Origin of the sequence: Kitasatospora sp. GAS204B (genome assembly GCF_029892155.1) — a bacterium.
GTDB lineage: Bacteria > Actinomycetota > Actinomycetes > Streptomycetales > Streptomycetaceae > Kitasatospora.
Genome location: NZ_JARZAG010000021.1, coordinates 57,672 through 115,050, shown reverse-complemented (window position 1 = coordinate 115,050; position 57,379 = coordinate 57,672). Strand labels below are relative to the sequence as shown.

The following is a 57,379-nucleotide window of genomic DNA, read 5'->3' as shown; positions in this document are numbered from 1 at the left end:
ACCACCTCCTGCACCGGCAGCCACTGCGCACGAGCTGACCGGACGGGACCGGACGGCGGCAGCGATGCATGCCTGTGGCGAGTTACGACTTGGTCCGCGATTGAGGTCTGGGTGTGCTGGCCACTCGGGTCGACTGGTGGGTGAGCAGTAGGCCGCCTGTCGGGCGAGCACGAGTTCGGTGCTTGGCTTGCTGCGGGTCGGCCGGCGGGCTGCGCGGTCGGAGACCAGCGAGGCGATCGCGAGGTGGGTCTCGGCGTAGTCCTCGCGTCGGCCGGTGTAGCGCTGGAGCGGGCGCCACTGCCGCAGCTCGGCGTTGGCGTGCTCGACGCAGATCCGCTCCGAGGACTGTCGCCGTCGCATCTCCCGCCACGCATACTGCTCGCCGAGCGGCGCCTCGTCCTTCGGCTTCTTCGGTGGGGCGCTGACCTGGTCGGGGAACTCGTTGGCCAGGCCCCGGTAGCCCTCGTCGACCTCGGCTGTCACCTTCGGACGGGACCGGAGCTGCTCGGCGATGCCCTCGGTACGCATCGCGGTCTGGTCGTGCATGCGGCCGGGCCGGTCGGCGCCCGACCACAGCAGGCGGCCCTGGCCGTCGCTGATGGTGGTGGTCTTGATGGTGTTCTGCTTCTTCTTGCCGGAGACGAAGGCCCGTCGTCCAGGTCGGTTCGCCTTGGGGCGGCGGACCTGGGTCTCGGCGCCGTCGATCCGCAGCCGGATCCCTTCGGCCTCCGCATAGGCGAACACGTCCGCCAGGGTCCGCAGCCGGACGCCGGGGCGGTCGGGGACGGCGAAGCCGCGTGCTGCCAGCAGCGGCCGGATCTCGCCGATGGCCCGGGAGACCGTGGAGCGGGCCGTGCCGTACAGCTCGGCCAGCGCGGCGTGCGGGAGCCCGGTGCGCAGGTGGACCAGGGTGACCAGCAGCCGGGAGGTGAAGACCAGGTCGTGCTTGGGCCCGGCACCGGCCTCTCGCTGCCGCTCGGCACCACGCCGCTCGTACAGCGCCGACTCGCACCGGGCGAGCCACGGGTCGGCCAACTCTTCGATCAAATCGCCGAGATGTGTACGGGAGACGCCGCAGAAGGCAGGATGGGTCAAGGCCGCACGGGCCCACTTCTTGGTCACACTCGAAGAACCCGTGCGGCCACCGTCAGGTCACGGCTGCCCCGCCGATCACCAATGGGTGTCGTTCTTCTGCAGAGCTGTCTGAGCTGGGAACGTCGCTGCTGAAGAGCTAACGCAGCCAGCGCAGCACCGGCCCGAGCATCAGGGCCTCAGCAGTCCGCCCACCCACCAGTCGTGCGGCTTGCCGTCGTTGGCAATGCCGCGATTGCGCAGTGTCCCTTCGACCGTGAAGCCGAGTCTCTCGGCGACGGCACGCGAGCCGGTGTTCCCGGCCATGGCCCACCACTCGATGCGGTGCACGTCGAGCGTGGCCCAGCCCCAGTCGCACAGGGCTCGAGCGGCCTCCACCGAAAAGCCCTGGCCGCGCTGCTCCTTGACCGCCCAGTAACCGAGCTCCCAGACGCCGCGGCTGAGGAGGGTCAGGCAGTACGAGCCGACCAGGGCGCCGCTGTCCTTGCGGAACGCGCCGAGGGTGTAGTCCCTGTCCTCGGCCCACTGAGCGGGCAGCTTCTCGCCGACGAGCTTCTCCGCGTCCGCACGCCGGTACGGCACCGGCACCGGGGTGTAGAACTGGATGTCCTCGTCCTGGCAGGCTTCGTACACCGCATCCACGTCGGCGGATGTGAAGGCCCGCAGCACCAAACGGTCGGTCTCAAGAGTCACCGGATCCATTGCGGCAGTATGAACACCACCGACAACTGGCGACCAGCGAATTTCCGCGTACCGCCGACACCATCGGGCCCTCGGCTAACCCAGTGGTCGTCGCAACACCCTGTCCCCGAGAAGGAGCTACGCCTGCACCCATCACCAATCGTGGACCGAGCCGTTAGTCCGAATCGGGCTCAGCTGCCACGCTGTTAGGGGGCGAGGCCTTCCACCGAAATCTTCCGGCTCCTCACCGAGCGGGGGTACCAACTGCCCAGGAGCTGCGAAAACCCGTCGCCGGCCAGGAACCGGGATCCATAAGGTGGCACGGATAACCGAGTTCCCCAGGGCACCGCTGGAGAAGGGCCACAGTAAATGGAGACCAGGCACGCGGACGCGTCCGTCGTGACGTTGTGGCGTCCGACAGGGCCAGAGGAGTTGGCGCTGGTGCAGGCGTCCGGGTGGCGTGCGTGGCCGCCCAGGCTGCCCGAGCAGCCGATCTTCTATCCCGTACTCAACGAGGATTACGCGATCCGCATCGCGCACGGCTGGAACGTACCCGCCCACGGCGTCGGCTACGTGACACGCTTCCAGGTGGACGCGAACTTCGTCGCGCGCTACCCCGTCCAGCAGGCGGGCGGCGAGACGATCCTCGAACTGTGGATACCAGCCGAGGAACTGGAGGAGTTCAACCGGCACATCATCGGCAAGATCGAGGTCGTCCACGAGTTCCGGGCCACGAGCGTGTCCGGGGAGGCGGCTAGGTGACCGTCTTCGTCTGCCGCGCATGCGGACTGCCTGGTGTCACCATGCCCCGCGGCACCTACGCCGCCGAGCCCGACGCCCCGGCGAACGTCTACGTCCCCGGCGGGCCCCACCACACGTTCGTGCTCCACCCCGAGGACGACCGCCACGACGGGAGGACAGCCGTGAGTCGCCGGAGCCGGGAGATCGGAGGCCGACTGTCGGTGCGGGTGCTTGTCGGGCTGGGCCTGGTGGCTGCGTTGAGCGGCTGTGGTCAGGGCGGAACGGCCAAACCGAAGCTGACGGCGGCTCAGGCACGGGCACGCAGTGCCGCCGTGGCCCAGGAGGTGATCGCCTCGCTGCCGGTGAAGCCGCAGACGGTGCAGACTCTCGCGACTTCGTCGTCGCCGTGCCTCGTCGACCCGAACGCCCAGCCGGACGGCACCGTGCAGTACGGGACCGGCTACAACCTGGTCGGGCTCACGGTCGACGCGCAGACCCTTGCGGCTGTCCGGAAGGAACTGGACGCGAAGCACTACCGGTTCGTCTACGCATCGGCGAGCACGCTCCAGACGCACTCCCCCGACGACTCCACCAACGTGACGATGGACCGGGCAGCCGACAGCACCGCGCCGCTCAACTTCACCGTCACCTCCTCCTGCGTGTGGCCGGACGAGTCGCCCACCCCGTCCGCGAGCCCGACCCGGGCCGAGATTCCCTGACCGAGATTCCCTGACCGGGCCTCGGTGCGGCCGGCCGTCCCGGAGTACTGGCTCTTCGCAGGTGAGGGTGGAGCGCCGGACGTCGGGCGGCGTCGCCGGTGCAGGGTAGCGTGGCCACGGTCACGCACCTGCCCGGGAGGTTGACGATGCACTCGACGGTCCATTCGTTCCGCACACCCGGAGGCGTCACGCTCGGGGTCGAGCACTTCGGCGATGCGGCGGCGCCGCTCATGCTGCTCGCGGGCGGCACGACCATGCTGTCGTGGCCCGACGCGCTCTGCGAGGCGCTCGCGCGCGGCGGACGTCACGTCGTGCGCTACGACCTGCGCGACTCCGGCGCGTCGACGACCGTCGACCCCGAGGCGCCCGCGTACACGCTCCGGGATCTCGCCGACGACGCGGCCGCGCTCGCCCGCGGACTCGCCGACCGGCCGGCGCACCTGGCGGGCATCGGCGTCGGTGGGATGGTCGCCCAGGTCGCCGCGCTCGACCATCCGGACGTGTTCTCGGCGCTCACCCTCGCCGGGACGCGGCCCGTCGCCCCCGGCCCGGTCGACGACGATCTGCCCGACCACGACATGGCGGCCATGAAGCGGCGGTTCGCGCTCCCGACGCCCGACTGGTCCGACCGCGCTGCCGTGGCGGAGTTCGCCGCCGCCAGGGCGGAGATCCTCGGCGACGATCCCGCTGCGGCACGCGCGACCGCCGAGCGCGTCTTCGACCGCACGCCGGGCACGGAGCCCGCGGTCCAGATGGCCAACCAGCTGGGCATGGTGTTCTCCAAGCTCGACTGCGAGCCGCGGTGGCGCGAGCGCCTGCCCGAGTTCGCGATGCCGGCGCTCGTGGTGCACGGTCGTCACAACCGGTTCTTCCCGGTCGGCAACGGCGAGGCGCTCGCGCGCGAGATCCCCGGTGCGCGGCTGCTGGTGCTCGAACAGGCCGCGACCGTGATCCCCGACGCGGCCGCCGATGAAGTCGCCGCGGCGATGCTCGCGCTGTAGCCGGGTGGTGCCGATGTCGGTCAGTGGGTGCGGGCGATCAGTGAGCGGGCGGCGGTGGTTGACGGAGTCCGTGGGCGGCGGCACGACGGACTGCGTGGCCTACGCCGAACCTCCCGCGACCGTCCCCAGCACGGTCTCCCGTCGGAGGCAAAGGGACTAGCGTCTCAGGCCGTTGTCGCAGCCCGATCGCCTCGGGCGAGGTTGCTGGGGAACGGTCGCTCAGGGCGTGGAAGGCCGCGATGACAGCCCATAGGAACGTCAAGCGCCAGGTGCGCGCCCGCGCCGCCAAGACCGGCGAGTCCTACACGTCCGCCCTCCGGTACTTCCGTCCGACTCCATCAGGAGACGTCATGTCGGAAGCAGGGAACTCCAAGAGCGTGCGGCTTGCCGTCGCGCAGACCCCCGTCCGCGAGGACCCCCCGAGACGGTGACGCGCTGCGCGAACCGTCGCCGCGTCAGATGACCGGCAGTCAACTCGTGTCCCCACCAGCCTATACACTTCCGGCCGAACGACCGCCTGGCAGCTGATGCCCACGGTCCGTTCCGGTTTCGGTTCACCTGGCCGGCGGCGCCGGCCTCTGTACGGGGGTTTCATCATTTCCATGCGCCATGTCCTCAGCGCTGCCCTGCTCGTCTCCGCCGCGCTCGCGCTGACCGCCTGCGGCCCGGACGACACGACCACCGCCAACGCAGGCGCGTCGAGCCCGGCCGCGGCGAGCAAGCCGGCCGCCGCTCCGACCTCCGGTGCCGGCAAGTCCGCGGCCCCCACGAGCAGCAAGGGTGGTGGCAAGGGTGACTGCCCAACGCTCGCCCCGGGGCACAAGTACATCTGGGTCGACCATCTCGAAGGAGCCATGAACAACGTGGTCGCCGCGGACGCGCAGGCACACTGCGACCCGACGATGAACGAGGGTGCCGCCTACTCGCACGGTGACACTCTGAAGACCTACGGCCTTTCCCTGGACGCGAAGATCACCATCATCGCCAAGGACGGCCCGAAGACCGTCGTCGCCAAGAACGGCGACCGCTACACCGGAATCGCCCACGTCAAGGCATGCGCCGACCCGAACGGCGGCCAGCTCGACGGCGCGAAGCTGCCGACCGGCTACTTCTGCGCGGGCCAGAACTTCTTCGACGTCGTGATCGACTCGCACAACACCGTCACCGAGATGACGGAGGTGTACGGCTCCTGATCCCGGCAGTCCGCCCGGTGCTCGGCCTGCCCGCAGAGGGCGGCCGGGCCGAGCGCCGAGGGGGGACAGCCTCGTCTGGTGGGTGGACTGTGCGATCGCGCACATGTTGAGGTGTCACCTATTCACCACGTGGTGCTGAAAGCAGCGCTCGGACTCCCCCAGCTCTCCTGCTCGCGAGAGCAGACGTGTGAGCTTGGCGGTTCAGCTCGCCACCTACGCCCGCGATGATGACAGCACCCCTTTGATACGACCGCCGGAATCCGGCGGGCCATCATGCAGGATCGAGATCAACAGCCGAGCTCAGACGAGCATTGACACGCCGTCAGTAGAGCCGGATCATTGTGATCAATCCTCCACTTGGCTTACATCCAGCATCAATTGGCTGGCCGGAGCCCCTCTAACTCAGCACTGCTTCGAGCATGGCTCGCCGGAACTCGAGGGCGACGCAGCGGAAGGTGGTTGTTCCCGTGGCTGACAGCGTGGCTGACCGCACGGCTGACAACTCCCTCCGCAACGGCCCTGCCGCAGGAGTGGCCGACGGGCAGCCCACGGTCTCCTCGCCGAACTGCCCGGTGACCGGGCAGTTCGCAGCGGCAGGTCGGCCAGGCGCGGGGATGCACTTCAGCGATTCGTTGGACTGCTGGGTGGTCGAGGGGTACGCGGAGGCAGTGGCGGTCATGCGCAGCGGCGCGCTGGAGGTTCCGCTCCTTCCGCTGCCCCGTGGCCTTGGGAGCGTGGCAGAGCGTACGGCGCTGGAACCACTGTGGGAGCAGGCCAGGCACATCCCGCTCTACAACAGCGGGCAGGCCCATCGCCGGCTACGGCATGAGCTGCGTGATGCCTTCACCCGGGAGTCCGTCGAAGCCTGGCGCCCCTCCATCCGCAAGGTGGCTGAGGAGTCGTTCACCGGCTGCCTGCCCGCCGGGCGGGCGGAGGTCATCGAGGACATCGGCAAGCCGGTCCTCCGCGAGGTGATGGCCGAGGTCGTGGGCATCCCACCGGACGCACGTGCCGAGTTCGGCCGGTGGGCGGATGTCACGGTCAGGGCAGGCGCTTTCGGAACGCCGCAGTGGTCGGACGGCCTGCTGGCCGAAGTCGTGGCGGCCGTCACCTCGATCGACCGCCTCATCGGCGAGGTGGTGGCGGATGCCCGCGCGGTGCCCGCCGGGAGCGTGCTGGCCCGTGCGCTGGAGCGCCGCAGACACGGCGAGGGGCTCTCCGAGCAGGAGATCTCAGCCAATGCCCGCGCGCTCTACACGGCCGGCGTCTACACGACCACCCACCTCATCGCCGCCGCGGCGTACTACCTGTTCCGCGACGCCACCGTCCTGGAACAGGCTCGCCAGGACGGGCGGGAGCTCGCGAAGGTGGTGCGGGAGACCCTGCGCTTCGCGTGTCCCGCGGTGGAGACGGCTCTTCGGCGCGCGACCCGGGATGTCGTGATCAACGGCGAGACCATTCGGCGCGGCCAGTTCGTGCGCACCGTGGTCCTGCGTGCCAGCCGTGATCCCAGGCGCTTTCCGGAGCCCGACGTTTTCGACCACGAACGTCCCCGCCAGGGAAGAGAACTGGTCTTCGGAGTCGGCTCGCACATCTGCCTCGGCAACCATCTGGCCACCGCCATCACCGAGGAGATCTGCGGCGTCCTGGCCGCCCCGGAGTTCCACGCGCGCCTGGCCGAACCGCACCCGGTGTTCCGCCGCCGCCCAGCCGTACCCGTGATGTGGGGACCGGAGTGGGTGCACCTGGAACTGGCCCCTGACCATCACTCCGCCGTCGGCAATCGACGCGCGATTGATGAATCCGCACCAGCAGACACCCGAGAGTAGAGGAGAGCCCGACATGTTCACCGACATCGACCCCTCAGCCCTGCCCAGCGCCGAGGAACTGCTCACCGAGGACGCGGCCACCGCGCCGCTCGCGCAGATCACCCAGGAGGTCCTGCAGAGCGTCTCCTACCGGACGCACGAGGAGTAGGTCCAACGCAAAGCCGCCGCGCTGGTGAGTCCCGGCGCGGCGGCGCGGCGGGACCCAGGCGCACCAGGACCAGGCGCACCGGGACCAGGCACGCCGGAACCAGGCGCGCCGGGAACCTCGCGCGGGCACAGAGCATGACTCACCGTCACCGGTCCGAGACCAGGGAGATCGACCACCATGCGCGTCCTGTACGTCAGTCCGATGGAGTACGGCGCGAACCCGGCCGTCGACGCGGTCGGCCAGGGTCTGCAGAGCCGGCTCGCCGAGCACGGCATCGAACTGCGGGTGATCTGCGCCGACTTCCGCGACAAGGACTGGCCGGGCACAGCCGACGCCGCGATGCTGGCCGGGGTCGACGCGGGGGTGGACGCGATGGTGGTCTGGGTGGTCACCCCCGACTCCGCAGCAGTGGGGGCGGCGGCCGCGATGCGGCAGGGCATCCCCGTCATCACCTTGGAGCGCCCGCACTATCCCGTTTCCGCGTCCATCGTCTATCCCAACTTCAACCACGGCGTCTACATGGCCGAGCATCTCGCCACCCTGCTGCCGACCGGAGCGGACGTAGCCATGATCGGCGGCCCCGGCTCCGTGGACGACGACGAGTTGGTCCTGGGCCTCCAGCGCGGACTGCGCCTGGCGGGCCTGCACCTGGTGAACGATCCCGAGGACGCCCGGTACAAGAACGTCACCGACGTGGCCGAGGGCGGCCGGCAGAAGGCACTCAACGTGCTGGCCGACTTCCCCCGACTCGACGGACTCATCCCGTACAACGACGAGACCATGCTGGGCGCCGTCGCGGCCCTCAGGGAGACCGGACGGCTGGGCGAAGTGGCCATGGTGTCCCGCAACGGGACGCCCGCGGCCGTGCAGGCAGTCCGGGACGGCCTGAGCGCCGGTACGTGGGATGTCGACGTCACCGGCAACGGCCAACAGCTCGCCGATCTGGTGATCCGCGCCGCCGTGCGGCAGGAGGACCTCGGCGGGCTGTGCATCGCGGGCCCGATCGGACACATGATCACGCCGGAGCGGACGGCTCACTGGGAGCCGTGGGAGCGTCGTATCCCCTACCAGGCCTTCCGGCTGGGCCTGGAGCTGTAGTTCGACGGGGGTGTTCCCGTTCGCGGTGCCCGTACCAGCCGGCCCACCCCACCGCGCCCAGCAGTAGCGCGGCGAAGCCGATCGACCAGCCGGCGTCCCTGGCCGGGTGGATGTCGCCGGGGCGGCGGGGGCCGACCACCCCGTCCGGGTCGAAGACCACGCGGACGGTGTCACCCGGGTGCAACCGGTTGTCGCGGTCCAGCAGGCGCGGGCCCGGGACCGGAGCGCCGTCGGGACGGCGCAGTGTGGAGTACCAACGCTGGTCCCGGTCGACCACGGTGTGCTCCACGGAGACCACCACGGCGTCGGTGGTGCGGCCGTGCAGGACGAGCGGGAGTTGCACGGCGGCGGAGGCCCCGGGGAGCCAGGCGAGGCCGGCCAGCACCCACACCGCGACCGCCGCCTGGCAGCCGATGTCGATGCCGGCCACGAAGAGGAAGACGACGGCGGTCACCAGCGCGTAGCAGAACGCCAGGCCGGTCAGCGCCCAGGCGTTCAGGTACACCTCGCCGAGGATCAGCCCGAACAGGCCGCCGAGCGAGAGCAGCCCCGCCCCGGCGGTGTAGAGGACCGTCAGCCATCCGCTGCGCACCGCCCGGCGCGGCACCGCTGCGGTCTCGGCCACCGTCTGCGTGCTCACCCGAAGGCCTCCCGGATCCGGTCGCTCACACCGCCGCCGACCGCCTGCTCCTGCGGCGGGTAGAACGAGAGCCCGCTCAGTGCCGCCGCGACGAGCGGCAGCCACTCCTCCCAGTACCCGAGATCCTCGGTGCTGAAGACCGCCGCGACCAGGTGCCGCGCGCCCGGGTGGGCGAGCAGCGCCTGGATCTGACGCACCGTCGCCGTGCCGTCCTCGGCGATGCCGAAGGTCCGGCCGGGCACCGGCACCACGCTGTCCTCGGTGGTCACCAGCGCCCGACCGCAGGGCAGGCCGAGCACTCCGACCTCGGCCTGCGGGCGGGCGGCGGCCAGTGGACCGGCGTTGCGCTGGGCGAAGGTGAGCGGCTCGCCGACCGCCTCGGCACGCACGTAGAGCTGGAACAGGCCGTGGATCGCCCGGCCGTCCTCGGCGTGGTAGCGGCAACTCGCCCCGTAGACCAGGCCCTGCGCCAACTGCTCCCGCAGCCCGGCCTCGCCGCTCAGCGCGGCGCTGAGTTTCTGCTCGGCCGTGGCCTGCGGGTAGAAGGCGTCCAGCCCCTCCAGCACCTGGGTGGTCCGCTCCGCCGGGTCGGCGTCCAGCGGCAGTTCGGTGAAGCCGATCGGTGCCTCGAACCAGAGCGTCGGCGCGGGGCCGGCGTTCACCGGCCCATCCAGACGCCGATGCCCACCAGGTTGCCGAGGGTCAGCAGCGTGCCGACGGTGCCCTGGACCCGCTTCGTCTTGATCCCGGAGGCACTGCCGATGCCGCCGATCGCGTTGCCCGCGCCGGTGGTGTAGTTGACGCCGTTGGCCAGGCCCGGGCCCTGGTTGTCCACGCCGAGCGAGTAGATGGTCGGCACGGTCAGCCCGGTGGTGATGCCCGCCTGCACGCGGTCGGCGATGTCCCATGCCTTCTCCGGGGCGACGCCCATCTTCACCGCGGCCCACTCGGCGGGCTTGCTGAGCAACGGGGTCGCCGGGTCGATGCCACGGGCCAGCGCGTTGGCCTCCTTGGCTCCGGTCTTGAGCCCGACCTTGGCCGCGCCCAGCAGACCGTCCGCCGCCCGCGCACCCTCCGCGGCCTTCAGGCCCACCCGCGACCCCTTCACCGCAATGCCGACCCCGGGCACCGCGCCGAGCAGGTCGCCGGCGAGGGTGAGGTCATTGCCGATGTTCTTGGCGTTCGGGGGCCACAGCCCGCTCAGTCCGTACTGACGGGCGTGCGCACCGGCCGCGAGCACGCTGAGCCCGATCGCGACGATGGCGAGCGCCGGGCAGAAGATCGCCACCACTCCGGTCAGCGCGGCGGCCACGCTCAGCAGGTCGGCTCCGTGCTGGTTGAGCCAGTGCCCGATCCGCTGGAACAGCCCGGGCTCCGGCGGGGCCTTGCTGTCGGCCGCCGACCTGATGCGGGCGGCCGCGTTCCGGGCGTCCGCCTCGTGTGCGCCGCCCAGGTCGTGACCCTGCCCGACGTAGTAGTCGACGGTCTCGGAGGCGCTCTGGATCTTCGCCGAGGCGGCGTCGAGCTGCGCCTTGGCGGCGTTGTACCGATTCTGGGCGGCGGTCTGCGAGGCCTGGTCCGGGAACCGCTGACCGGCGAGTTGCAGGTCGGGCGCGGCCGCCGCGCCCTGATGCTCCGTCTCGGCCTCGGCCAGTGTGCTGCGGGCGGCCGCCGCCTGGTCGTCCAGCGAGGCCGCGCGCGGCTGGTTCGCCGCCAGCGACTGGTACCACTTGTCGAGTTCCTGGTACGCCTCGGTGATGGAGTCGGACGCGTCCTGGAGGTAGCCGGGCAGCTTGCCGAGGTGGCCCCCGAACGCCTGGGCCGCCTGCCCGGTCCACTCGTCCTGCCCTGCCGCGATCCTGGTCAAGGTGGCGTGCACGGAGACCAGGTGGCCGGCCACCTGGCGCAGGTTGCTGCTGAGTCCGGTCACCACGCCCTGGTCGCCGGGCGCCGGGTTGAAGCCCAGGCCGGCCCAGCTCCGCTGCTCGCTCACGAGGTGCCCGCCCCGAATTCGGTGGCCAGGCCCTGCTCGGTCTGCGCGTAGTTCTGCTGCGCCTGGTCCAGCCCTTCGTGCAGCGTCTTGACGCACTCCTGGACCTTCTTGAGGCCGTACTCCCACTTGTCCTGGAAGTGCTTGCACGAGCCGTCCAGGAAGTCGAACCCGAGCCCGGCGGCGCCTGCGTCGTGCAGGGCTTTCAGCCCGTGGTCGAGCTCGTCGGCGCAACCCTGCAAGTCCTTCGACAGCTGGGCAAGCGCGTTCACGTCAACTGTGAAATCCGACATCGTTCCCCCTTGTCACCGCGCAATGCGATGGCCATCGCACGACTTTAACGCAGCGTCAGGGAGGTTGTGCCAAGCGGGAGTTAAAGGAATGTCAAGACGGCGGGCGCTGCCGCAGCAGCACCCGCACCTCGCCGGCCGCCGCCGGCAGCACCCCCAGCAGCACCTTCACCAGCGTGGACTTGCCGACCCCGTTGGGGCCGAGGACGGCGGTGAACTCCCCTGCCCCCACGGTCAGATCCACACCCGACCACAGGGTCCGCCCGCCCACCCGCACGGCCGCGCCACGCAACGACAGCACCGGCTGCTCGCCGGTTCCGGCGTGCTCCAGGTGCGTTCGGACCGCTTCGGTCGGGTGGATGCTCACTTGCCCGTCGCCTGCTTCAGTGCGTCCGCGATGCCCTGCAACTCCTTGGTCTGCCAGTCCTGGAAGGTGCTGCTGGCCGGCGCGAGGGTCTCGGTGACCTCGGCCACCGGGATGCCCTGCGCCTTGGCCGCGTTGACCTGGGCCACGACATCGGGGTTGGAGTTCTGGGTGTTGTACACGTAGATCTTGATCGCCTTGGTCGCGATCTGCTGGTCGATGGTCGACTTGTCGGCCGCGGTCGGGTCGGTGCCCTCGCTCTCCGCGTCCAGGAAGGTCTCGGGGGTGAGCATCTTCAGGCCGACGCTCTCGGCCAGCGGCGTCACGATCGACTCGGAGGCGCCGATCGGGGTGTCCGCGTACTTCGCCTTGATGTCCGACTCCAACTGGTTGTACTGCGCCAGCGTCTGCGTCTCGAAGGACTGCTTCTGGGAGTCGAAGTACGCCGCGTCGGCCGGGTCCATCTTCTTGTAGTCGGCGGTGATCTGGTCGATCACCTTGTACACGCTGTCGTGCGAGTACCACTGGTGCGGGTTGTCGCCCTCCTTCTTCCCCACCAGGTCGCCGACCTTCAACGCGGTCCGGTTCGGCGCCGGGTTCGCGGCCAGCAGCTTGTCCGACCACGCGTCATAGCCGATCCCGTTGGTGATCGCGTAGTCGGCGCCCGCGATCGTGCGGCCGTCGGCGGCGGTCGGCTCGTAGGAGTGCGGGTCGGTGTCCGGGTTGGTGATGATGCTCGACACCTTCACGTGCGAGCCACCGAGTTGGGTGGCGATGCTGCCCCAGAAGTTCTCCGCCGCCACCACCTGGATCACCTTCGAGCCGCCGGCCGAGGATCCGCCCGAGGCGGCCTTCGACGTGGTGGAGCAAGCACTGGTGGCCGCGAGCGCCGCGACGGCGGCCGCGCCGAGCAGGAATCTGAGCGGCTGACGGCGGACCTTGCTGGACAGGGCGGCGCTCATGACGGGCTACTCCTCGCATGCGGACCCGGCCGCGGACGCGGCGGGGCCCAGTTCCGGTGGACGACCCTCACCCTAGATAGAAATGGTTTTCATCTCTACCGACAGCGACCCCGAGATGACAATCATTACCAAACCTTGACCGGCGGGCCCCAGCGATCGCCGCAGCAGCAGACCTCCCCCGCTCCCCGTCGATTCGGGCGGGATCCGGCTGCTTGGCGGCCCGACAACTCCCGGTGCGCGAGGGTGGTTTGCGAGCTTCCTCCGCACCCCACGACCACCGTCGCGGGATGCGGGAACCAACCCCCGGCCCGTATCGTCCAAGTCGCCGATGCCCGGATCGGGCGGCCCGGACGGAACTCGGAGAGTCGTCAGATGAAGAGGCGGGCGCAGGCCCTCATCGCCGGCGCGGCGATCATCGCGTCGCTGTCGGCCTGCGGTTCCAGCGGTGGGGGTCGGTCGTCGGCGCCTGCTACTGCGAGCACGTCGCCGTCACCGTCGTCGGCGGGGGCGACCAGGGCGGCCACCCCGACGAGCCCGCCCCGAACTCCGGTCACACCGTCCGCCCCCGAGCACACGTTCTCCCCCACGACCACGAGACCCACGACCACGGCACCCACCGCGACCGCCCCCGGGTCCGGGGGCGTCGAGAACCCGGTCGACCCGGTGCATCGTGGCACCGCCGCACCGTCCCACTCGGCCGCGACCTCGTAGCTCGCCGTGACGCCGCCGTGGACCGGCGGGCGCCTTGGACGAGGCCCCGGCCGGGTGGTGATCTTTATGGTTTCGCAACCTGATCTTCCCTTCCCCTCCAACAGCCGCACCCGGGAGGCTGCTTGATGCTTCGCCGAGGCGTCCGACACCGCGCGCGCCCGGCAGTACATGGGGAGGAGCACCAGGTGCCCATCAGGCATCAACGACGGCTCATGATCTGCGCCGTCACATTCACCGCTCTCGGACTCGCCGTCACCCAGGCCGCCGCGGCACCCGCGAACAGCGCCGTGCCGTGGAACGTCCGCCACCTGGCAGCGGTCGGCGCAGCGCACGCCCAGCAGGCCGCGTCCGGTCATCACGCCAACTCCCTCGCCACCGCGAACGCGGCGACACCGGGCGGCGACGGCGGGGACGACGACGCCTTCAACTCGGCCGAGTCGACCGCCCAGTACACCGAGGCCCGCACCGCGCCCGGCGTCGTGGCGCCCGGCGCGTACGGCGCCGCGTGGTCCCAGCTGCAGTCCCTGGACCACACCTCCGGTTCCTGGGACCAGGTCACCAACAAGCCGTACAACTCGGACGATCCGCGCTACCGCGACGTCAACTCCAACTCGAGCGGCGGCGCCGGCGACGTCACCGGCCGGATCACCGGCATAGCCGCCGACGACGACGGCTACGTCTACGCGGGCGGCGCCAACGGCGGCGTGTTCCGCTCGCGCACCGGCGGCGGCCAGTGGCAGCCCATCTCGAACAAGCTGCCCTCGCTCTCCACCGGCGCGCTCGGCCTCGACGGTGGCGGGCGGCTCTGGTACGCCACCGGCGAGTCCAACACCGGCGCCACCTCCTTCGTCGGCACCGGCGTGTACGTGCTGTCCGACCCCAAGCACGGCGAGTTCCAGCCCGGCGACCGGGTCGGCGGTGCGGAGTTGGAGAGCACCACCATCCACGCGCTGCGCTTCGCCGGTGACAAGGTCTGGGCGGCGACCAGTCGCGGTGTCTGGAGCCACTCCACCACCACGCTGTCGGGCCCGTGGACGCTGGAGTTCGCCCCGAACCCGGACTACCTGCCCGGCGGTTCGATGGCCTCGGACCCGAGCGCGCCGTACAAGAACATCGCCAATGACATCGCGATCGACCCCAAGGACCCCTCCAAGGTCGTCCTCGCGGTCGGCTGGCGCAGCGGTGACACCTACAACGGCTTCTACAGCAAGGCACCGGACGGCAGCTGGCAGCGCGTCAGCTCGCTGGGCGACCTGCCGAGCGACGCGGCCGACGTCGGCAACGTGACCTTCGCCCGTTCCACGGACGGCTCGCGCTACTACGCGATCGACGAGTCGCCGAACCTGCTGAACACCAACCCGGACAGCGGTCTGCAGGGCATCTACGTCTCCAAGTCCGGCTCACCGCTGGGTCCGTGGACGCTGATCGCGGACAAGAACAAGCTGATGGGCTCCGGCTCGGCGCTGCAGGGCGCCGGCTACCAGCCCGGTATCCAGTCCTGGTACAACCAGTTCCTCCAGGTCGACCCGAACAACCCGGACCATCTGTACGCCGGCCTGGAGGAGGTCTTCGAGACCACCAACGGCGGCACCAGCTGGAACACCCCCGGCCCGTACTGGAACTTCGGCTTCCCGTGCTGGGGCATCGACCCGACCAAGCAGACCGGTGACTGCTCCCAGACCACCCACTCCGACCAGCACGCGGTCGCGGTCGGCAGCTACCACGGCAAGACGTCGGTCTACGTCGGCAACGACGGCGGCATCTACCGCCGCCCGCTGAACGGCGCGGTCGACGCCTCCGGCCACGCCACCGACTGGACCTCGCTCAACGACGGCACCATCGACACCCTGCAGTACTACTCGGTGGGCGTCGGCAAGGACCCGGCCGGCCACGGCGTCATCGTCAGCGGCGGCCTGCAGGACAACGGCCAGTCCGTCCTGCGCGCCGGCGACAAGGTGATGGGATCCAACTTCGGCGGCGACGGCGGCGACACCATCGTCGACCCGAACAACGGCTGCAACATCGCCCAGGAGTACACCAACCTGGACATGTGGGTCACCCAGGACTGCGGCGTCAACAACGGCGCCTGGACCACCGACCCGACCAAGGCCACCGAGTACGAGGTCGCCCCGCCCGACAAGGCCACCGGCGCCGCGCGCTTCATCGCCCCGATCGCCGCCGACGCCAAGAACCCCGACACCTGGGTCGCCGGCGGCCAGCACGTCTGGGTGCAGAACAAGGGCTACGCGATCCGCAGCACCAGCGACTGGACCAGCGCCTACGACCTGGGCGCCGGCCACCTGGCCACCGCCGTCGTCGCCTCCGGCGGCACCGTCTACGCCGGCTGGTGCGGGCCCTGCAACAACCAGGGCTTCACCCGCGGCATCGCGACCGGCAACGCGGACGGCACCGGCTGGCACCAGCTGAACCTGCCCGTCGACGGCACCATCCCCAACCGGTACATCTCCGGCTTCGACGTCGACCCGGCCGACGCGAGCCACGTCTACGTCACCATCAGCGGCTTCTCCCGGAGTTGGACCGAGGGCCCCGGCGCGGGCATCGGTCACGTCTTCGAGTCGCGTGACGGCGGCGCCACGTGGACCGACATCTCGGCCAACCTGCCCGACGTCCCGGCCGACAGCATCCGGATCGTGCCCGGCGGCGGCCTGGCGCTCGGCACGGACCTGGCCGCCTTCTACCGCGCCCCCGGCGCCACCGACTGGAAGGTGCTCGGCAAGGACCTGCCGACCACGGCGGTGCTGGAGCTGCGGATCGGCCCGGACGGCGACCTCTACGCGGCCACCCACGGACGCGGCATCTGGTCGTTCGACCTGAACCGGCTGCCGCGCGGCAACCGGCCCGGCGACAACTGACTCGCGCGTGAACGGCGGTCGGCCCACCGGAGTGCGGGCCGACGGGTCTCGCGATCGGCGGGTGCTGTCCGCACCCGCCGATCGCTCGGACAACCCGACTCACCTCGCCGGCAGCACCGGCCGCCCCGCTCGTCGCGTTACGGAACGGGTTGTTGCTGGGTGACGCAGTGGATGCCGCCGCCGCCCGCTCCGATGTAGTCGATGTCGAGCTGTTCGATCGTGCGGTCCGGGAAGAGCTGGGCCAGGGTCGCGCCGGCGGCGGCGTCGGCGTTGGTGTCGCCGAACTGGGCCGAGATCACGGCGCCGTTGCAGAGGTAGTAGTTGGCGTAGGAGCCGACGAAGTTGGGGTTCGTCGAGCGGATGAGGTTGTAGTCGGGGCCCTGGATCTGGCTGACCGCGATCGGGGCTCCCAGCGCGTTGGTGGAGCTGGAGAGGATCTGGAGCTGCCGGCGCTCGTCGTCGGACCAGATGTCGGTGTCGGTGGGCAGCGGGATCTGGACGGCGGCGGTCCCGGCGCCGAGGAAGCGGGAGGTGGCGTCGACGTGGTCGTCGGTGATGTCCTGGCCCGAGATGCCGGGGAACCAGATCACCGTGGAGGCGCCGTAGGCCGCGCACATGGCGGCTTCGAGCTGGGCCTGCGACAGGGTGGGGTTGCGGTTGGTGTTGACGATGCTGCTCCGGGTGGCCATCAGGGTGCCGGCCGCGTCGGTCTCGATGGCGCCTCCCTCGCCGACGAGACCGGCGGCGGTGAAGGGGATGCCGAGGTAGGCCGCGACGCGCTGGGCCACCAGCGCGTCGTTGGTGTGGGTCTGCTTGCCGCCCCAGCCGTTGAAGTTGAGGCCGACGGCGTCGAGTCCGCCCGCTCCGTCGGTGCGGAAGATCGGGCCGGTGTCGCGCATCCAGCAGTCGTCGACCGGGATCGAGCCGATGACCGTGACGCCCGCGCCGCACATGGAGCGGGCCTTGGCGACGCTCGCCGGGTTCGCACACATGGTGACCGGCTCGTACTTCGCGATGGTCCTGGCGACGAGCGCGATGTTCGACTGGACGCCGCTGAGCTGCCTGCGCCAGATGCTGGTGCTGTCCGGCCACGCCATCCAGGTCCGGGTGTGGGGATCGCTGTCCAGCGGTACGGAGTGGCCCGTCGTGGCCGTTGCGCGGGCCGGCTGGCCTGCGGCTGCCACCGCCCGGCCGCCGGTCGCGGCGGCGACGGCGGCACCGGCCGCGGCGAGGCCCGCGGCCGTCAGGAATCCGCGTCGTCCGACCCCGGCACGCGGCCGGGGCTCAAGGGTGTCGTTCATTGCTGACCTCCAGTCAACTGTCCGTGGAGTTACCACGGTTGGTGGTGAGCGAGAGTGCGCGCCTGGCGGCGGCCAGCTGCCGGGGGTCCCAGCCCGGTCGGGGCACGGAGTCCAGCAGCAGCCGGGTATAGGGGTGTTGGGGCGTGGCCAGGACCTCGGCGGTGGGCCCTGACTCGACGATCCTGCCGTGGCGCATGACGATGACGTCGTCGGTGACGCAGCGGACGACGCCGAGGTCGTGGGTGATGAACAGGTAGCCGATGCCGGTCTGTGCCCGGATGTCGGCGAGCAGGTTGAGGACCTGCGCCTGCACGGAGACGTCCAGCGCCGCGACGGCCTCGTCCAGGACCATGACCGCGGGTTCGACGGCCAGCGCGCGGGCGATGGCGACGCGTTGGCGCTGGCCGCCGGAGAGCCGGCGCGGCAGGGCACTCGCGGCCCGGGTGCCGAGACCGACCTGGTCGAGGAGCTCGGTGATCCGGCGGGCGTGGTCGATGTCCGGGAAGTGCAGGCGGAGGGCTTCGCGCAGCGCCGCCTCGACGGTGGTGCGCGGGTCGAGGGAGAGGTAGGGGTCCTGGAAGACCAGCTGGATCTGGCGGGCCCGCGCCAGGCGTCGGGCCTTGCCCCTGGCACGGGCAGTGCGGTCGGATCCGTGCAGCAGCACCTGTCCGGCGTCGGCCCGTTCCAGGCCGACGATGATCCGGGCGGTGCTGGTCTTGCCGGAACCCGACTCGCCGACGATCCCGAGCGAGCCGCCTTCGGCGAGCGTGAAGGAGACGTCGTCGACCGCCCGGACAGTGCCGAACGTCCGCCGCAGGCCGGTGACTTCGAGCACGGTGTCAGGCATCGGCAGCACTCTCCTCGAGACGGTCGCTGTGGTGGCACGCCGCCAGGTGACCGGGGGCGCCTGGCGCGGAGTGCGGCTCCGGGGCCTGTGTGGTGCAGAGCTGGGTCGCGAAGCGGCAGCGCGGGGCGAACGAGCACCCGGTCAACTCGTGCCGCAGATCCGGCGGTTGGCCGTCGATGGCGGCAAGCCGGCCACCGGGGGCGGCAAGGCGTGGGGTGGCCGCGAGCAGGGCGAGGGTGTAGGGGTGGCGGGGGTCGGTGAACAGGGTGGCGGCTGGGCCCGTCTCCACGATCCGTCCGGCGTACATCACGTAGACCCGGTCACTGATGGCGGCGGCGAGCCCGAGGTCGTGGGTGACGAACAGCAGCCCGGTGTCGAAGCGTTCCTTCAACTCGCCGATCAGTGCGACCACTTCCGCCTGGCTGGTGACGTCGAGCGCGGTGGTGGGCTCGTCGGCCAGGAGCAGGACGGGGTCGCCCATCAAGGCGGCGGCGATCATGACGCGTTGCAGCATGCCGCCGGACAGCTGGCCGGGGTGGCGGCGCAGGACCGAGGCGTCGAGCCCGACGGCTGTCAGGAGTTCGGCGGCACGGCGGGTGGCGTCCGGCTCGCTCATGGCGCCGGTGAGGCGGACACTCTCGGTGAGGAAGTCGCCGACGCGGCGCAGCGGGTTGATCGCGGCCCGCGGGTCCTGGAAGATCATCGCAACCCTGCCCGTGCGCAACGCGCGCAGTTGCTGCGGGTCGAGAGCAAGGACGTTCTCGCCGGCGACCTCGACCGCACCCTCGGTCTCGGCGCCCTTCGGCAGGAGGCGGAGCACGGTTCGCGCGGTCAGGCTCTTGCCGGAACCGGATTCGCCGACCAGGGCGACGGTTTCGCCGGCCGCGATGTGGAGGTCGACGCCGTCGAGGACGGGTCGGGCCGTGTCGGGAAGGCGCAGGCAGAGGTTCCTGATGTCCAGGGTGCGGGTCATCGGTCCCTCCTGGCGACCTGGTCGGCCCAGCGTTCGCCGACGACGTTGAAGGCGACGACGGTCAGCACGATCACCAGGCAGGGCAGGAGCGCGGAGAGCGGGTAGCCGCGTTGGATGGCGGTCTGGCCGTCGAAGACCATCCGCCCCCAGTCGGGGGTCAGCGCGGGGACACCGAGTCCGAGGTAGGACAGGCCCGCGAGGTCGATGAGGGCGTAGCCGAAGTTGATGGTGGACTGGGCGAGGACGACGGGGGCGATGTTGGGGATGACGTGCCGCAGGCAGATCTGCAGCGAGGAGTGGCCCTGGACCTGGTAGGCGGCGACGTAAGGGCGTTCACGCTCGGCGAGGACGAGGGAGCGGGTCAGCCGGGAGACGTAGGGCAGGTAGGCGATCGCGAGGGCGAGGACGGGGGCGAGCAGTCCCTCGCCGTAGACCGTGACGATGAGGATCGCGAGCAGCATGCCGGGGAAGGCGAAGACGAGTTCGGTGCTCCGCGAGAGCACGGAGTCCAGCCAGCCGCCGCGCCAGCCCGCGGCGACGCCGACCGCGACACCGGCGAGGGTGGCGAAGACGACGACGCCGAGCGGGCCGATCAGCGAGGTGCGGGCGCCGAGCAGCAGCCGGGAGAGGGTGTCGCGGCCTGCGGCGTCGACGCCGAGCAGGTGGTCGGCGGACGGCCCGGCGAGCACGTTGCCGAGGTCGACCGTGTTCGGGTCGCCCGGGGCGAGCCACGGCGCGAGCAGCGCCGCGAGGACGACCAGCACGACGAAACCGAGGCAGGCCAGGTAGAGCGGTTGCCGGGCGGCCCGGAGGCGGGCGAGGCCGGGCCGGCGGGTGAGGACGGTGGTCATGCGGTGGACCTCCGGGCTCCGAGGGTGACCGTGGGATCGACCAGCGGGAAGAGCAGGTCGATGATGAGGTTCACGGTCATGAACAGCCCGACGATGAACAGCGAGATGGCCTGGACGGTGGGGAAGTCCTTGGTGGTGGTGGCGAGTTCGAGGAGCTGTCCGATTCCGCCGATGCTGAACGCGGACTCCACCAGGACGGTGCAGATGATCAGGGTGGAGACGATCAGGCCGCCGGTGGTGAGCACGGTGCCGCACGCGTTGCGGAACACGTGGCGCCAGATCACCTGCCGCTCCGGGACGCCGCGGCTGCGGGCCACGGCGACGTGTTCGCTGTCCAGTTGCTCGAGCATGGCGGCGCGGGTGACCCGGGCGAGCATGCCGATCAGGTACAGGGCGAGGGCGATCGCGGGCAGGATGAGGTGCCGGATCATGTCCCCGAAGCCCTGGCCGGTGCCGCTGGTGGGGAACCAGCCGAGGCGGACGGAGAACAGTCCTTGCAGCAGGATGGCGGCGACGAAGGACGGGGTGCCGACCGCGACGGTCGTGGCGACCAGGATCGTCGAGTCGGTGGCCCCGCCGCGCACCGCGCCGATCCAGCCCAGCGCCAGGCCGACCACGACGACCAGGACGAGTGCCATCGCGACCAGCAGCAGGGTGCTGGGCAGCCGGTCGGCGAGCAGCTTCGAGACGCCGGTGCGGTACTCGATCGAGCGCCCGAAGTCGCCGTGCAGCACCTGGCCGAGCCAACGGAAGTACCGCACGAAGAAGGGGTCTTGGAGGTGGTACTGGGTGTTGATCTCCGCCAGGGCGGCCGGTGAGGCCGACCGCCCGGAGAGCAGGAAGCTCGCCGGATCGCCCGGCGCCAGGTACATCGCACCGAAGATCACGAAGGAGGCGCCGAGCAGGGTGGCGGCCATCTCCAGCAGCCGCCGGACGGCGAATCTCGCGAAGCTCACCTGGCCGCCCCCACGTCGGCTGCCCACGGGTAGTACATGTAGGAGATCGTGGTCGGAGCGCCGGTGATCCGCTTGTTCATGAACAGCGAGGTCGGCCACTGCGCGACCGGGATCCACAGCGCCTGGTCGGCGGCCTGCTGGTTCAACCGGGCCTCGATGGCCAGGCGCTGGGCCGGGTCGTACGTACCGACGGCCTGCTTGACGAGGTCGTCGTAGGCCTTGTCGCTGTAGCCGGCGTAGTTCTGGTAGGAGCCGGTCTGGAAGTTGGTGAGCAGGTCCATCGGGTCGGTGATGGACAGGTAGTACGTCTCGGGGAACATGTCGATCCCCTCGCGCGCCTTCGGGTCGGTGAACAGCGCGGTGAAGGCGTCCGGGGCGATCGTCCTCAGCTGGATGTCCAGCCCGATCCTGGTGCCCGCCGACTGCACGGCCGTGGCCAGCAGCGAGACGTCCTGGCCGATCGAGCTGGTGGCCATGGTGAGGGTCTTGCCGCGCGCGCCGGCGTCCTTGATCAGCTGGGTCGCCTGCGCGATGTCCTGCGCGGTCGGCTGGAGTCCTCCGAGGGCCGCCTGCTGGGTCGCCGCGTCCGCTGCGGCCCAGGCCGCCTTGCTGGTGAGGGAGGTGGTCGCCGTGCCGTTGCCGCCGAGGCCGGTGCTGACGAAACCGGCACGGTCGATGGCCAGCGAGAGCGCCTTGCGGACCCGGACGTCGCCGAGTGGGCCGTGCGTGTTGGTGACGTTGACGTTGACGGTGCTGAGGCTTTCGCCGAAGTAGAGGGTGCCGGCGCTGCTGTTCTTCAGGCGGGCGTAGCTCTCGGTGGGGATGAGGTAGCCGCCGTCGGCCTCGCCGGTGAGCAGGGCGTTGGTGCGGGCGGACGGGTCGGTGAGGAACTCGAAGACGACCTTCTTCGACTTTGCCCTGGCGCCCCAGTAGTCGTCGAAGCGGTCCAGCTCGATCGACTGGCCCTTGGTCCAACTGCCCAGCCGATACGGGCCGGTGCAGTCGAGGCTGCCGCTGGTGCCGTAGTCCTTGCCGGCCGCCTGCACACCCCGCGCACTGGCGACCACGCCGGCGGCAGTGGCCATGTACTGCGGGAACTGGGAGTCGGGGGTCTTGAGCTTGATGGTGACCTGGAGCGGTCCGGTCCTGGCGATGGTGTCGACGTTCTGGAACTCGTTCGCCCAGGCGCCGCCGTTGTCCGGGTTCCGCTGCCGGTCCAGGCTGAACACCACGTCGTCCGCGGTCATCACGGTGCCGTCCTGGAACTTGACGCCGGGGCGCAGGTCGAAGACCCAGGTGGTGGGGTCGGGGTTGGTGGCCCGCTCCGCCAGTCCGGGCTCCTCCTTGAGCTGGGGCGTCCAGCGCATCAGGCTCTCGCAGATGTTGGACAGGACGGTGTTCTGCGGGTAGTCGAAGGCCTGGAGGTAGTCCAGGGTCGGCGGCTCGGCGTAGAGGGCCCAGCTGAAGGAGTCGAGCTGGCCCTTCGCGGCCGGGGTGTCCGCCGACAGCGTGTAGGCGTCCTGGCCGCCGGGGCCGCTCGGCTGCGGCGGGCCGGCGCAGGCGGCGACCAGCGCGAAGGCACTCAGGGCGGAGGCGGCCAGGGTGATCCCGCTGGCGTGCCTCCCGCGTCTTCCCGGGCGCGGCGGTGTGGGGGGCATCGGCGCTTCCTCTCCGATTCTGGTGGGGGTCAGGGTCTGCTGGACGATCGGGCTCTGATGGAGGATCAGGCACGCGCGCGGGCGGCCGGGACCTGCTGGGTGATGCAGTGGACGCCGCCCCCGCCGTAGGCGATGACACGGGTCCGCACGCCCACGACCTTGCGGCCGGGGAAGGCGCGAGCGAGCACGGCCAGGGCGCCCTCGTCCTCGGGATGGTTCGCGACGGGGGCGACGACGCCGCCGTTGGCGAGGTAGAAGTTCAGGTACCCGACCTCGGTCCGCCTGCCGGCGACCTCGACCCAGGCGGCCTGCGGGAGGTCGATGATCTCGAACGGACGGCCCTGGGCGTCGGTCGAGTGCTCCAGGACGGCGCGGTTGGCGCGCATCCGCACGTAGTCGGGGTGCTCGGGGTCGGCCGGCAGCTGGACGACGACCTGGCCGGGGGCGACGAAGGCGCAGACACCGTCCACGTGCCCGTCCGTCTCGGTGTCCAGCAGCCCGCCGTACGGAAGCCAGATGACCTTGGTGACGCCGAGCCGGGCCTTCAGCTCGTCCTCGATCTCCGCGCGGCTCATCCCCGGGTTGCGGTTGGGGTGCAGCAGGCACTGCTCGGTGGTGATCAGGGTGCCTTCGCCGTCGACGGTGATCGCACCGCCTTCCAGGATCATCTCGGAGCGGATCACCGGAACACCGAGGTGCTCCAGCAGCAGCGCGCTCAGCTTGTCGTCGGCGTCCCACGGGTGGTGCTTGCGACCCCAGGAGTTGAACCGGAAGTCCACACCGGCGCGGTGCCCGTCCTCGTCCAGGACGAAGATCGGCGCGGAGTCACGGAGCCAGGAGTCGTCCATCGGCAGCTCGACGACCGTGACGCCGTCGCCGCACCTCTCGCGGGCCTCGTCGCCGTACCCGGGCGGCACCGCCATGGTGACCGGCTCGAACTGCGCGATGGCACGGGCGACCGCGGCGTACTCGCGCTTGACCTCGTCGAGGGTCTCGCCCCACAGGTCCGGCCGGACGGGCCAGGCCATCAGGCAGCCGTCGTGCTCGGTCCATTCGGCAGGCATACGGAAACTCACGGCGACCTCTTCCTGTTCGATCCAGAACTCGCAAGTGGGGAACGGGGGGTGTGATGTGCCCCGCATCCTGCACCGAACTGAAAATTCAGTCAAGGTAGAGTGAGCAACCATGTCGGATCGTCGGACGGAAATACTCAAGGCAGCCACCCGCGTGATCGCGCGGCGGGGCGTGCGCGGACTGCGCGTCAGCGAGCTGGCGGCAGAGGCGGGGGTGTCGACCTCGCTGATCTACTACCACTTCACCGATCGCGCCGGGATCCTCCGCCAGACGCTCGAGTTCATCAGCGACCGCGCCGACCGCTACACCGCCGAGCGCAGCCCCGGGACCTACCCCGACGACGCCCGGGCCGACCTGGAACAGGTCCTGCTGCTCGAACTCCAGGACACCCCCGAGGTGCGGGAGAACAGCACCGCCTGGGGAGAGCTGCGCGCCAGCGCGGTCTTCGAGCCCGACCTGCGCGAGGACCTGGCCCGGGCCACCCACACCTGGGTCCACGAGATCGCCGATCTGCTCGCCCGCGCCGATCCGCTGGGCACGGCCCCGGCGCACGCGGCCGCCGCCGAACGTCTGACGGCCCTCATCGAGGGCCTCAGCGTCCGCTGGCTCAGCGGCTCCCTGCCGCTGGACCACGCCCGGCACCTGCTCGAAGGCGCCATCGACGCCGAGCTGGGGTCGCGTAGGGTATCGGACCATGGCCGGTCGTAGAACAGCAATCATGGAGGCCGCCGCGCGCGTGATCGCACGGCGGGGGGTGCGCGGTCTTCGCGTGGAGGAACTCGCCGCGGAGGCCGGTGTGTCCACCGCGCTGATCTACTACCACTTCAAGGACCGCACCGGGATCCTCCGCCAGACGCTGGAGTTCATCAGCGACCGCGCCGAGCGCTACACCAGGCAGCAGGAAGCGGGCAGCGAACCCCTCAGCGCCCGCGAGGAGTTGGAGCAGTCCCTGCTGCTGGAGCTGCAGGACACCCCCGAGGTGCGGGAGAACAGCACCGCCTGGGGCGAGCTGCGCGCCAGCGCGGTCTTCGAGCCCGACCTGCGCGAGGACCTGGCCCGGGCCACCCTGGTCTGGGTCCAGGAGATCGCCGAGATCCTCGGGCGGATCCAGCCGATGGGATCGGCGGTGGCACTGGCCGGCGCGGCCGAGCGGCTCACCGCGCTACTCGAGGGGCTGAGCGTGCGCTGGCTCAGCGGCGGGCTGCCGCTGGACCACGCCCGCGCCCTGATGGCCGCCGGTATCGACGCCGAGATCGCGCGACTGCGTCCGTAGGCGCCCCGGCGTCCGATCCGGGCGCAGACACGCGGCCCGATGCTTGACTGAATTTTCAGTCAGTGTCAGAGTGGGGCCCATGAAAGACTCGCTTCTGCGCCCCCAGGTGCCCAGGGACGACGTGCCGCACGCCCGGACGTGGATGTCCTGGCCGTCGCGCAAGTCGGTCTGGGGACGTCAACTGCGCGGAGTGCAGGAGGACATCGCGCTGATCGCCCGCACGATCGCGCGCTACGAGCCCGTGGTCCTGTGCGCACCGGACGACTACTCGGTCTCCCAGGCCCAGCACGCCTGCGGCCCGAGCGTCTCCGTGATCGGCTCGATCCCGACGGACGACCTGTGGATGCGCGACATCGCCCCGGTCTTCCGGCGTGACGGTCGCGGCGGACTGCAGGCGATCGGGCTGAACTTCAACGGCTGGGGCAGGAAGCAGGTCCACGCCGACGACGCCCACGTCGCCGGGAGCGTCGCCCGCCTGACCGGCCTGCCCTTCATCCGCGCCGACTTCGTCGGTGAGGGCGGCGGCATCGAGACCGACGGTGCCGGCACGGTCATGGCGACCGAGAGCAGCCTGGTCAACAAGAACCGCAACCGCGGCTGGAGCCGCGACGAGGTCGAGGCGGCCGTCCTCGATGTGTATGGCGCGGACAGGATGATCTGGGTGCCCGGCATCAAGGGCAAGGACATCACCGACGACCACATCGACGTCACCTCCCGCTTCGTCCGCCCTGGTCTGGTGCTGGTCCAGCTGCCACCGGACGGCCGCAAGGACGCCTGGGCGCGGGATGCGCGCGAGCAGTTCGACATCCTGACCGCGGAGACCGACGCGCGGGGACGACGGCTGGAAGTCGTCCGCGTCGAGGGGCCGGACAGCGTCCGCTCGCGGCGCTCCGACTTCGTCGACTCGTACCTCAACTTCCACGTCGTCAACGGCGCCGTCATCGCCGCCCAGTTCGGCGACGACTACAAGGACGCGGCCGCCAAGCGGACCTTGGAGGCGGCCTTCCCCGGCCGTGCCGTCGTCCAGCTCGATGTCGACCGCCTGATGGCAGGCGGTGGCGGCATCCACTGCTCGACCATGCAGGAACCGCTCCCGTAAGCCAGTACGGCACCCGGCACCCGCCCCCCGATCCCCGGAGAACCACGTGGCCCTGTCCGCCCTTTCCCGCCGTACCGTGCTGCGGTCCCTCGCCGGTGCCGGCGTCGTCGCGCTCGGCGCCGCGGCCTGCACCGGGCCCGACGGCTCGGCCGGACCCGGCACGCCAGCCTCCAACGGGCTTGTCCAGCCCGGCAGTTCGACCAGCGCGACGGCCGGACGCCGGCTCGGCGCCGAGTGGGAGAAGCACGCGCGCACGTTCATGGCGTGGCCCGCGTCGCAGGAGATCTGGGGTGGGCAGCTCGACGCCGTCCGCAAGGACATCGCAGGTGTGGCGCGGGCGATCGGGAGCCGCGAGCCGGTCGTCCTGCTGGTGCGGCCCGGCCAGGAGGCTTCGGCGCAGAACGCCTGCGGCTCGGACATCGAGATCTTCTCGACCCCGGTGGACGACCTGTGGGCCCGCGACACCGTGCCGGTGTTCGTCGAGGAGGCCGGAAAGGTGAAGGGCGCCGACTTCAACTTCAGCGGCTGGGGCGGCAAGCAGCAGCACGCGAACGACGCCGGCGTCGCCCGCGCAGTCCTGGCCAAGTACGGCCTGGACCGGATCGGCACCCCGGTCGTCGCCGAGGGCGGCTCGTTCGAGAGCGACGGCCAGGGCACCCTGCTGGTCACCGAGAGCTCGGTGGTCAACGACAACCGCAACCCCGGCAAGAGCCGTGACCAGATCGAGGCGGACCTCAAGGCGGCCCTGGGCGTGACCAAGGTGATCTGGCTGGCCGGCGTACGCGGCCAGGACATCACCGACGCGCACGTGGACTGCCTCGCCCGATTCGCGGGCCCCGGTGTCGTGTTCCTGGACCAGGCCTTCCCCGGCATGCCGGCGGACGTCTGGTCGCGCTCGGCCGACCAGGCCCGGACCGTCCTCGCGGGCGCCACCGACGCGACCGGCAAACCGCTGACGGTCATCGACCTCCAGCAGCCGGACCCCGACCTGATCACCGGCCGCGGCGAGGCCTTCGTCTCCTCGTACCTGAACTTCTACATCGGTGACAAGGGCGTCTACCTGCCGCTGTTCGGCGACCCGAAGGCCGACGAGCACGCGCAGGGGCTGATGAAGGAGCACTTCCCGAACCGCGAGATCGTCCCGCTCCAGATCGACACCATCGCCGGTGGTGGCGGCGGCATCCACTGCTCCACCCACGACCAGCCGGCCGGGTGACGCCGTGCGGCTGACCCCGACCGAGCGCGACCGGCTGCTGATCTTCACAGCCGCCGAACTGGCCCGCGCCCGCCGCCTGCGCGGGCTGCTGCTCAACGTGCCCGAAGCCACCGCGCTGATCGCGGACACCGTCTGCGAGGCGGCCCGGGACGGCGTGCGCCTGGCCGAGGCGATCGAGCGCGCCCGCTGCGTGCTCGGGCCGCAGGACGTCCTGCCGGGCGTGCCGGACCTCGTCACCGAGGTCAACGTCGAGGCGGTGTTCGCCGACGGCACCCGGCTGGCGGTGGTCCCCGACCCGTTCGGCGGCGGGAGCCTGGGCGAGGCCGCGCCCGGTGCCGTGATATCCGGCACCGACACGGCGTACCTGCCGCAGCCGGTCCACACTCTGACGGTCCGCAACACCGCGACGGTGCCGGTGAGCGTGACGTCCCACTTCCACTTCTTCGAGGCCAACCCCCGGCTCGACTTCGACCGCCCCACCGCCTACGGCATGCGGCTCGCCGTCCCGGCCGGCTCGTCCGTGCGCTTCGACCCGGGCGCGGTGATCGAGGTCGGACTCGTCCCGATCGGCGGTGCCCGCGTCGCGATCGGCTTCGCCGGGCTGGTCGACGGCCCGCTGGACGCACCGGGCGCCAAGCAGCAAGCACTGCGCAGAGCCGCCGCGTGCGGCTACCTCGGAGCCCTGACCGACGAGTTGGAGGGCGAGCGGTGAGCACGACGATCGAACCCCACGAGTACGCCGCCGTGCACGGCCCGAGAGCCGGTGACCGGGTGCGCCTCGGCGACTCGGGCCTGGTGGTCCGGGTCGAGTCCGACTCGCAGCTGCCGGGCGAGGAGTTCCTGGTCGGCTTCGGCAAGACCGCCCGCGACGGACTGCACCTCAAGGCCGCGGCCGTCCGCGAGACCTGTGACGTGGTCATCAGCAACGTGCTGGTGATCGACGCGATCCAGGGCATCCGCAAGACCTCCATCGGGATCCGCGAGGGCCGGATCGCCGCGATCGGCCGGGCCGGCAACCCGGACACGCTTCAAGGGGTCGACGTGGTGGTCGGTACCGGCACCACGATCGTCTCCGGCGAGGGCCTGATCGCCACCGCCGGCGCCGTCGACACCCACGTGCACCTGATGTCCCCGCGCATCATGGAGGCCTCGCTCGCCTCCGGTGTCACCACGATCATCGGCCAGGAGATCGGCCCCGCCTGGGGCGTCGGCGTCAACTCCCCCTGGGCGCTGCGCCACGCCTTCAACGCCTTCGACGCCTGGCCCGTCAACATCGGTTTCCTGGGCCGGGGTTCGTCCTCCGACCCGGAGCCGCTGGTCGAGGCGCTGGCCGAGGGCGGCGCCTGCGGCTTCAAGGTGCACGAGGACATGGGCGCCCACACCCGCGCCCTCGACACCGCACTGCGCGTCGCCGAGGAACACGACGTCCAGGTCGCCCTGCACACCGACGGCCCCAACGAGTGCCTCTCGGTCGAGGACACCCTGGCCGTCCTCGAAGGCCGCACCATCCACGCCTTCCACATCGAAGGCTGCGGCGGCGGACACGTCCCCAACGTCCTCAAGATGGCCGGGGTCCCGAACATCATCGGCTCCTCCACCAACCCCACCCTCCCCTACGGCCGGGACGCGGTCGCCGAGCACTACGGCATGATCGTCTCCGTCCACGGGCTCAAGACCGACCTGCCGGGCGACGCCGCGATGGCCCGCGACCGGATCCGCGCCGGGACCATGGGCGCCGAGGATGTCCTGCACGACCTCGGGGTCATCGGCATCACCTCCTCCGACGCGCAGGGCATGGGCCGCGCCGGCGAGACCGTCCGCCGCACCTTCGCCGTGGCGGCCAAGATGAAAGCCGATGTCGGTCCCATGGCGGGCGACGGGCCCGACGACGACAACGCCCGCGTCCTGCGCTACATCGCGAAGCTCACCATCAACCCCGCCATCGCGCACGGCCTCGCCCACGAGGTCGGCTCGATCGAGGTCGGCAAGCTCGCCGACCTCGTGCTCTGGCGGCCCGCGTTCTTCGGCGCGAAGCCCCAGCTGGTCCTCAAGGCCGGCTTCCCCGCCTACGGCGTGACGGGCGATCCGAACGCGGCCACCGAGGCCTGCGAACCGCTCGTCCTCGGCCCGCTGTTCGGCGCGCACGGCGCGACGGCCGCCGACCTGTCCGTCGCGTTCGTCGCCCGGGCCGCCGCCGAGTCCGGTTCGTTCGGCCGTCCGTACGACGCCATGGCCACCCGGCGGCGCCGGGTGGCGGTCAGGGGAACCAGGGGCATCGGCCCGGCCGACCTGATCCGCAACGCCCGCCTGGGCGACGTCCAGGTCGACCCGCGCAATGGCCTGGTGACCCTCGACGGCACCCCGGTGCGGTCCGAGCCCGCGCAGGACGTGCCGCTCAGCCGCCTCTACTTCCTCTGACACCGGGAGCAGTCCCACCGTGCCCGGGCACGGTGGGACTGCTCCCGGATTGGTGCCGGTGGGGCTCAGCTGGGCAGCGTCCACTGCTGGTTGGCGCTGTCGTAGCAGGTCCAGATCTGCAGCCGGGTGCCGTTGGCGGAGCTGGGGCCGGTGGCGTCCAGGCACTTGCCCGAACTTGGGTTGACCAGTTCACCGTTGGACTGGGGCTGCCAGACCTGGGCGCCGCTGCCGTTGCAGTCGTACAGCTGCACCTGGGTGCCGTCGGCGGTGCCGGCGGCGGTCACGTCCATGCACTTGCCCAGGGCGCTCAAGGTGCCGTTGGTACCCACGGTCCACTGCTGGGCCCCGGTGCCGTTGCAGTCGTAGAGCTGGACCGCCGTGCCGTTGGCGGTGGCGGCGCCGGCCACGTCCACGCACTTGCCGCCGTAGCCGGTGATCTGGCCGGTGCGGCCCGGGCCGGGTCCGCCGCCGGTCAGCTGGTTGAAGATCCGGGAGTAGGCGTAGCCGGTCGGCTTGTCGTAGTAGTCGACCTCCCAGAAGGAGAGTTCCTGGACGCCTCGGGCGGCGGCGAAGCTCTCCAGGGTCTGCGCGTCGGACTGCGAGAAGTACTCGTTGTCGTCGTTCTGGCCGGCGATCGGGGTCAGGCCGAGCCGGCCGTAGGCGGCCGAGGTGGAGATGCCGTAGAGGCCGGCGAGCTGGCCGGCACTGGCGGTGGCGGCCGACTCGGCGTCGTTCAGCGCGTTCTCGCCGTTGCCGAAGTCCATGGTCATGATGTTGACCGCGCTGACGTTGACGCCCTGGCTCTGAGCGTCGGTCAGCACGCCGTACTCCTGCGACGGCAGCCCGTTCGGGGCCACCGCGAGGGTGTACGCCACCTGCACCGAGGGATTCTGCGCCTGCAGCGCGGCGAGCGCCTGGTTGCGGCGCTGGTTGGCGGCGGTGTCGCCCAGGGTGCCGCCCTCGATGTCGAAGTCGAGGCGGGTCACACCGTAGGTGTTGACGATGTTGGCGTAGGCGGCGGTGAGCGCGGAGACCGAGGTGCAGGTCTGCGCCAGCTCGCCGCCCTGGGCGCCGCCGAACGAGATGATGACGCTGCCGCCGGCCGCCTTGAGCGCGTTGATCTGCGAGGTGTAGGCGCCCACCGGGTCGCCGCCGGCCTCCCACTGCGCGGTGCAGCCGGACTGCGGGATGAGGAAGGCGAGCGTGTAGTTCTTCAGACCGGTGGCGTTCATGTCGGACGCCAGGTCGGCTGCGGTGCCGCTGCTCAGCTGCAGGTAGGGGGCGGCGAAGTGGGCGGGAAGAGCTGCGGTCGCCGCGTGTACCTGGCCCGCGGTGCCCAGGAAGGCGGCGGCGGAGGCGACGACGGTCGTGACGAGCGTGGCGGTGCCGTGTTTGAAACGCATCAGGGGCTCCGTAGGTGGCCGATGGCGGGGGTGTTTCATCCGACCCGAGCAGAACGGGAGTCTGCGCGCGCTCATGACACCTCGTCAAGGCTTGTAACAGGAAACCTTCCCAATGAATCACCAGAACGGACCGCCCCAGACCCGCCGCAACGGTTCTGACCTGCGCACTTGCCTACCTGCGCACGATGTTGCCGGAACGCGGTTCACCGCCCGATCGCGTGCAGAAGATGAAGCCCCACATGGTCTGGACCACTAGACCGTCCAGTAGGCTGGCGTTGCCTCAAGTCATCTGATTCACTGCATAGTTGCAGCTCCCCCGAGGCAGCACGAGGGCCACCTACCGGGATGAACGGAAGCCTTGACGCGGCGGTATCGGCTCTGCTTCCTTCAAGAAACAAAATCCCGCTCGGGAGAGGTCACCATGAAACGCTTCCTGAAGCACGGTCGGCCGACGCGCCGCCTGGCCGGACCGGGGGCCGCCGCGGTCCTGGTCGCCGCCGCGCTCTCCACGGTGGGCGGCGCGACGGGCGCGCACGCCGCCGTCTCCAGTTCAGCCTGGTACAACCTGGTGAACGCCAACAGCGGCAAGTGCGTGGACGCCGCTTCCGGCGCCACCGCCAACGGCACCGCCGTGCAGCAGTACACCTGCAACGGCACCGGCGCCCAGCAGTGGCAGTTGCTGCCGGCGACCGATGCCGGCTACTACGTGATCGTCAACGCCAACGGCGCCCAGCCGGCGATCGACGTGGCCGGTCCGTCGACCGCCGGCGGCGCGCAGATCCACCTCTGGTCGAACGGCGGCTGGAGCAGCCAGGAGTGGCAGCCGGTGGCCGAGAGCGGCGGTGGCTACCACTTCGTCAACCACTACAGCGGGCTCTGCCTTGACGTACCGTCCGCCTCGACCGCGGACGCGGTGCAGCTGCAGCAGTACACCTGCAACGGCACGGCCGCGCAGTCCTACGCGCTGAACCAGGTCGGCGGCAGCGCCCCGCCGCCCAACCCGAACAATCCCGACCTGGGACCGAACGTCAAGATCTTCGACCCGTCGATGTCCGCCGCCAGCATCCAGTCGACCATCGACTCGGTCTACGGCTCCCAGCAGTCGAACCAGTTCGGCACCGACCGGTACGCGCTGCTGTTCACGCCGGGCAGCTACGACGTCGACGTGCCGGTGGGCTTCTACACCCAGGTGGCCGGCCTCGGCGCGTCCCCCGACGACGTCTCGCTGACCGGCGGCGGCATCCACGTGGACGCCGCCTGGTCCGGCGGCAACGCCACCCAGAACTTCTGGCGCGACGTGGAGAACCTCTCCGACACGCCGAGCTCCGGCACCCTGGAGTACGCCGTCTCGCAGGCCGATCCGTTCCGCCGGGTCGACGTGCACGGCAACATGACCCTGGACGACTACACCTCGGGCAACAGCAGCAGCAACTGGTCCTCCGGCGGGTTCATCGGCGACTCGAAGGTCTCCGGCCAGATCAACTCCGGTACCCAGCAGCAGTACCTGACCCAGGACAGCACGATGGGCAGCTAGGGCGGCTCCAACTGGAACATGGTCTTCGTCGGCGACAACGGCGCCCCCGCGCAGTCCTTCCCGACCTACACCACGGTGGCCCAGACGCCGACCGTGCGGGAGAAGCCCTACCTGTACGAGGACTCCACCGGCCTCTACAACGTCATGGTGCCGGCCCTGCGCACCAACGCCACCGGCCCGGACTGGACCGGCGGCAGCACCGCGGGCACCACGATCCCGATCACCCAGTTCTACGTGGTGAAGGCCGGTGACACCGCCGCCACCATCAACGCCGCGCTCGCCGCCGGCAAGAACCTGCTGGTCACGCCGGGCGTCTACCACCTCAACGCGCCGCTGAACATCACCAAGCCGGACACCGTGGTGCTCGGACTCGGCATGGCGACCCTGGTGCCCGACAACGGCGTCACCGCGATCACCACCGCCGACGTGAACGGCATCGACATCGCCGGACTGATCGTCAGCGCGGGCACCACCAACAGCTCCTCCCTGGTGCAGATCGGCCCCGCCGGCGCGACCGCCTCGCACGCGGCCGACCCGACCAGCCTCCAGGACGTCTTCTTCCGGGTCGGCGGCGACGTGGCCGGCCAGGCCACCCGATCCCTGGTGGTGAACAGCAACGACACCATCGGCAACGACCTGTGGATCTGGCGGGCCGACCACGGCAACGGCGGCACCTTCGGCTGGAACACCAACACCGCCGCCAACGGCCTGGTGGTCAACGGCGACAACGTCACCATGTACGGCCTGGCGGTCGAGCACTACCAGCAGTACCAGACGCTCTGGAACGGCAACGGCGGCCGGACCTACTTCTACCAGTCCGAGATGCCCTACGACGTCCCGGACAACGCGAGTTGGACCCCTGGCGGCGGGCAGAACGGCTACCCCTCCTACAAGGTCGCCGACTCGGTCACCTCACACCAGGCCTGGGGGCTCGGCGTCTACTGCTACATGAGCACCAACCCGTCGGTGGTCGCCGACCGGGCGATCGAGGTCCCCGGCAGCGGCTCGGCCTTCCACGACATGGTCACCGTCTCGCTCGGCGGCAGCGGCACCATCAGCCACGTGATCAACGGCTCCGGGGGCCAGGTCTCCAGCGGCTCCACGGTGACGTACCTGACCTCGGGTCCCTGAGCTCGGATCCCTGCCCCGGGCAGGCACCGGCCGTCGCCGGGTTCGGGCCACCGGCCCGGGCCCGGCGACAGTGCGTTCGGCTACCATGCTGACTGTCGCATGATCGGTACGCTGCGTCAGCTCACGTTCATCCTGAGGACCGGGGAGGGGTTCTTTTGACCAGGACACTCCAGGAGCGACTGAACGCGCTGTTCGAGACGGTCCACCCACCCGACCGAGGCCCCTACAGCAACCACGAAGTGGCCGACCTGCTGCGCGAACGCGGTGGCGCCTCCCTCTCCCACGTCTATCTGTGGCAGCTGCGCACCGGGCGGCGGGACAACCCCACCAGGCGGCACCTCGAGGCGCTGGCGGGGTTCTTCGGCGTCCCCGCGGCCTACTTCTTCGACGACAGCACCGCCGACAGGGTCACGGCCGAGCTGGCGTTCCTCGGTGAGTTGCGCAACAGCGGAGTCCAGCGTGTCGCCCTGCGGGTGGCGGGGCTGTCACCGCAGAGCATGGAGCAGGTGCTCGCCACGGTCGAGCAACTGCGCGCACAGGAAGGGCTCCCGGCCGGCTCAGCCGACGAAGGAACGGACCGGAACCCATGAGAGGCGGCCTGCGCAGCAGTTGCCGGCGCTTCGTGCGTGGCCTGGACCTGCCGCGCGTCAGCAGCGTGCGCGAGCTCTTCCCGGTCGTCGAGAACCTCTCCGGTTACCCGATCCGGACCCTCCCCATCGCCGAGGACATCGCGCAGGGCTTGTGCGGCCTCTGGATCCGCTCGCAGAGCACGGACTACATCTTCGTCCACCCGGACACCAGCCCCGCCCACCAGGACCACATCATCGCGCACGAGCTCGGACACATCCTCCGCAACCACCAGGGTCTGCCGGTCCTCCCGTCGGCCCCGTCGGCCAAGCCGGTCGCCGACCGGCTGGTCCCCGACCTCGACCCGAGGGTGGTCAAGATGATGCTGGGCCGCACGAGTTACGAACACGACGACGAGGAGGAGGCGGAGTTGATCGGCACCTACCTGCAGCGCCACGCACACCGCCCGGGCCCGCGCCGCCAAGGCGACGATCCGGTGGCGGACACGTTGCTGCGCGAAAGGCGGTGACACGGGTCCATGCAGCAGTTCCTGCACCCGGTCTGTCTGACCCTGGCCGTCACCGGCTTCCTGATACTGCTCTGCCCACCGCGACACCTGGGCCGGGACCGGGCGCTGACCGCCCTGGTCGGCATGTACGGTCTCTCCGGCTTCTCCTTCCTGGTGTCCCTCGATCCGGTCTGGGCGTTTCTGGGCCGCACGACCGGCAACCCGGCCATCGGCATCCTGGCCTCCTTCGGCATCGTCACGGCGCTGGAGACGCTGGAGCTCATCGTGCTGGCCCACTGGGTCCTGCCGCCGGAGAAGGCCCGCAGGACGGTCCGGCTCTGCCTCGCGGCCGGGGCGGCGGTCATCGCCGCACTGGCGACGCTGTTCCTCCTGCTGCCCGTCACCGGCGCGGTCTCCCCGCAGGCCTTCACGGCCAAGTACATCCACAGCGGCATCTATCAGGCGTTCCTGACGCTCTACATCGGTGCCTATGCCATCGGGGAGGGCATCGCCGCCGTGGTCTGCTGGCGGCGGGCCGGCGGCACGGGCGAGCCATGGATCGCCCGTGGTCTGCGCGTCGTGGGCGCGGGGGCACTGCTGACCTTCGGCTACAGCGCGGTCCGACTCGTGGACGTCGCAACCGCGGTCTTCGGCCTCCCCCATGCGTCGGCGCAGGCGGAGAACTTCGCCTGGCTCTGCGCCGACGGCGGCACCACGCTCCAACTCACCGGATTCTTCATTCCCACGCTGGCCGTGCACGCCGTCCCGAGGGCCCGGGCCTGGGCGAGCGCCTATCGCAACTACCAACGCCTCGCACCGCTGTGGCACCGGGTGCACGACGCCCTGCCCACCATCGCGCTGCAGACCTCCCGGCACGCCTCGGCGGACCGCCCGCCCGTCTGGGGTGCCACCTGGCACCTGTACCGGCGCACCGTGGAGATCCGGGACGGCCAGTGGGCCTTGCGCCACCACCTGGACGCATCCGTGCGCCACGCGGCCGAGACGCGTCACACGAGCGCCGGGCTGCGGGGCGCCGAGCTGGCCGCCGCGGTCACCGCCGACCAACTCCGCGGGGCGCTGACGGCCTACCACCGCAACGAATCACCGAAGGCCCCGACCGCCTACGCCGACGCGGGCGACCGCGACGAGGTCCGCACGCCGGACGACGACGTTCGCGCACTGCTGCGCATCGCCGCCCACTTCGCGACCGCCGCCGCGCACGAGGATGCCACTTGATGGACTGGGCGAACCAGAAGAACACCAGCGGAAAGAGCACCGACACGCCATGACGGCAAACCTCGAAGTCACCACCTCGACCTACGGACCCGGCGCCAAGTCGATCGACATCTACCGGCCCACGCCGGCCGGCCCGGCACCCGTCGTGCTCCTCTGGCACGGCATCGGTCCCGATGAACGGGACGTGCTGGCACCCCTGGCCGAGGCAACGGCCCGGCAGGGCCTGCTCGTCTACGTTCCCGACTGGCGCCCCGACGCCGAGGACGGCGGCCGCGGCCACCTCCTCGAATCCCTCCGGTTCGTCCGCGAGCACGCCGCCTCGCACGGGGGTGACGCCGACCGCACGGTGCTGGCCGGCTGGTCGGCCGGGGCCTCGGCGGCGGTGAGCCTCGCCCTGGCCCCCGAGGCCGTCGACGGTTGGCGCCCGACGGCCGCGGTCGGCATCGCGGGCCGCTACGACCGGCCGTCCCGGATCACCGGCACCAGCCCGACGGCCGAGCTGTCCCGCCCCGCTCTCGCGCCGAGTCCCGTCTGGCTCGTCCACGGCACCTCGGACGCGCTGGTGAGCAGCCGCTACTCGGAGGAATTCCGCGACGCCCTGCGGGACCACGGGTGGTCGGCGCACCTCGAAACACCCGCCTCCGACCACGCGGGCGTGATCATGACCGAGTACGACCCGGACCAGAACCGCTGCCGCCCGGCCCAAGCGGAACACGCCCGCAGCGCCGGCCTGACCACCGCCGGCATCCTCGCCACCGCCGCGTCGACCACGGTTGGCCGGTGACCACCGGGCGGGAGTGACCGAGCGGGCGCGGTGCGGGTCAGGGCTGCCGGGTCGCTATTCAGAGGGTTCTCAGAGGACAGGAACATGGCAACTCGGCTGACATCTCGTCAGCATTGAAGGCACAGCGTCAAGTCCGCCTCCAGCGGCGGCTCACCGACGCGCTCCTGCCCTGATGCCCCGGAGGCTCCCATGTCCATGCCCTCGCTCGACCGTGCCCGCTTACTCCCCAGAGTGGTCGCCGCGCTGCTCTGCCTCGCCGTGTCCTGGATCCACGTCCAGGACCAGGGAGGCTTCCCCGGCGACAAGACACCGCACTACGTCGGCATCGGCTACTACCTGCTGGAGGCGACCGGCGTGCTCTGCGCGGCGCTGCTCCTCGCCGGCACCCGGCAACGCGTGCCCCGCGACGCCTACCCCGTCGACTGGCTGCTCGCCATGGGAGTCGCCCTCGGCCCGCTGCTCGGCTTCATCCTCTCCCGAGGCCCCGGTCTGCCCGACTACAACGACGACAAGGGCAACTGGACCGAACCCCTGGGCCTCATCAGCGTCGTCGTGGAGGGCACCCTCCTGATCACGGCCGCCACCGTCCTGCTGACCGCCCTCAGAACGACGCAGACCACCGAAAGCCGACGCGTGCCCAGCAGCTCCACCGCCCGCTGACCCGTCAGCCGGGAGCGAGGTGCTGCGCGCCGAGGACCGCCAGCAGGGCGAGCTTCTCGTAACTCTCGCTGCCAGGCGTGGCGGTGAGGATCAGCAGCACGTGGGTTCGATCCGGGTCGAGCAGGAACTGGCAGTAGAGGTCGAGCCGGCCGACTTCCGGGTGGATGAACCGCTTCTGCTCCGTGTAACGCAGTCCGACCTGGTGGCCGTTCCAGAGGTCGGCGAACTCCGTGCTCAGGCCGGTCAAGGTGTGGGCCAGTTGTGCGGCAGGTGACTGCGGACCGTGCTGCGTGACGACGGTCCGCAGTTGGGCGACGTGGACGCGGCTGTGGTGGGGGTGGTCCTCGGCGGGGTAGAGGCGGCGGGCGTCGGGGTGGGTGAACCAGCGGTAGACGGCGCTTCGGGTGGGGCCGGTGTGCTTGGTCTCGTCGCCGAACAGCGCGGTGGCGAGCCTGGTCTGGGCGAGCGTCTCGCCGAGCGCGCCCATGATCTGCGCGGGGGTGTCGTCGAGCCGGTCGAGCACCCGCATCAGGCCGGGGCTGACGTGCTCGGCCCGCAGGGCGCGGAGCGGGGCGCGGTGGCCGGCGAGCAGGAACAGGTGGTCGCGTTCGTCGAGGGAGAGTCGCAGGCCGCGGGCGAGGGCGGCGGTCATCTGTTCGGAGGGCTGCGGGCCGTTTCCGCGTTCGAGGCGGGCGTAGTAGTCCGCCGACATGCCCGACAGCTCGGCCACGTCCTCGCGGCGCAGGCCGGCGGTGCGTCGGCGGGTCCGGCCGGGCAGGCCGACGTCCTCGGGTTGCAGGGCTTCGCGCCGGCTGCGCAGGAAGTGCCCGAGTTCGTCCCGGTCCATGTCCTCATCCCGTTCGTGTGGCGGGCCGGTTGCCGGCGCCGCTGGTTCCACTATCGACGGGCGCCGGGTCCGGTATCCACTGTCCGGCGTTCAGTGGCTCGGCGGGTCCTTGTCGCCTCCTCGGGCGCGGCGTCTACTCGTGTCCACCGCCACGGCGGCGGACGACGGGCCCAGGACCTTGCGGCTCGCGTCGATCACGGATCGAGGAGAGCCTCATGTCGAAGTGGACGGCGGCTGAGCTGCCGGACCTGTCGGGCCGCACGGTGATCGTCACCGGTGCGTCGAGCGGGATCGGCCTGGTCACCGCGCGGGAGTTGGCCCGGGTCGGCGCCCGGGTCGTGCTCGCGGTGCGCGATGTCGCCAAGGGCGAGGCCGCGTCGGCCGGGATCACGGGCCGCACCGAGGTGCGGCGCCTGGACGTGTCGAGCCTGGAGTCGGTGCGTGCCTTCGCGACGGAGTGGACCGGGGAGGTGGACGTGCTGGTCAACAACGCGGGTGTGATGGACGTCCCGCTCAGCAGGACGGCGGACGGGCTGGACCTGCAGACCGCGACCAACTACTTCGGGCCGTTCGCGTTGACGAACCTGTTGCTGCCGCGCATCACCGACCGGGTGGTGCACGTCGCGTCCCAGTTGCATCGGATGGGGCACGCCCGGCCGGAGGACCTGAACTGGGAGCGGCGGCCGTACAAGCCGATGGACGCGTACAGCGACTCCAAGCTCGACCTGCTCCTCTTCTCGCTGGAGCTGCAACGGCGGTTGACCGAGGCCGGCAGCCCGGTGCGCTCCATGGTCGCGCACCCGGGGATCGCCACCACGTCGTTGGCGAGCCGTTCCGCAGCCAACCGGATCAATAAGTTCCGATTCTTCCTCAACGATCCCGAGCACGGCGCGTTGCCGACACTGTTCGCCGCGACTCAGGACCTGCCGGGCAATTCCTACATCGGCCCGGACGGCCCGGGCGGCATCAAGGGCCATCCGAAGGTCGGCCGGCCCTCCCGGGCCGCACGCGACACCGAGGCCGCGGGCAGGCTCTGGGCCGCCACCGCGCTGCTGACGGGAACGGCGGCATGACCTTTCCCCGGATGCCCCACTCGATGCACGGGCCGGTAGGCGCGCGCCGGGGTGGCGCGCTCCGCACCGTGCGCGCCTGGCAGTCGGCGTTCTCCACCAACTCCGTCTACGAATCGATAGAATGACGGGCTGTCGACCTCTGCACGCTGGAGAAGCCCGTGCCGGAGCTGCACTTCACCGTCCTCGGTCCGCTGCGGGCCTGGCGGGCGGGCCGCGAACTGCGGATCAACCGGGCCCGGGACCGGGCCGTGCTCGCGGTGCTCCTCGCCGCCGCGGGGCGGCCCGTACCGGTCGGCGAGATCGTCGAGGGGGTGTGGGGCGAGGAGGGGGACGAGGCGCCGGACCGGGTCGGCGCGCTGCCCGGCCACGTGTACCGGCTCCGCAAGGCGCTGGACGGTGCCGGCCCGGAGCGGGCCGGCGCGAGCGTCCTGCGGCACGAGGGCAAGGGGTACCGGCTGGACGCGGATCCGCAGGCCGTCGACCGGACGGCCTTCCTGGGCGCACTCGCCGAGGCCGCCACCGCCCGCCGGAACTGGCAGCCGGAGCGGGCCCGGACCCTGCTCTCCGGTGCGCTGCAGCTGTGGTCGGGCCCGGCCCTGGACGAGGTGCCGGGGCCGTTCGCGGCGCACGAGCGCCGCCTGCTGGCCGGTCGGCGGGACGAGGCGATGCGGCGCTGCCACGAACTGGACCTCGAACTCGCCGGCCGGCGCGGCCCGGTGCCGGCTGCCCGGGCGGTCCGGCGGCCCTTCCAGCTGCCCTCCGATCTCGCCGACTTCACCGGGCGCCGGGCCCAACTGGCCTCGATCGCGCAGGCCTTGACCGTTTCCGCTCGGCCGACGGCACCGCTGGTCATGGTGACCGGACCGCGCGGGGCCGGCAAGAGCGCGCTGGCGGTGCACGCCGCCCACCTGGCCGGGGCCGGCTATCCGGACGGGCAGCTGTACGCGGATCTGCACGGCACCGGCCCCGGCGCGGTACCCGGGATCCTGGCGGCGTTCGTGCGGGCGCTGGGCATCGAGGAGCACGCGGTGCCGGTGAGCCAGGACGACCGCCGCCTGCTCTACCACCGGCTGCTGGCCGGGCGCCGGGTGCTGGTCGTCCTCGACGGCGTCGCCGCCATGGACCAGGTCCGCCCGTTGCTGCCCGCGACAGCCGGCTGCGCCACCCTCGTCACGGTCGACGGACCGGGTGAGGACGCCGGTGGCGCGGCGGCCGGCCACACCGTCGGCGTCGGCCGGATGACCCCCGAGGAGGCGCAGGTGCTGCTCGGCCGGGTGCTCGGTCCGCAGCGGCTCGACGTTGAGCCGGTGGCCGCACGAGCACTGGCCGCCGCCTGCGACCACCTGCCGGGTCCGCTGCGCCGCTCGGCCGACCTGCTGGTGCGCCGCCCGGCCTGGTCCATCTCCGCGCTGGTTCCGGCGGCCGGCGGAGGGGAGAAGTGTGGCGGATAGCGGTGGCCCGGCCGATCGGGAGAAGCCGGTGCCGAGCGGCGGGGCCGGCCTGCGCTTCCGGCTGCTGGGCCCGCTGGGCGGCTGGCACGGCGAGCAGCCGCTGGATCTGGGACGGCGCCAGCAACAGGCCTTCCTCGCCATGCTGCTGGCCCGGCCCGGCCGAGTGCTGACGGTCGCCGCGCTCGGCGGCGGGGTCTTCGAGGAGGACCGCCCACCGAGCCGGCCCCGTTCCGTGCTGGCCACCCATGTCTACCGGCTGCGCCGGGAGTTCCGCAGGTACGCCGCCGAGCACCTGCTCGTCACGGTCGACGGCGGCTACCGGCTCGACCTGCCCGCTCAGGCAGTGGACGTCGACGCCTTCGACTTCCTGGTCGCACAGGCCGACGAAGCCCTCGGCGCCGGCGAGCGGCCGCGAGCCCGGGACCTGCTGGCCCAGGCGCTCGCCCTGCACCAGGGTGAGCCGCTGGCGGGCCTGCCGGGACGGCACGCCGCCGAGCTGCGGCGACACCTGGCCGAACGCCGGCTTGCGGTGCTGGAGACCAAACTCGGCCTGGACGTCGAGCTCGGGGACAGCCCCTGCTGCCTCGTCGACCTCCAACAGGCCGTCTTCGCCCACCCGTTCCGTGAGCGCTTCCGGGCGCTGCTGATGGTGGAGTTCCACCGGTCGGGCCGCCCGGCCGAGGCCCGGGCGGTGCATGCCGAGGCCCGGCGGTTCTACCGCGCCGAGGGGCTGGACTGCCCGGACCTGGACGCGCTGCTGGACCGGACCCGCCACGCCGACCCCGCGCCGGCTGGCTCGGCACCGGCCCTGGTGCCTCGCCAACTGCCGGCCGGTGTCGGGGACTTCACGGGCCGCCAGACGGTGGTCGCCCGGCTGACCGCCCTGCTCTCCCGGCCGGACCCGGCAGCCGTGGCCGTCCTGGCCGTCAACGGCCTCGGCGGAGTCGGCAAGACCACGCTGGCCCTGCACGTCGCCCACTCGCTGCGCGAGCGCTTCCCCGACGGACAGCTCCACCTAGACCTGCGAGGTGCCGAGGCCGACCCGATCGACCCCGCCCAGGCGCTCGCCACCCTGCTGGCCGCGCTCGGCCTGGCGGGCCGCGCGATCCCCGCCGACCCGGTCGAGCGTGCCGCGCTCTACCGCACCACCGTGGCCGGGCGCCGGGTGCTGCTCCTGCTCGACAACGCGGCCGACGCCGCACAGGTGATCCCGCTGCTGCCGGGTGCCAGGACCTGCGCCGTGCTGATCACCAGCCGCGGCTGGCTGACCGCGCTGCCGGGCGCCCACCACCTCCACCTCGACGCCCTCGAGCGGTCCGAGGCGCTCGACCTGCTCGCCGCCATCGCGGGGCGGGCCCGGATCCAGGCCGAACCCGAGGCGGCGGCCGCGATCGCCACCGCCTGCGGGCTGCTGCCGCTGGCGCTGCGGGTGGCCGGCTCCCGCCTGGCCGCCGATCCCACGCAGCCGCTCGGCCAGCTCGCCGCGAGCCTGGCCGACGAGGCGACCAGGCTCGCCGAACTCGCCTGCCACCCCGCCGCGGTGGAGCCCGTGCTCGCGCTCTCCTACGCGCGGCTCGATGCGGCGCAGGCACGCGCCCTGCGACTGCTCGCGCTGCCCGACGCACCCGAACTCGCGCTCCCCGTCGCCGCCGCGCTGCTCGACCACGGCCTCGACGGGACCCGCGAACTGCTGGAGACGCTGGTCGACCTCAACCTGCTGCAGTCTCCGGCCGCCGACCGGTACGGCTTCCACGACCTGGTGAAGGTCTTCGCCCGGCAGCGCAGCACCCGGCAGGACTCCCCCGGGTCGGTGACCGCCGCGTTCGCCCGGCTGCTCGACTTCTGCCTGGCGAGCGCCCGCAACGCCGAGCGGACCGCGCACCATGCCAGCCGGCCCCGGCGCAGCCCGATCGAGGCCACGACCACCGCGCCGGGGCTGGCCTTCCACACGATCGAGCGGGCCAACGCCTGGATGCTGACGCAGAGCGCCCTGCACCACGCGGTGATCCACCGGGCCTGCCAGGACCCCGGCCTGCCGCTGGCCGGGGCCGCCGCGCTGCTGGACACGATGGGCTCGGCCCTCTTCGGCTGCACCTACGCGAGCACGGTGGCCGACCTCGCCGGGCACCTCGCCGCCGCTGCCCTGGCCCGCGGTGAGCGTGGTGCCGAGGCGCTGGCGCGCGCGGTGCGCGGCGGCATGCTCTGGCACACCGCCTGCTATGCGCGGGCGGGCACCGAACTCGGCCGCGCTCTGCCGCTCTGCGAGGGACGGGAGTTGCGCGGGCTGCGGGCCCGGGTCCTGCAAATCCTCGGCCGGACCGCGCGGATGCTGCGGAAGCACGAGGAGGCGATCAGCGTGCTGACGGAGGCCGCCGCGGTCTTCCGCGAACTCGGCGACGCCGAAGCCGAAGGCCTCACGCTCGGCGAACTCGCCGTCAACCAGGCCGAGTGCGGGCACCTCGCGCAGGCCCGGGCCACCGCCACCCGCGGCGCCGAACTCACCGGCGGGCAGCTCTCCAGCTCCGAGGCGCTCGGTCGCTTCTACCTCGCCAAGGTGCTGCACCTGGACGGCGACCTGGCCCCCGCCCTCGCCGAGGCCGAGCACGCGCACCGGCGGCTGCGCCGCTTCGGGCTGACGGACTATCACGTCGCCGCCGGCAGCCTGATCGCCCTGGTCCATCTCGCCGCCGGGCGCGAGCGGGCCGCCGTCCAGGCGGCCGAGGAGACCCTCCCGCTGGCCCGGCAGGCCTCGGGCAAACTCGAAGGCCACCTGCTGCGGACCCTCGGCGAGGCGTGCGCCAGGCTGCACCGCACCGATCGGGCCAGGTCGTGCCTGGTCGAAGCGCTGGGGCGGTTTCGACAGCTGAACCTCCCCTGGGAGGCGGCCGAGGTCGAGCGGACGCTGCACGGCCTGGCCTGACACGCGTGCTCATCGAATGTCCATCGTCGTACCCGAACCTTTTCAAGTGCCCGGTCGCTGGACCGGGCCACAGTCGAAAGGCGGGACCTCATGTTCGTCAACGGAGTCAGGAAGGCCACCGTGGCACTGGTCGGCATGGCGCTGGCCGGCAGCATCGGGCTGGTGGGCGCGGGCAGTGCCGCGGCGTCCAGTGGCGGTGGCTGTGGCGGTACCGGCACCGAGCAGGCCTGCGTGAGCGCGGGCGACGGCCACGTCACGGCGACCGCGACCTCCAACTTCGCCAACGGCAACTGCAACGAGGAGGTCATCCTCTGGGACTACACCACCCAGGGCAAGGCGCTCGACACCACGTTCCCCTGCCACAACGGCTCGTACAGCTTCACCTGGGTCCTCACCGACCCGAGCGGGGGCCACGACTACAAGACCGAGGTGCGCTTCTACTGGCAGGGCGGCTCGGGCTACGACTACCAGCTCAGCCCCGACCTCTTCTACTGACCGGCTGACCGGTTGAGCCCGCTGGGCACGCTGCCCGGCCCGCTTCGGCGCGGGCCGGGCAGCGTGCTCGGACGGCGATCGACGCGAACACCGGCACGTCGAACGCGCCTGCGGCCACTCAGCGCGCTGCCCACCTCCCGCTGTGCCAGCCTGGAATGGGAGTTGCCCACCTGCCACCCGGCTTGACGGCAGGCTGTTCCGAAGGAGCACAGACATGGCCAGCAGCACCAGTGGAGCGCCTACGGGCGCCCGGACTTCCCGACGGCCGCTCGCCACCGGATGGACCTTCTTCGCCGCCGCGTTGATGATCTTCGGTGGCGCGATGGCGATATTCGAGGGAATCTCCGCCATCGCCAAGAACGATCTGGTCGTCGTCACGCGTCACTACTCGTACAGCTTCACCGCCACCGGCTGGGGCTGGGTGCACCTCATCCTGGGCTTCCTCGTCGCCCTCGCGGGCGTGGCCCTGTTCACCGGCGCCGTGTGGGCACGCGTCGTGGGTATCGTCCTCGCCGGTCTCGCCATGATCGCGAACTTCCTGTGGCTGCCCTACTACCCGTTCTGGGCCATCGTGTTGATCGCCATCGACATCTTCGTCATCTGGGCGCTCTGCGCCGGAATGACCCAAGAGGCCGACGAAGTCTGACGGCGTGTGCCCGGACGGTCACCGTCCGGGCACGCTCCTGGCAGCGAGCGCCTGATCAGAGCGGGTGCGGACGGCTCCCGGGCCGATGCCCGGCGCGCGTGGCGCACCCGGCGCACGGCCCGGGCGCCTGTACGGTGACCCGGTGAACCATGTCATCCCGTGGCGGCGCAAACCCCACCGGAGCGGTCATGCGCCTTCCCGCACCGACTACGCGGGAGCCGTCTACGGATCCCTGCTGGCCGCCTCCGTGCTCGCCGCGTCGAGCTCGGTCGGCAAGTTCCCCCGCTTCCAGACCGTCGTGCTGCTGCTCGTCACCGGGCTGGTCTTCTGGGCCGCCCACGTGTACGCACGCCTGGTGGGCGAGAGGTCGGTCGGCCGCCTGATCGGCTGGTCCGAGGTGCGCGAGGTCGGCCGGAACGAGTGGTCGATCACCGAAGCGGCGGTGCTGCCGGCGGTCGCGGTGGCCATCAGTCCGCTGCTGGGGTTGAGCCTCAGCGCCACCGGCTGGTTCGCCCTGATCGTCGCCGTGGCCCAGCAGGTCAGCTGGGGCTACCTCGGTGCCCTGCACGCCAGTGCGTCGCGTCTCGAGGCGCTGATCGAGGCGGCGGTCAATCTGGTGCTCGGGCTGGTGATCGTGGCGGCCAAGGCCGCGCTGGGCCACTGATCCTGCTGACGGTCCGTCATAAAACCCTTGGACGCCCCGGGCGCCCGCGCGGGAGACTTCGGTTTCTGGCCTCCTCACACGCCGCCGCACGACAACCCGGGGTTGGGATGGGATCGTCCGAATCGCACCAGGGCTCGCCGGGCCGGGCCTCGATGCTCCTCGCACTTCGTTACTACGGACGGGAGCTCGCCCGGTCGCCGCGGCTGGCGCTGCCGGCCATGCTGCTGCCGGCGCTGGGCAACATCGGCATCGCCTACCTCGCGCCGCTGGTCGTCGCGAAGCTCGTCGGTCGCATCGCCGCCGCCTCGGCTGTCGGCATCGGCACCACGCTGCCCTACGTGCTGGCCTTCGCCGGAGTCCTGCTGGTCGCGGAGACGCTCTGGCGCATCGGCCTGCACTGCATGAACCGCCTCGAAGCCCGCGGCATCGAGCACCTGTACGTGATCGGGATGGACGAACTGTTCGCCAAGGACTCCGCGTTCTTCCATGACAACTTCGCCGGCTCGCTGACCAAACGCGTCCTGAGCTTCGCCTCGCGCTTCGAGGAGTTCGTGGACACGCTGACGTTCTCGGTCGTGGCCAACTTCGTGCCGCTGCTGTTCGGCTCGGTGGTGCTGTGGCACTACCAACCGCTGCTCGTCGTCGGGCTGCTGGCGATGATCGTGCTGACGGCAGCATGCGTGACGCCCCTCATCCGGCGCCGCCAGCAGCTGGTCGACCAGCGCGAGGAGGCCCTCGCCCGGGTGTCGGGCCACGTCGCCGACAGCCTGATGAACATGGACACCGTCCGGGCGTTCGCCGCCGAGGAGCGCGAGGCCGCCGAACACCGCTCCCGCGTCGCGCAGTCGCGCCGGCTGGCCCTGCGATCCTGGGACTACAGCAACCTGCGGATCGACACGCTGGTCGCGCCGATGTCCGTGCTGACGAACGCACTGGGCCTGCTGCTCGCGGTCACGCTCGGCGGCAGCAGGCACAGCGTGGAGGCGGTGGTCGTCGCCTTCACGTACTACAGCAGCGCGACCCGGGTCATGTTCGAGTTCAACCAGATCTACCGCCGGCTGGAGAGCTCGATGACGGAGGCCGCGCAGTTCACCGAGCTGCTGCGGACGCCGCCGACCGTGGTCGACCCGGCCTCGCCGGAACCGCTGCGGCTGCGGGCCACCGACGTCCGCTTCGAGCGGGTGACCTTCGCCCACGCCGGCGCCGAGCCGATCTTCGAGGGCCTCGACCTGGCCGTGCCCGGCGGCGCGAAGATCGGCCTCGTCGGCCGGTCCGGCGGGGGCAAGACCACGCTCACCCGGCTGCTGCTGCGGATGACGGACATCGACGCCGGGCGGATCCTGATCGGGGGTCAGGACATCAGCAGGCTGCGCCAGACCGACCTGCGCGGCCAGATCGCCTACGTGCCGCAGGACCCGGCGATGTTCCACCGCACGCTGCGCGAGAACATCGCGTTCGCCCGCCCGGACGCCACCGAAGCCGAGATCCGCCGCGCGGCCGAGGCGGCACACGTCACCGAGTTCGCCGACGCGCTGCCGGACGGCTTCGACACCATGGTGGGCGAGCGCGGCGTCAAACTCTCCGGCGGCCAGCGCCAGCGCGTCGCCCTCGCCCGTGCGATCCTGCGCGACGCACCCATCCTGCTGCTGGACGAGGCGACCAGCGCCCTGGACTCCGAGAGCGAACTCCTGGTCCAGGAGGCCCTGTGGCGACTCATGGAGGGACGCACCGCCCTCGTCGTGGCTCACCGGCTGAGCACCGTCGCCAAGATGGACCAACTCGTCGTCCTCGACCGCGGCCGGATCCTCGAACAGGGCACCCACCAGGAACTGCTCGCCACCAACGGCGCCTACGCCAAACTGTGGCAACACCAGTCGGGCGGCTTCCTGGACGACACCCCCACCGGCGCCAAGAGCCCCACCCCCATGACCGCCGGGGCCACGGCCGGCGAGGCCGCGACCCCGTGACCCACCGCCGTGCTCACCCGCCCGGGGCTCGGCGCACCGGCCCGGCCCCGGGCGGGAGTTCACTCAGGTGAGGCAGCCTCAGGAGAGCAGCCCGTTGTAGTCCGGCAGCTTGAAGGTCTGCTCGGCGTGGCCGCCGTTGAGGTCGGTCCAGTTGTTGCCGATGTTGGCGATGATCGTGTAGCCCTCGTCCTCCACCTGGATCCGCTGGTTCGTCTTGAACTGCTGGACCGGCTCGAACAGATCGCCGAAGTCGCGCCCGCGCAGCTCGTCCACGGTGTAGCCCGCCTCGGACAGGCTGTGACGGGTGATCGGGTCGATGAAGTCCAGCCGCGCGGTGACGAAGATCAGCGCGACCCCGTGCGCGTGGGCGTACTGCGCCAGCTGCACGACCGGTGCGATGCCCGGCATCGTGAACGGGTGGAAGTGCGTCGCGAGCGTGGTGTTGTCGATGTCGAACACGATCGCGAGCTTCTGGTCCGTGGGCTCGGCCGTGCGCTGCTGGACGTATGCGGCGGCCGGGGCGATCGCGGCGCTCACGTCCGACAGCCACTGCGCCTCGGTCACCGTGCTGCTGCTGGTCGCCGCAGCGGCGACGGCGGCCGTCGGCTGGGCGGGGGTCGCGGGCGCGGCGATCGCGGGGGTGGCGAGACCGGTGGTGAGGGCGGCCGTCAGGGCCGCGGCGGCGACGAGCTTCGCCTTGGTGCTCATATCGGGACTTGACCTTTCATCAGATGGATCGGATGGACGGACAGTCAGTTGGTCGGCTTGGCACTCGGGGTCGCGTTGCCGTACGAACCGGCCAGGATGGGCCATTCGTTGTGGTAGGTCGCGAACGGCAGGTCCTTCTCGAGCAGCGGGGTGCCGAGGATGGCGATCCTCGCCATCACGGCCCCGTTCACGTCGAGCCCGCCGTAGAGGCCGCCGCTGCCGTTGACGGTCGGCTTGGCGCCGCTGCTGTCGACGCTCACCGTGCCCTGCACCGCGGCCCGCAGGTACGGCTCGACGGTGGCCTTCACGCCCACCGCGTCGTACAGGGCGACGGACCCCTCGGCGACCAGGCCGCTGCGCACGTCGGCGCTGCCGGCGAACGTGGCCTTGACCGGGGTGATCCGGGTGGTGATCGGGTCGGTCGCGCTGGTCCAGCCGGATGCCTTGGTGTAGTCGGCGTGGATGGCCCAGTCACCGTCGACGGCCTGCGCGACGTCGACGCTGACGCTGCCGTCGGCGCTGACTTCGGCGTAGACCGTCAGGTTGAGGGTGATCACGACCGGCAGCCCGCCGACCATCACCGTGGGGCTGGCGGTGAGCGTGGCGACCGGGATCCGGACCGGGCCGGTGGAGCCGGTGAGGCCTGCGGTGAGGTGCCAGTTGGCGTGCGCGCCCAGGTCGAACCCGACCTTGGCCTGCTCGGGGGCGAGGATGCCGTGGGCGCCCTGGTAGGAGAAGACGACGCTCGGGTCCAGTTCGAGCGAGCCGGTGAGCGTGGCCTTGGCGCCGCCGGGCAGCGCGACGGTGTCGTTCGCGTCCAGCTTCAGCGCGACCGAGGCCGAGCCGTTGCCGCCGTCCGGGTTCGGGACGTAGGAGGCCTTGAGGTCCTGGATGCTGGGCGTGACCTGGATCTGGTGCGGATCCAGGGCGGTCTTGATGTTCGCCCAGGCCTGGCCGAGCAACTCGGAGATGGTGGCCGGGCGGGTGTCGACCTGCACCGTCCCCGCGCTGCCCTGCTTGACGGCGGTGATCGCCAGCAGCGCGCCGTGCGGCGCGGCGGTCGACGGCGGGCTGTCGATCAGCTGCCCGGTCCGCACGGCCGCGGTGGCCGCGGCAGTGGCGGACGGGCTCGGCGCGGACGGGCTCGCGGCGGACGGGCTCGCGGTGCCGGTGCCGTCGGCGCCGACGGCGAGCACGGCTTTGCCGGTCTGCTGGTTGTACGAGGCCAACGTGAGGTCCGGCGCCGCGCCCGCGAGGGTCGGCGTGCCGGACGGGGACGGGGTGGCCGACGCGGGCGAAACGCCGGCGGTGGCCGAGGACGTCGGCGAACCGGCCGGCCTGGTGGCCGACTTGGTCGGGGTACCGACGGCGGTCGCCGGGGTGGCCGACGTCGTGCGGTCCGCGGCCGGAGTCACCAGGGTCACCGCGGGATTGCCGGTGGCGACCGAGGTGATCGGCGCAGTCTGGAGGCCCGGGGCGGGTGTGGTCCGGGCGGCGGCAGTGCCGGAGTCGGCGGACTGGGCTGCCGGGGTCGTCGGATCGCAGGCGCTGAGCGAGAGCACCACGGATGCGGCGAGCACGGACAGCGCGAGGGTGCGCGTGGACATGCGGAGGGTCACCTTCGGCGTGGGACGGACGGGGAGGCTCCCTGGGAACCCCTGCCAGGGGCATGCCAGGGACGGCGCCGGCAGAAGTCCACCGCGGGGAGGTTCCCGGGTGGCTGCCGGCAGGTGGAGCGATCACACGGGAGGTGGCCGAAGTCCGCCGTCGGCCGAGACCCCGAAGGCGAGTTGCCCTTCGAAGCCGGACCTGGTGCCACCGGGGCGGCGCCAGGCGCAAATCCACCAGGCGCTCCTAAAACTAGAGCCAGTAGTTTTGCCTGGGCGAGAACGTACACTAGATCGGGCGGAGGCCCAATACCCGGGGGTAACAAGCGAAAGGCGCCAGGACGAACAGATGGGCAGACCGCCACGGCCGCTGCTGACCCGGGACCGGATCATGCGCGCCGCTCTCGAACTCGTCGACGAGGAAGGCAGCGACGCGCTCTCCAGCACCCGGATCGCGGCCCGACTGGGCGTCAAGGGGCCCTCGCTCTACAACTACGTCGCCGGACGCGAAGCGATCATCGACGGCATCCGCGACCTCATCGTCGCCGAGATGGAGCTCAACCCGACCATCCAGCCGTGGACGGCCGCGCTGGACACCTGGGCCCGCTCGTACCGCGCCGCCCTCGCCGCCCACCCCAACGCCGTTCCGCTGCTGACCTCCCGGCCGACCCAGTCCCTCGCGGCCCTCCAGGGGTACGCCAACGCGTTCGCCGTGCTGCGCGCCGCCGGGTGGCCGGAGGAGCACCTCCTCCCGCTCGTGCAGTCGGTCGAGTACCTGCTGATCGGCTCGGCCCTCCACCTCGACCGCCCGCTCGACGCGGCCTGGACGGCCGAGACGCTGCCGCCCGGACTCGAGCCGCTGCTGAACGCTCCCGCCGACTTCCGCGAGCGGGCCTTCGAGACCGGACTCGCCGCACTGATCCGCAGCTTCCAGGAGACCCTCGACGGCCTCCCGGTCCGTCACGACGGCTGACGCACCGCCAGCTGGCAGTTGCCAGGCCTGCATGGGTCGATTCATCGCATCTGCCAGTGAAACTGCCGGTTGGGTGGGTATCTGCGAGGCCTCACGGGTACCACCCGAAACGGGCCGCACGGGCGCGGTCCGGAGATGGAGTCCCGATGCGCAGACCTGCCGCCGTCCGCTTCCACGGCCGCCTCGACGAACCTGTCGAGCTGACCGTCGCCCAGCTGCGTGACCTGCCGGCCCATCAGGTCCAGGTGAGTTTCGACTGCCTGACCGAGGGCGAGCAGCGGCACGGCTTCGAGGGGCCGAAGCTGTGGGACGTGCTTCGCGCGGCGCGCCCACAGGTCGACCTGACCGGCCGCAAGCAGCGGCTGGGCTTCGTGCTGACCGTCAAGGGCGCGGACGGCCACCACGTGGTGCTCTCCTGGGCGGAGATCGACCCGGACTTCGGCGGCCATCAGGTGCTGCTCGCCACCAGCGTGGACGGCGCGCCGCTGGACGCGACCGGGCCACAGCTGGTGGTCCCCACCGACCACTGCGGGGCGCGCTACGTCAGCGGGATCACCGAGGTGTGGGTGGGCCGGGTCGACGACTGAGGCCCCCCACACGCACAGGCCCGGCAACGCCCCCGCCGACAGCTGGACGGGGGCGGGCCCGGTGGTGGGTCAGCCGCTGAAGACGTCCTCGACGTACCGGCTCTGGTCCATCAGGGTCTGGAGCCAGCGCTGGGCCTCGGCGCGGTCGGCGCTTCGGGTCTGCCGCAGGTAGATGGCCTGGAAGGCGTTCCGAACGCCGGGCGCCATCCGGGCACCGTCGCCGCAGACGTGGACCCGGGCTCCCTCATTCAGCAGCTCCCACACCTCGTCGGCTTCGGCGGTGATGCGGTCCTGCACGAAACGCCGGCCGTCGACGGGGGTCTTGCTGAAGGCAGGGCGCAGGGAGACCGCGCCGGCCTGTTCGGCAGCCCGCAGTTCGTCGGCGTGCAGGTAGTCGGCGTCGGGGGCGTCGCAGCCGAAGTAGCAGAGCGCCGGGGCGAGCGGGGTGCCGCCGAGCGCGAGAGCGCGACGCTCGGCGATGGCGGCGCGGAAGGGGGCGAGCCCGGTGCCGGCGGCGATCATGATGACCGGGGTGTCGGCGTCGTGCCCGACCCGGAAGGCCTCGCGGCAGGGCTGGATCCGGGCGAGCAGGGTGTCGCCAGGCCGCACGGAGTTCAGGTAGCCGGAGCCGGTGCCTCGGAAGGTGCCGCGCCCCGAACGGGCGGGTGCCTCCAGCACCGAGACCATGAGGTCGACCTGGTGCGGGTCGGCCGTCGGCGAGGAGGAGACGGAGTAGTGGCGGGGCCTGATCGGCGGCAGCAGCTCCAGCAGCGCGGGCCAGCTCAGGCTCTCGCGCAGAGCGGGGTGGTCCTCGATGAGGTCCAACAGGGTGCGCTGGTCGGCGGCGTGGGCATCGGCGTTCTCGGCCAGCGCCCCGAGCGCGGCCCGCTCCGGCGGGCAGGGGTTGAGGGCGGCCAGCACGGCCAGCTGAGCCACGGTCGGTCGGTCCTGCAACTCGACGTGACGGGTGAGCAACTGACGGATCGTCAACTGTCCGGCTACCGGGATCCCGTCACGGCGGGGGTGGTTGGGGACGATGCTCAGGACGGTGTCGAGGTCGGCCCGGAGCAGGTGGGCGGCGCGCTCGACGAGGGCGCTGTCGTTGGCCGGGAGCACCGTGAGGTGGTCGGCCGTGCGGTAGGACGTCCCCTCGGGCAGGGCGAGGCGGACCAGGCGCTTGACCCGCGGGTACTGCGGGTGGGTGAGCCCGGCGGTCCCGACGACCGTCATCGGCGTCATGCCGTGCCGGGCGGCCAGGGTGTCGAGCGCGCTGCCGGTGACTTCGGTGACGGTGTAGGCGGGGCCGTCCTGCCGGCGCTGCGGCCCGGCGCCCACGGTGGCCGGGTCGCCGTACCGCTCCAGCAGTGCGGTGCGCAGGGCGGCGGTGAACGCCTCGACGCTGCCGGTCAGGTCGCCGGAGGCGTCGGCTTCCGCGCGGTCGAGGATGCGGGTGGCGCCGAGCGCGGCGAGCCGGTCGTCGACGAGGGTGGGGATGCGCTGGTAGGTGGCGGACCAGTTGCGGTCACCGACGCCGAGGACCGCGTAGCTGACGCCCTCGGCCGCACCGGCTTCGGCTTCGGCTTCCCGCAGCCAGCTCACGAACGCGGCCGCGTCGTCGGTGGGTTGGCCGTTGTACGAGGCGGTGACGATCACCACGGGCCGGTCGGTGGGCAGCGCGCCTCGGTGGGCGTCGAGCGGGGCGACGGTGGTGTCGCACCCCAACTCCGCGGCGGCCTCGGCGAGGCCGGTGGCGAAGTCGCGGCAGGTTCCGTAGTTGGAGCCGTGGAGCAGCAGCAGCCCGGTGCCCTGGCGCACCCGAGTGGGCAGGTCGGCGACCTCGGCCGGGCCGCGGTCGGGCTGTGCGGCACTCGCGGTCGGCAGCGCGGCGCGGTTGGCGGCCCGGTCGGCGGCGGTGCGCGGGGCGAGAGTGAGGGTGAACCCGTCCGGCTTGATGGTGAGCGACTGCTTCAGCTTCAGCTCGTAGTCGGCATGGTCGATCAGCCGGTACCGATGGAGCAGCATGGCGAGCACCATGGTGGCCTCGTGCAGCGCGAACTGCCGTCCGATGCAGGCGCGTTCACCTGTCCCGAACGGCTTGAACGCGTGCGGGGAGCGCGCGGCGACCGCGTCCGGTGCGAAGCGCGAGGGGTCGAACAGCTCGGGGTTGTCGCCCCACACCGGCTCGCGGTGGAGCATCGGGATCAGGGCCCTGACGCTCTGCCCGGCCCGCAGCGGGATCCGGCCGCCCAGCACGGTGTCCTGGCGCGCCTCGCGCGCGAACCCGGGGGCGGTGGGCCACAGCCGCAGGGCCTCGTTCAGCACCTGCCGGAGGTAGCCCAGGCGTCCGACGTCCTCGAAGGTGGGCTCCGGGGCGGGGGTGTCACCCCACATCTCGTCCACCTCGCGCTGCGCCAGGCGCAGCACGGCCGGGTTCTTGGCCAGGTAGTACAGGGCGAAGGCCAGGGCTCCCGAGGTGGTCTCGTGCCCGGCGATCAGGAAGGTGATGATCTGTTTGCGGACGTTCTCCAGGTCCAGGGTGGCGCCGTCGGAGGGATGCGTCGCGGTGAGCATCAGGCCCAGCAGGTCCTGCGGCTTGCCGGGGGCGGTGTCCGGCGCGGTGGTGCGGGCGACGGTGGGCGCGGTGGTGCGCGCGGCGATCACCTCGTCGACCACCGAGGCCAGGTAGGCGGCGTCGACGCGCATCGCCTCGTCCTGCTCGCTGAAGTCGACCCCGGCGGTGCGGCCGACCGAGGTCATCGCCCAGTCCAGGCAACGCAGCATCGAGCTGACGAACGGGTGCGGCTCGTCGCGGTCGAAGGAGCCGAAGTCGAAGTCGAATCCGGCGAGTCCGATGGTGTCCAGCGTCATCCGCGTCATGTCGTCGGCCACCTCCACCGGACTCCCCGTGGCTGCCCGGCGGTCCCAGGACTCGATGAGCCGGTGGGCGACCTTCAGCATCACCGGGTGGTAGGTGCGCATCGACCCCAGACCGAAGGCGGGCATCAGGATGTCGTGTGCCTTGGCCCAGTTGGGCTCGTCGATGTGCGCGGTGAACAGTCCGTCACCCAGGATCGGCCGCAGGTTCGCCACCCCGAGGCCGATGTTCTTGGTGAACCGCTGATCGTCGGCAAGCTCGGTGACGAGGTCCAGGCTGGAGACGAAGAGGTTGTCCTGGCCGTCCACGCGCAGCGCGAAGGCCGGGCCAAGCAGGCGGGCCGCTCGCATCAGTCCCAGGGTGGGCGTGCCGCTGAAGTTGACGGCGGAGATGTCGATGACGGGGACGTCGGTGGCGGGGACGTCTTCGCCGCTCGACTGCTGCGGCGGGAGCAGGGTATCGGCCATGGGTGAACTGCCCTCCGGAATATGGGGTTCAGCGGGCTGGCGCCGCCGCGGTCGCGGCGGCCTCCTCCACCGTCCCGCCCCGGGGGCACGTTGAGCGCTCGGGTGGCTACATGATTTGGTAGTGGCCTCGGGCGCCTCGGACTTGCGGGTCTCGGGGCCGTGGGGTAGCTGCACAGTGGGGTACGGCACCGTGGGGTAGCGGCGCCAACGACGCGACGGGTGGGAACGCGTGATGGATCACCAAGGGCAGCAGGCAGGCTGGCTGCCGGCCGACGCCGCGATGTCGTCCGATCGCGAGCGGGCGATCTTCTGGCGCAACCGACTCCTGATCCTCTTCGACCTCCTCCCACTGCCGGCCGCCTTCTGCGAGGCGGACGGCACGATCCGGGTGGTGAACTCGGCGATGGCCCTGGAATGGGGCGTCCTGCCCGGCCACCTGAGCGGGCACAACGCGCTGGCGCTCTTCCGGCTGACGGCCGGCGCCCGACTCCACCCGGTCAACGAAGCGGTACGGCTGCGGCGCAGGTCGCGGTACCCGGTCGAGGTCTCCTGGTCCAGCGGGAGCGGCACCGAACGCCATGGCGAGCTGAACATCGACGTGGTCACCGACCAGCCGGACGCGCCACCGAACCTCCTGCTGCTCCTGCGCGTGGTGGACCGACCCGCCGCACCCGCCCCGGCGCCGGGCCCGGAGGAGCACACCCAGGTCAGTGCCGTGGAAGCGCGGATCCTCGCCCTGGCCGCGGGCGGCTCCACGACCACCCAGATCGCCGCGGCGGTGGGCCTGACCGCCGACGGGGTCAACTACCACTTCAGGCACCTGTCCCAGCGCTGGGGAACCACGAGCAGGACAGCACTGGTCGCCCGCGCCTACGCCACCGGCGTCCTCGCGCCGGGGACTTGGCCCCCGGCCCCCGCGCACCGCCGGCCGCGGTAGCCGCAGGCGTCGGTTCGGGGCAGGCGAGTTGGTGGCGTCAGTGCTCCGTCCCCGGCAGGTCCCGCATGCCGCGCAGCGGCGAGAGGTAGATCGGGACCCACACCACGGCCAGCCCCAGCGCGCCGGCCCAGAGGGCGGCGCGCAGCGAGGCGACGGTGGCCAGCAGGCCGGCCAGGGCGGCGCCGACGGTGAGCGCGCCGGTGAGCAGGAAGCGCATGGTGGCGTTCATCCGACCGAGCAGGTGGTCGGGGGTGGCGTGCTGACGGAAGCTCACGTTGATGACGTTGTCGCTGCCGACCTTGAGCGTGATCAGCAGCCAGGCCCCGGCGGCGCACCAGAGCAGCGGGCCACGGTCGGCCAGGGCGACCAGGACCCCCAGTGGCGCGACCGCCAGGCCCATCAGCCAGAGCACTCGCCCCGCGCCCAGTCGGCGGGCCAGCGGGCGGGCGAGCAGCGAGCCGAGGAAGACGCCCACCCCGCCGAGCGCGAAGAAGAGGCCGAGCACGCCGTCCGGCAGGTGCAGGGTGCGGGCGAAGAGCACCGGGAGCACGGTCTGGCAGAGCTGGATGGACAGGTTGGTGCAGGCGCCGGCCAGCGCGATCGGGCGCAGCAGCGGGTCGCCCAGCACGAAGCGCAACCCGTCGCGCACCTCGCCCGCCAACCCCCGCCCAATACCGCCGGCCGGCCGGGGAGGGACCGCCGGCTCCGGGCGGCGGATCCGCAGCAGCAGCACGGCCGAGCCCAGGTAGCTGACCGCGTCGACCAGCACCGCCGCGGGTGCCGACACCAGCGCCACCAGGAAGCCGCCCGCCCCGCGCCCGCCGACCTGGGTGACCGCGTCCGCGGTGACCAGATGCGCGTTGGCCCGGGTGAGACCGGGCCGGCCCACCACCCACGGCAGGTTGCTCAGCGCGGCCACGTCGAAGAAGACGGTCGCCGCCCCCGCGAGCAGCACCACCAGGGCGAGTTGGGTGAAGGTCAGGCAGCCGAGCAGCCAGGCCGCCGGGACCGAGCCGAAGAGCACGGCCCGGACCAGGTCGGCGGCGATCATCACCGGGCGCTTCGGCAGCCGGTCCACCCAGGCGCCGACCGGCAGCCCGATCAGCAGGAAGGCGACCGTGCTCAGCATCGCCAGCAGAGCCACCTGGCCGGCCGAGCAGTGCAGCGCGAGCACCGCGACCAGGGGCAGGGCGAGTGAACTGACCGCGGTGCCGAGCTTGCTGACGGTGGCGGCGGCGAGGAGCAGTCGGAAATCCGAATCGGGGGAGGTCGCGGGGGCGGCGGGCAGCTCGAGCCGCAGATCGGTGGTCATGGCGCACAACCCTGGCCGCGGCCAGGAGC

The 57,379-nt window shown here is 71.5% G+C and carries 50 protein-coding genes and 2 pseudogenes; 30 read left to right on the top strand and 22 right to left on the bottom strand.

The window, feature by feature from the left end:
• Positions 1–213: 213 nt before the first annotated feature.
• Together P3T41_RS26065 and P3T41_RS26060 are read right to left on the bottom strand one after the other, a co-directional pair.
• Positions 214–1,122, bottom strand: a pseudogene (locus P3T41_RS26065) (transposase family protein); the annotation flags it as partial.
• A 141-nt stretch (positions 1,123–1,263) separates the two neighbouring features.
• The gene (locus tag P3T41_RS26060) at positions 1,264–1,794 is read right to left on the bottom strand and encodes a GNAT family N-acetyltransferase (RefSeq protein ID WP_280692874.1); all 531 of its coding nucleotides are present in this window, start codon (positions 1,792–1,794) and stop codon (positions 1,264–1,266) included.
• 348 nt (positions 1,795–2,142) lie between these two features.
• Between P3T41_RS26060 and P3T41_RS26055 the strand changes: the two genes are divergently transcribed.
• The 7 genes from P3T41_RS26055 to P3T41_RS26025 all read left to right on the top strand — a co-directional run bounded on the left by P3T41_RS26055 (position 2,143) and on the right by P3T41_RS26025 (position 8,502).
• On the top strand, positions 2,143–2,535 hold the full coding sequence (locus P3T41_RS26055; RefSeq protein WP_280692873.1) for an ADP-ribosylation/crystallin J1: 393 nt from the start codon (positions 2,143–2,145) through the stop codon (positions 2,533–2,535).
• Between the two features lie 41 nt (positions 2,536–2,576).
• Positions 2,577–3,233: a hypothetical protein gene (locus P3T41_RS26050; protein WP_280692871.1), complete on the top strand. Its 657-nt coding sequence runs from the start codon at positions 2,577–2,579 to the stop codon at positions 3,231–3,233.
• A 146-nt stretch (positions 3,234–3,379) separates the two neighbouring features.
• Positions 3,380–4,234, top strand: a complete 855-nt coding sequence (locus P3T41_RS26045) for an alpha/beta hydrolase (RefSeq protein WP_280692869.1) — start codon at positions 3,380–3,382, stop codon at positions 4,232–4,234.
• A gap of 602 nt (positions 4,235–4,836) precedes the next feature.
• Positions 4,837–5,427: a hypothetical protein gene (locus P3T41_RS26040; RefSeq protein WP_280692867.1), complete on the top strand. Its 591-nt coding sequence runs from the start codon at positions 4,837–4,839 to the stop codon at positions 5,425–5,427.
• A 677-nt stretch (positions 5,428–6,104) separates the two neighbouring features.
• Entirely contained in the window at positions 6,105–7,256 is a 1,152-nt protein-coding gene (locus P3T41_RS26035) for a cytochrome P450 (protein ID WP_280692866.1), read from the top strand.
• A gap of 13 nt (positions 7,257–7,269) precedes the next feature.
• Positions 7,270–7,404, top strand: a complete 135-nt coding sequence (locus P3T41_RS26030; RefSeq protein ID WP_280692864.1) for a hypothetical protein — start codon at positions 7,270–7,272, stop codon at positions 7,402–7,404.
• 177 nt (positions 7,405–7,581) lie between these two features.
• Positions 7,582–8,502 carry a substrate-binding domain-containing protein gene (locus P3T41_RS26025; RefSeq protein ID WP_280692862.1) on the top strand — a complete coding sequence of 307 codons (921 nt, stop codon included), beginning with the start codon at positions 7,582–7,584 and terminating at the stop codon, positions 8,500–8,502.
• Here P3T41_RS26025 and P3T41_RS26020 read toward each other — a convergent pair.
• From P3T41_RS26020 to P3T41_RS25990, 7 genes are all read right to left on the bottom strand, one after another.
• Complete coding sequence (locus P3T41_RS26020; protein WP_280692861.1) at positions 8,420–9,142, bottom strand: hypothetical protein; 723 nt, start codon at positions 9,140–9,142, stop codon at positions 8,420–8,422. The two genes, P3T41_RS26025 and P3T41_RS26020, sit on opposite strands and share 83 nt — an antisense overlap.
• Positions 9,139–9,804, bottom strand: a complete 666-nt coding sequence (locus tag P3T41_RS26015) for a hypothetical protein (RefSeq protein WP_280692859.1) — start codon at positions 9,802–9,804, stop codon at positions 9,139–9,141. The genes P3T41_RS26020 and P3T41_RS26015 overlap by 4 nt, the downstream gene beginning before the upstream one ends.
• Positions 9,801–11,135: a hypothetical protein gene (locus P3T41_RS26010; protein ID WP_280692857.1), complete on the bottom strand. Its 1,335-nt coding sequence runs from the start codon at positions 11,133–11,135 to the stop codon at positions 9,801–9,803. The genes P3T41_RS26015 and P3T41_RS26010 overlap by 4 nt, the downstream gene beginning before the upstream one ends.
• Entirely contained in the window at positions 11,132–11,425 is a 294-nt protein-coding gene (locus P3T41_RS26005) for a hypothetical protein (protein ID WP_280692855.1), read from the bottom strand. The genes P3T41_RS26010 and P3T41_RS26005 overlap by 4 nt, the downstream gene beginning before the upstream one ends.
• Before the next feature lie 91 nt (positions 11,426–11,516).
• Positions 11,517–11,789 carry an ATP-binding cassette domain-containing protein gene (locus P3T41_RS26000; protein ID WP_280692854.1) on the bottom strand — a complete coding sequence of 91 codons (273 nt, stop codon included), beginning with the start codon at positions 11,787–11,789 and terminating at the stop codon, positions 11,517–11,519.
• On the bottom strand, positions 11,786–12,748 hold the full coding sequence (locus tag P3T41_RS25995) for a zinc ABC transporter substrate-binding protein (RefSeq protein ID WP_280692852.1): 963 nt from the start codon (positions 12,746–12,748) through the stop codon (positions 11,786–11,788). The genes P3T41_RS26000 and P3T41_RS25995 overlap by 4 nt, the downstream gene beginning before the upstream one ends.
• 368 nt (positions 12,749–13,116) lie before the next feature.
• Positions 13,117–13,425 carry a hypothetical protein gene (locus P3T41_RS25990; protein WP_280692850.1) on the bottom strand — a complete coding sequence of 103 codons (309 nt, stop codon included), beginning with the start codon at positions 13,423–13,425 and terminating at the stop codon, positions 13,117–13,119.
• A 246-nt stretch (positions 13,426–13,671) separates the two neighbouring features.
• Here P3T41_RS25990 and P3T41_RS25985 point away from each other — a divergent pair, with 246 nt between their 5' ends.
• Positions 13,672–16,332, top strand: coding sequence for a glycosyl hydrolase (locus tag P3T41_RS25985; protein ID WP_280692956.1), 2,661 nt, complete (start codon positions 13,672–13,674; stop codon positions 16,330–16,332).
• Positions 16,333–16,469: 137 nt separating this feature from the next.
• Here the strand turns inward: P3T41_RS25985 and P3T41_RS25980 are convergent, their stop codons facing one another.
• The 7 genes from P3T41_RS25980 to P3T41_RS25950 form a co-directional block, all read right to left on the bottom strand.
• Complete coding sequence (locus tag P3T41_RS25980) at positions 16,470–17,633, bottom strand: agmatine deiminase family protein (RefSeq protein ID WP_280692848.1); 1,164 nt, start codon at positions 17,631–17,633, stop codon at positions 16,470–16,472.
• 13 nt (positions 17,634–17,646) lie between these two features.
• Positions 17,647–18,480, bottom strand: a complete 834-nt coding sequence (locus P3T41_RS25975; protein WP_280692846.1) for an ABC transporter ATP-binding protein — start codon at positions 18,478–18,480, stop codon at positions 17,647–17,649.
• The gene (locus P3T41_RS25970) at positions 18,473–19,453 is read right to left on the bottom strand and encodes an ABC transporter ATP-binding protein (RefSeq protein WP_280692844.1); all 981 of its coding nucleotides are present in this window, start codon (positions 19,451–19,453) and stop codon (positions 18,473–18,475) included. Before P3T41_RS25970 ends, P3T41_RS25975 begins: the two co-directional genes overlap by 8 nt.
• Positions 19,450–20,304, bottom strand: coding sequence for an ABC transporter permease (locus tag P3T41_RS25965; protein WP_280692842.1), 855 nt, complete (start codon positions 20,302–20,304; stop codon positions 19,450–19,452). Before P3T41_RS25965 ends, P3T41_RS25970 begins: the two co-directional genes overlap by 4 nt.
• Positions 20,301–21,260, bottom strand: coding sequence for an ABC transporter permease (locus P3T41_RS25960; RefSeq protein ID WP_280692840.1), 960 nt, complete (start codon positions 21,258–21,260; stop codon positions 20,301–20,303). Before P3T41_RS25960 ends, P3T41_RS25965 begins: the two co-directional genes overlap by 4 nt.
• Entirely contained in the window at positions 21,257–22,918 is a 1,662-nt protein-coding gene (locus P3T41_RS25955; protein ID WP_280692838.1) for an ABC transporter substrate-binding protein, read from the bottom strand. The genes P3T41_RS25960 and P3T41_RS25955 overlap by 4 nt, the downstream gene beginning before the upstream one ends.
• 65 nt (positions 22,919–22,983) lie before the next feature.
• Positions 22,984–23,982: an agmatine deiminase family protein gene (locus P3T41_RS25950; RefSeq protein ID WP_280692836.1), complete on the bottom strand. Its 999-nt coding sequence runs from the start codon at positions 23,980–23,982 to the stop codon at positions 22,984–22,986.
• Positions 23,983–24,103: 121 nt separating this feature from the next.
• Between P3T41_RS25950 and P3T41_RS25945 the strand changes: the two genes are divergently transcribed.
• The 6 genes from P3T41_RS25945 (at position 24,104) to P3T41_RS25920 (ending at position 29,998) form a co-directional block, all read left to right on the top strand.
• On the top strand, positions 24,104–24,700 hold the full coding sequence (locus P3T41_RS25945) for a TetR/AcrR family transcriptional regulator (RefSeq protein ID WP_280692834.1): 597 nt from the start codon (positions 24,104–24,106) through the stop codon (positions 24,698–24,700).
• Positions 24,687–25,265 carry a TetR/AcrR family transcriptional regulator gene (locus P3T41_RS25940; RefSeq protein WP_280692831.1) on the top strand — a complete coding sequence of 193 codons (579 nt, stop codon included), beginning with the start codon at positions 24,687–24,689 and terminating at the stop codon, positions 25,263–25,265. Before P3T41_RS25945 ends, P3T41_RS25940 begins: the two co-directional genes overlap by 14 nt.
• 79 nt (positions 25,266–25,344) lie before the next feature.
• The gene (locus P3T41_RS25935; protein ID WP_280692829.1) at positions 25,345–26,364 is read left to right on the top strand and encodes an agmatine deiminase family protein; all 1,020 of its coding nucleotides are present in this window, start codon (positions 25,345–25,347) and stop codon (positions 26,362–26,364) included.
• A gap of 52 nt (positions 26,365–26,416) precedes the next feature.
• A complete protein-coding gene (locus P3T41_RS25930) occupies positions 26,417–27,580 on the top strand; it encodes an agmatine deiminase family protein (protein ID WP_280692955.1) in 1,164 nt (387 codons plus the stop codon).
• Between the two features lie 4 nt (positions 27,581–27,584).
• The gene (ureA, locus tag P3T41_RS25925; RefSeq protein WP_280692828.1) at positions 27,585–28,292 is read left to right on the top strand and encodes an urease subunit gamma; all 708 of its coding nucleotides are present in this window, start codon (positions 27,585–27,587) and stop codon (positions 28,290–28,292) included.
• Complete coding sequence (locus P3T41_RS25920; RefSeq protein WP_280692826.1) at positions 28,289–29,998, top strand: urease subunit alpha; 1,710 nt, start codon at positions 28,289–28,291, stop codon at positions 29,996–29,998. Before ureA ends, P3T41_RS25920 begins: the two co-directional genes overlap by 4 nt.
• 65 nt (positions 29,999–30,063) lie before the next feature.
• Here the strand turns inward: P3T41_RS25920 and P3T41_RS25915 are convergent, their stop codons facing one another.
• Complete coding sequence (locus P3T41_RS25915; RefSeq protein ID WP_280692824.1) at positions 30,064–31,401, bottom strand: ricin-type beta-trefoil lectin domain protein; 1,338 nt, start codon at positions 31,399–31,401, stop codon at positions 30,064–30,066.
• A gap of 421 nt (positions 31,402–31,822) precedes the next feature.
• Between P3T41_RS25915 and P3T41_RS25910 the strand changes: the two are divergent.
• From P3T41_RS25910 to P3T41_RS25885, 6 genes and pseudogenes are all read left to right on the top strand, one after another.
• Positions 31,823–34,066 (top strand): annotated as a pseudogene (locus P3T41_RS25910) (RICIN domain-containing protein).
• A gap of 155 nt (positions 34,067–34,221) precedes the next feature.
• On the top strand, positions 34,222–34,656 hold the full coding sequence (locus tag P3T41_RS25905) for an XRE family transcriptional regulator (protein ID WP_280692823.1): 435 nt from the start codon (positions 34,222–34,224) through the stop codon (positions 34,654–34,656).
• Positions 34,653–35,162, top strand: a complete 510-nt coding sequence (locus P3T41_RS25900) for an ImmA/IrrE family metallo-endopeptidase (protein WP_280692821.1) — start codon at positions 34,653–34,655, stop codon at positions 35,160–35,162. The genes P3T41_RS25905 and P3T41_RS25900 overlap by 4 nt, the downstream gene beginning before the upstream one ends.
• 9 nt (positions 35,163–35,171) lie before the next feature.
• Entirely contained in the window at positions 35,172–36,377 is a 1,206-nt protein-coding gene (locus P3T41_RS25895; RefSeq protein ID WP_280692819.1) for an MAB_1171c family putative transporter, read from the top strand.
• A 49-nt stretch (positions 36,378–36,426) separates the two neighbouring features.
• Positions 36,427–37,161: a carboxylesterase family protein gene (locus P3T41_RS25890; protein ID WP_280692817.1), complete on the top strand. Its 735-nt coding sequence runs from the start codon at positions 36,427–36,429 to the stop codon at positions 37,159–37,161.
• 189 nt (positions 37,162–37,350) lie between these two features.
• On the top strand, positions 37,351–37,821 hold the full coding sequence (locus P3T41_RS25885) for a hypothetical protein (RefSeq protein ID WP_280692815.1): 471 nt from the start codon (positions 37,351–37,353) through the stop codon (positions 37,819–37,821).
• Positions 37,822–37,825: 4 nt separating this feature from the next.
• Here the strand turns inward: P3T41_RS25885 and P3T41_RS25880 are convergent, their stop codons facing one another.
• Positions 37,826–38,668 carry a helix-turn-helix transcriptional regulator gene (locus P3T41_RS25880; RefSeq protein ID WP_280692812.1) on the bottom strand — a complete coding sequence of 281 codons (843 nt, stop codon included), beginning with the start codon at positions 38,666–38,668 and terminating at the stop codon, positions 37,826–37,828.
• A gap of 215 nt (positions 38,669–38,883) precedes the next feature.
• On the opposite strand from P3T41_RS25880, the gene P3T41_RS25875 reads away from it, so the two are divergent.
• The 7 genes from P3T41_RS25875 to P3T41_RS25845 all read left to right on the top strand — a co-directional run bounded on the left by P3T41_RS25875 (position 38,884) and on the right by P3T41_RS25845 (position 47,884).
• Positions 38,884–39,741, top strand: a complete 858-nt coding sequence (locus tag P3T41_RS25875; RefSeq protein WP_280692810.1) for an oxidoreductase — start codon at positions 38,884–38,886, stop codon at positions 39,739–39,741.
• Between the two features lie 158 nt (positions 39,742–39,899).
• Entirely contained in the window at positions 39,900–41,192 is a 1,293-nt protein-coding gene (locus P3T41_RS25870; RefSeq protein ID WP_280692808.1) for a BTAD domain-containing putative transcriptional regulator, read from the top strand.
• Complete coding sequence (locus P3T41_RS25865) at positions 41,182–44,112, top strand: BTAD domain-containing putative transcriptional regulator (RefSeq protein WP_280692807.1); 2,931 nt, start codon at positions 41,182–41,184, stop codon at positions 44,110–44,112. Before P3T41_RS25870 ends, P3T41_RS25865 begins: the two co-directional genes overlap by 11 nt.
• Positions 44,113–44,202: 90 nt before the next feature.
• On the top strand, positions 44,203–44,607 hold the full coding sequence (locus tag P3T41_RS25860) for a hypothetical protein (RefSeq protein ID WP_280692806.1): 405 nt from the start codon (positions 44,203–44,205) through the stop codon (positions 44,605–44,607).
• A gap of 214 nt (positions 44,608–44,821) precedes the next feature.
• Positions 44,822–45,253: a hypothetical protein gene (locus P3T41_RS25855; RefSeq protein WP_280692804.1), complete on the top strand. Its 432-nt coding sequence runs from the start codon at positions 44,822–44,824 to the stop codon at positions 45,251–45,253.
• 142 nt (positions 45,254–45,395) lie between these two features.
• Positions 45,396–45,917 carry a hypothetical protein gene (locus tag P3T41_RS25850; RefSeq protein ID WP_280692802.1) on the top strand — a complete coding sequence of 174 codons (522 nt, stop codon included), beginning with the start codon at positions 45,396–45,398 and terminating at the stop codon, positions 45,915–45,917.
• A gap of 152 nt (positions 45,918–46,069) precedes the next feature.
• On the top strand, positions 46,070–47,884 hold the full coding sequence (locus P3T41_RS25845) for an ABC transporter ATP-binding protein (RefSeq protein WP_280692953.1): 1,815 nt from the start codon (positions 46,070–46,072) through the stop codon (positions 47,882–47,884).
• A gap of 78 nt (positions 47,885–47,962) precedes the next feature.
• On the opposite strand, the gene P3T41_RS25840 is transcribed toward P3T41_RS25845, so the two are convergent.
• The gene (locus tag P3T41_RS25840; protein WP_280692800.1) at positions 47,963–48,592 is read right to left on the bottom strand and encodes an HAD family acid phosphatase; all 630 of its coding nucleotides are present in this window, start codon (positions 48,590–48,592) and stop codon (positions 47,963–47,965) included.
• A gap of 44 nt (positions 48,593–48,636) precedes the next feature.
• Entirely contained in the window at positions 48,637–50,199 is a 1,563-nt protein-coding gene (locus P3T41_RS25835) for a hypothetical protein (RefSeq protein ID WP_280692798.1), read from the bottom strand.
• Between the two features lie 349 nt (positions 50,200–50,548).
• On the opposite strand from P3T41_RS25835, the gene P3T41_RS25830 reads away from it, so the two are divergent.
• Positions 50,549–51,172 carry a TetR/AcrR family transcriptional regulator C-terminal domain-containing protein gene (locus tag P3T41_RS25830; RefSeq protein WP_280692796.1) on the top strand — a complete coding sequence of 208 codons (624 nt, stop codon included), beginning with the start codon at positions 50,549–50,551 and terminating at the stop codon, positions 51,170–51,172.
• 146 nt (positions 51,173–51,318) lie between these two features.
• A complete protein-coding gene (locus P3T41_RS25825; protein ID WP_280692794.1) occupies positions 51,319–51,759 on the top strand; it encodes a molybdopterin-dependent oxidoreductase in 441 nt (146 codons plus the stop codon).
• Between the two features lie 69 nt (positions 51,760–51,828).
• On the opposite strand, the gene P3T41_RS25820 is transcribed toward P3T41_RS25825, so the two are convergent.
• A complete protein-coding gene (locus tag P3T41_RS25820; protein WP_280692792.1) occupies positions 51,829–55,101 on the bottom strand; it encodes a cytochrome P450 in 3,273 nt (1,090 codons plus the stop codon).
• Positions 55,102–55,333: 232 nt separating this feature from the next.
• Here P3T41_RS25820 and P3T41_RS25815 point away from each other — a divergent pair, with 232 nt between their 5' ends.
• Positions 55,334–56,038, top strand: coding sequence for a LuxR C-terminal-related transcriptional regulator (locus tag P3T41_RS25815; RefSeq protein ID WP_280692790.1), 705 nt, complete (start codon positions 55,334–55,336; stop codon positions 56,036–56,038).
• Between the two features lie 37 nt (positions 56,039–56,075).
• Here the strand turns inward: P3T41_RS25815 and P3T41_RS25810 are convergent, their stop codons facing one another.
• Positions 56,076–57,350: an MFS transporter gene (locus tag P3T41_RS25810; protein WP_280692788.1), complete on the bottom strand. Its 1,275-nt coding sequence runs from the start codon at positions 57,348–57,350 to the stop codon at positions 56,076–56,078.
• Positions 57,351–57,379 lie beyond the last annotated feature (29 nt).

Coding starts and splice junctions, on each gene's coding strand:
- P3T41_RS26060 (WP_280692874.1), bottom strand. CDS start 1,794: ATGGATCCGGTGACTCTTGAGACCGACCGTTTGGTGCTGCGGGCCTTC.
- P3T41_RS25940 (WP_280692831.1), top strand. CDS start 24,687: ATGGCCGGTCGTAGAACAGCAATCATGGAGGCCGCCGCGCGCGTGATC.
- P3T41_RS25885 (WP_280692815.1), top strand. CDS start 37,351: ATGTCCATGCCCTCGCTCGACCGTGCCCGCTTACTCCCCAGAGTGGTC.
- P3T41_RS25825 (WP_280692794.1), top strand. CDS start 51,319: ATGCGCAGACCTGCCGCCGTCCGCTTCCACGGCCGCCTCGACGAACCT.
- P3T41_RS25985 (WP_280692956.1), top strand. CDS start 13,672: ATGATCTGCGCCGTCACATTCACCGCTCTCGGACTCGCCGTCACCCAG.
- P3T41_RS25970 (WP_280692844.1), bottom strand. CDS start 19,453: ATGACCCGCACCCTGGACATCAGGAACCTCTGCCTGCGCCTTCCCGAC.
- P3T41_RS25820 (WP_280692792.1), bottom strand. CDS start 55,101: ATGGCCGATACCCTGCTCCCGCCGCAGCAGTCGAGCGGCGAAGACGTC.
- P3T41_RS25860 (WP_280692806.1), top strand. CDS start 44,203: ATGTTCGTCAACGGAGTCAGGAAGGCCACCGTGGCACTGGTCGGCATG.
- P3T41_RS25810 (WP_280692788.1), bottom strand. CDS start 57,350: ATGACCACCGATCTGCGGCTCGAGCTGCCCGCCGCCCCCGCGACCTCC.
- P3T41_RS25935 (WP_280692829.1), top strand. CDS start 25,345: ATGAAAGACTCGCTTCTGCGCCCCCAGGTGCCCAGGGACGACGTGCCG.
- P3T41_RS26030 (WP_280692864.1), top strand. CDS start 7,270: ATGTTCACCGACATCGACCCCTCAGCCCTGCCCAGCGCCGAGGAACTG.
- P3T41_RS25815 (WP_280692790.1), top strand. CDS start 55,334: ATGGATCACCAAGGGCAGCAGGCAGGCTGGCTGCCGGCCGACGCCGCG.
- P3T41_RS25915 (WP_280692824.1), bottom strand. CDS start 31,401: ATGCGTTTCAAACACGGCACCGCCACGCTCGTCACGACCGTCGTCGCC.
- P3T41_RS25875 (WP_280692810.1), top strand. CDS start 38,884: ATGTCGAAGTGGACGGCGGCTGAGCTGCCGGACCTGTCGGGCCGCACG.
- P3T41_RS25980 (WP_280692848.1), bottom strand. CDS start 17,633: ATGAACGACACCCTTGAGCCCCGGCCGCGTGCCGGGGTCGGACGACGC.
- P3T41_RS25945 (WP_280692834.1), top strand. CDS start 24,104: ATGTCGGATCGTCGGACGGAAATACTCAAGGCAGCCACCCGCGTGATC.
- P3T41_RS26055 (WP_280692873.1), top strand. CDS start 2,143: ATGGAGACCAGGCACGCGGACGCGTCCGTCGTGACGTTGTGGCGTCCG.
- P3T41_RS26040 (WP_280692867.1), top strand. CDS start 4,837: ATGCGCCATGTCCTCAGCGCTGCCCTGCTCGTCTCCGCCGCGCTCGCG.
- P3T41_RS25950 (WP_280692836.1), bottom strand. CDS start 23,982: ATGCCTGCCGAATGGACCGAGCACGACGGCTGCCTGATGGCCTGGCCC.
- P3T41_RS26050 (WP_280692871.1), top strand. CDS start 2,577: ATGCCCCGCGGCACCTACGCCGCCGAGCCCGACGCCCCGGCGAACGTC.
- P3T41_RS25890 (WP_280692817.1), top strand. CDS start 36,427: ATGACGGCAAACCTCGAAGTCACCACCTCGACCTACGGACCCGGCGCC.
- P3T41_RS25845 (WP_280692953.1), top strand. CDS start 46,070: ATGCTCCTCGCACTTCGTTACTACGGACGGGAGCTCGCCCGGTCGCCG.
- P3T41_RS25965 (WP_280692842.1), bottom strand. CDS start 20,304: ATGACCACCGTCCTCACCCGCCGGCCCGGCCTCGCCCGCCTCCGGGCC.
- P3T41_RS25900 (WP_280692821.1), top strand. CDS start 34,653: ATGAGAGGCGGCCTGCGCAGCAGTTGCCGGCGCTTCGTGCGTGGCCTG.
- P3T41_RS25855 (WP_280692804.1), top strand. CDS start 44,822: ATGGCCAGCAGCACCAGTGGAGCGCCTACGGGCGCCCGGACTTCCCGA.
- P3T41_RS25955 (WP_280692838.1), bottom strand. CDS start 22,918: ATGCCCCCCACACCGCCGCGCCCGGGAAGACGCGGGAGGCACGCCAGC.
- P3T41_RS26025 (WP_280692862.1), top strand. CDS start 7,582: ATGCGCGTCCTGTACGTCAGTCCGATGGAGTACGGCGCGAACCCGGCC.
- P3T41_RS26035 (WP_280692866.1), top strand. CDS start 6,105: ATGCGCAGCGGCGCGCTGGAGGTTCCGCTCCTTCCGCTGCCCCGTGGC.
- P3T41_RS26005 (WP_280692855.1), bottom strand. CDS start 11,425: ATGTCGGATTTCACAGTTGACGTGAACGCGCTTGCCCAGCTGTCGAAG.
- P3T41_RS25975 (WP_280692846.1), bottom strand. CDS start 18,480: ATGCCTGACACCGTGCTCGAAGTCACCGGCCTGCGGCGGACGTTCGGC.
- P3T41_RS25830 (WP_280692796.1), top strand. CDS start 50,549: ATGGGCAGACCGCCACGGCCGCTGCTGACCCGGGACCGGATCATGCGC.
- P3T41_RS25995 (WP_280692852.1), bottom strand. CDS start 12,748: ATGAGCGCCGCCCTGTCCAGCAAGGTCCGCCGTCAGCCGCTCAGATTC.
- P3T41_RS25840 (WP_280692800.1), bottom strand. CDS start 48,592: ATGAGCACCAAGGCGAAGCTCGTCGCCGCCGCGGCCCTGACGGCCGCC.
- P3T41_RS25835 (WP_280692798.1), bottom strand. CDS start 50,199: ATGTCCACGCGCACCCTCGCGCTGTCCGTGCTCGCCGCATCCGTGGTG.
- P3T41_RS26045 (WP_280692869.1), top strand. CDS start 3,380: ATGCACTCGACGGTCCATTCGTTCCGCACACCCGGAGGCGTCACGCTC.
- P3T41_RS25895 (WP_280692819.1), top strand. CDS start 35,172: ATGCAGCAGTTCCTGCACCCGGTCTGTCTGACCCTGGCCGTCACCGGC.
- P3T41_RS25880 (WP_280692812.1), bottom strand. CDS start 38,668: ATGGACCGGGACGAACTCGGGCACTTCCTGCGCAGCCGGCGCGAAGCC.